The 57,381-nt window shown below is 57.1% G+C and carries 56 protein-coding genes and 5 pseudogenes (2 of these 61 only partly in view); 28 read left to right on the top strand and 33 right to left on the bottom strand.

The features are described from left to right. The 5 genes from ABNG04_RS15310 to ABNG04_RS15290 all read right to left on the bottom strand — a co-directional run. A protein-coding gene (locus ABNG04_RS15310; RefSeq protein ID WP_371163249.1) for a metallophosphoesterase family protein crosses the window boundary here: on the bottom strand, window positions 1-402 show its 5' portion. It extends 288 nt beyond the left edge of the window; 402 of the gene's 690 nt are visible here — the first part of the coding sequence; the start codon lies at window positions 400-402; its stop codon lies off the left edge, out of view. A gap of 92 nt (window positions 403-494) precedes the next feature. Beyond that, window positions 495-935, bottom strand: a complete 441-nt coding sequence (locus tag ABNG04_RS15305) for a hypothetical protein (protein ID WP_371163248.1) — start codon at window positions 933-935, stop codon at window positions 495-497. Between the two features lie 63 nt (window positions 936-998). Then, entirely contained in the window at window positions 999-1,481 is a 483-nt protein-coding gene (locus ABNG04_RS15300) for a hypothetical protein (protein ID WP_371163247.1), read from the bottom strand. 44 nt (window positions 1,482-1,525) lie between these two features. After that, entirely contained in the window at window positions 1,526-2,326 is an 801-nt protein-coding gene (locus tag ABNG04_RS15295; protein ID WP_371163246.1) for a hypothetical protein, read from the bottom strand. A 22-nt stretch (window positions 2,327-2,348) separates the two neighbouring features. Next, the gene (locus ABNG04_RS15290; RefSeq protein ID WP_371163245.1) at window positions 2,349-3,311 is read right to left on the bottom strand and encodes a halo transducer protein; all 963 of its coding nucleotides are present in this window, start codon (window positions 3,309-3,311) and stop codon (window positions 2,349-2,351) included. A 196-nt stretch (window positions 3,312-3,507) separates the two neighbouring features. On the opposite strand from ABNG04_RS15290, the gene ABNG04_RS15285 reads away from it, so the two are divergent. The 6 genes from ABNG04_RS15285 (at window position 3,508) to ABNG04_RS15260 (ending at window position 10,284) form a co-directional block, all read left to right on the top strand. Next, the gene (locus tag ABNG04_RS15285) at window positions 3,508-4,734 is read left to right on the top strand and encodes a PstS family phosphate ABC transporter substrate-binding protein (RefSeq protein WP_371163244.1); all 1,227 of its coding nucleotides are present in this window, start codon (window positions 3,508-3,510) and stop codon (window positions 4,732-4,734) included. 155 nt (window positions 4,735-4,889) lie between these two features. Continuing rightward, window positions 4,890-6,023: a phosphate ABC transporter permease subunit PstC gene (gene pstC, locus ABNG04_RS15280; RefSeq protein WP_371163243.1), complete on the top strand. Its 1,134-nt coding sequence runs from the start codon at window positions 4,890-4,892 to the stop codon at window positions 6,021-6,023. Then, window positions 6,023-7,651, top strand: a complete 1,629-nt coding sequence (pstA, locus tag ABNG04_RS15275; protein ID WP_371163242.1) for a phosphate ABC transporter permease PstA — start codon at window positions 6,023-6,025, stop codon at window positions 7,649-7,651. The genes pstC and pstA overlap by 1 nt, the downstream gene beginning before the upstream one ends. A 6-nt stretch (window positions 7,652-7,657) precedes the next feature. Beyond that, on the top strand, window positions 7,658-8,581 hold the full coding sequence (gene pstB / locus ABNG04_RS15270) for a phosphate ABC transporter ATP-binding protein PstB (RefSeq protein WP_371163241.1): 924 nt from the start codon (window positions 7,658-7,660) through the stop codon (window positions 8,579-8,581). A 4-nt stretch (window positions 8,582-8,585) separates the two neighbouring features. Next, window positions 8,586-9,257, top strand: coding sequence for a phosphate signaling complex protein PhoU (phoU, locus tag ABNG04_RS15265; RefSeq protein ID WP_371163240.1), 672 nt, complete (start codon window positions 8,586-8,588; stop codon window positions 9,255-9,257). 1 nt (window position 9,258) lies between these two features. Continuing rightward, window positions 9,259-10,284: an AbrB/MazE/SpoVT family DNA-binding domain-containing protein gene (locus tag ABNG04_RS15260; RefSeq protein WP_371163239.1), complete on the top strand. Its 1,026-nt coding sequence runs from the start codon at window positions 9,259-9,261 to the stop codon at window positions 10,282-10,284. Window positions 10,285-10,474: 190 nt separating this feature from the next. Here ABNG04_RS15260 and ABNG04_RS15255 read toward each other — a convergent pair whose 3' ends face one another. Continuing rightward, window positions 10,475-10,705, bottom strand: a complete 231-nt coding sequence (locus ABNG04_RS15255; RefSeq protein ID WP_371163238.1) for a hypothetical protein — start codon at window positions 10,703-10,705, stop codon at window positions 10,475-10,477. 358 nt (window positions 10,706-11,063) lie between these two features. Between ABNG04_RS15255 and ABNG04_RS15250 the strand changes: the two genes are divergently transcribed. Further along, the gene (locus ABNG04_RS15250) at window positions 11,064-11,357 is read left to right on the top strand and encodes a hypothetical protein (RefSeq protein ID WP_371163237.1); all 294 of its coding nucleotides are present in this window, start codon (window positions 11,064-11,066) and stop codon (window positions 11,355-11,357) included. 103 nt (window positions 11,358-11,460) lie between these two features. Beyond that, window positions 11,461-11,898, top strand: a complete 438-nt coding sequence (locus ABNG04_RS15245) for a TRAM domain-containing protein (RefSeq protein ID WP_371163236.1) — start codon at window positions 11,461-11,463, stop codon at window positions 11,896-11,898. A gap of 48 nt (window positions 11,899-11,946) precedes the next feature. On the opposite strand, the gene ABNG04_RS15240 is transcribed toward ABNG04_RS15245, so the two are convergent. The 6 genes and pseudogenes from ABNG04_RS15240 to ABNG04_RS15220 form a co-directional block, all read right to left on the bottom strand. After that, a complete protein-coding gene (locus ABNG04_RS15240) occupies window positions 11,947-12,294 on the bottom strand; it encodes a DUF6788 family protein (RefSeq protein ID WP_371163235.1) in 348 nt (115 codons plus the stop codon). Between the two features lie 232 nt (window positions 12,295-12,526). Then, window positions 12,527-12,694, bottom strand: a complete 168-nt coding sequence (locus ABNG04_RS18090) for a DUF7837 family putative zinc-binding protein (protein ID WP_445972125.1) — start codon at window positions 12,692-12,694, stop codon at window positions 12,527-12,529. Between the two features lie 243 nt (window positions 12,695-12,937). Continuing rightward, window positions 12,938-13,339 (bottom strand): annotated as a pseudogene (locus ABNG04_RS15235) (HVO_A0114 family putative DNA-binding protein); the annotation flags it as partial. A gap of 44 nt (window positions 13,340-13,383) precedes the next feature. Continuing rightward, window positions 13,384-13,887 (bottom strand): metal-dependent hydrolase, encoded by a 504-nt coding sequence (locus tag ABNG04_RS15230; RefSeq protein WP_371163234.1) that lies wholly within the window; start codon window positions 13,885-13,887, stop codon window positions 13,384-13,386. Between the two features lie 3 nt (window positions 13,888-13,890). Beyond that, entirely contained in the window at window positions 13,891-14,043 is a 153-nt protein-coding gene (locus ABNG04_RS15225) for a hypothetical protein (RefSeq protein ID WP_371163233.1), read from the bottom strand. Continuing rightward, a pseudogene (locus ABNG04_RS15220) lies at window positions 14,018-14,449 on the bottom strand (transposase domain-containing protein); the annotation flags it as partial. The pseudogene ABNG04_RS15220 and the gene ABNG04_RS15225, both read right to left, overlap by 26 nt. Before the next feature lie 39 nt (window positions 14,450-14,488). Here ABNG04_RS15220 and ABNG04_RS15215 point away from each other — a divergent pair. The 4 genes and pseudogenes from ABNG04_RS15215 to ABNG04_RS15200 form a co-directional block, all read left to right on the top strand. Continuing rightward, a pseudogene (locus ABNG04_RS15215) lies at window positions 14,489-14,599 on the top strand (transposase); the annotation flags it as partial. Window positions 14,600-14,661: 62 nt separating this feature from the next. Further along, window positions 14,662-15,099 (top strand): sensor histidine kinase, encoded by a 438-nt coding sequence (locus ABNG04_RS15210; RefSeq protein ID WP_371163232.1) that lies wholly within the window; start codon window positions 14,662-14,664, stop codon window positions 15,097-15,099. Window positions 15,100-15,203: 104 nt separating this feature from the next. Continuing rightward, a complete protein-coding gene (locus ABNG04_RS15205; RefSeq protein WP_371163231.1) occupies window positions 15,204-15,713 on the top strand; it encodes a winged helix-turn-helix domain-containing protein in 510 nt (169 codons plus the stop codon). After that, window positions 15,710-16,273 (top strand): transposase, encoded by a 564-nt coding sequence (locus ABNG04_RS15200; RefSeq protein ID WP_371163286.1) that lies wholly within the window; start codon window positions 15,710-15,712, stop codon window positions 16,271-16,273. The genes ABNG04_RS15205 and ABNG04_RS15200 overlap by 4 nt, the downstream gene beginning before the upstream one ends. 193 nt (window positions 16,274-16,466) lie before the next feature. Here ABNG04_RS15200 and ABNG04_RS15195 read toward each other — a convergent pair whose 3' ends face one another. Next, the gene (locus ABNG04_RS15195) at window positions 16,467-16,748 is read right to left on the bottom strand and encodes a helix-turn-helix transcriptional regulator (RefSeq protein WP_371163230.1); all 282 of its coding nucleotides are present in this window, start codon (window positions 16,746-16,748) and stop codon (window positions 16,467-16,469) included. Between the two features lie 936 nt (window positions 16,749-17,684). Here ABNG04_RS15195 and xseA point away from each other — a divergent pair. Both xseA and ABNG04_RS15185 read left to right on the top strand, forming a co-directional pair. Next, a complete protein-coding gene (xseA, locus tag ABNG04_RS15190) occupies window positions 17,685-19,055 on the top strand; it encodes an exodeoxyribonuclease VII large subunit (RefSeq protein WP_371163229.1) in 1,371 nt (456 codons plus the stop codon). Between the two features lie 42 nt (window positions 19,056-19,097). Next, the gene (locus ABNG04_RS15185; protein WP_371163228.1) at window positions 19,098-19,307 is read left to right on the top strand and encodes an exodeoxyribonuclease VII small subunit; all 210 of its coding nucleotides are present in this window, start codon (window positions 19,098-19,100) and stop codon (window positions 19,305-19,307) included. Window positions 19,308-19,371: 64 nt separating this feature from the next. On the opposite strand, the gene ABNG04_RS15180 is transcribed toward ABNG04_RS15185, so the two are convergent. Then, a complete protein-coding gene (locus ABNG04_RS15180; protein ID WP_371163227.1) occupies window positions 19,372-19,797 on the bottom strand; it encodes a TRAM domain-containing protein in 426 nt (141 codons plus the stop codon). Between the two features lie 167 nt (window positions 19,798-19,964). Between ABNG04_RS15180 and ABNG04_RS15175 the strand changes: the two genes are divergently transcribed. Next, complete coding sequence (locus ABNG04_RS15175) at window positions 19,965-20,447, top strand: peroxiredoxin family protein (RefSeq protein WP_371163226.1); 483 nt, start codon at window positions 19,965-19,967, stop codon at window positions 20,445-20,447. A 416-nt stretch (window positions 20,448-20,863) separates the two neighbouring features. Continuing rightward, window positions 20,864-21,187 carry a DUF6788 family protein gene (locus tag ABNG04_RS15170; protein WP_371163225.1) on the top strand — a complete coding sequence of 108 codons (324 nt, stop codon included), beginning with the start codon at window positions 20,864-20,866 and terminating at the stop codon, window positions 21,185-21,187. A gap of 543 nt (window positions 21,188-21,730) precedes the next feature. Here the strand turns inward: ABNG04_RS15170 and ABNG04_RS15165 are convergent. The 3 genes from ABNG04_RS15165 to ABNG04_RS15160 all read right to left on the bottom strand — a co-directional run bounded on the left by ABNG04_RS15165 (window position 21,731) and on the right by ABNG04_RS15160 (window position 27,032). Beyond that, complete coding sequence (locus ABNG04_RS15165; protein WP_371163224.1) at window positions 21,731-23,200, bottom strand: orc1/cdc6 family replication initiation protein; 1,470 nt, start codon at window positions 23,198-23,200, stop codon at window positions 21,731-21,733. Window positions 23,201-24,053: 853 nt separating this feature from the next. Further along, window positions 24,054-24,275: a DUF8154 family protein gene (locus ABNG04_RS18175; RefSeq protein ID WP_510963765.1), complete on the bottom strand. Its 222-nt coding sequence runs from the start codon at window positions 24,273-24,275 to the stop codon at window positions 24,054-24,056. A 96-nt stretch (window positions 24,276-24,371) separates the two neighbouring features. After that, on the bottom strand, window positions 24,372-27,032 hold the full coding sequence (locus tag ABNG04_RS15160) for a PAS domain S-box protein (protein WP_371163223.1): 2,661 nt from the start codon (window positions 27,030-27,032) through the stop codon (window positions 24,372-24,374). A gap of 123 nt (window positions 27,033-27,155) precedes the next feature. Here ABNG04_RS15160 and ABNG04_RS15155 point away from each other — a divergent pair. Next, window positions 27,156-27,245 (top strand): annotated as a pseudogene (locus ABNG04_RS15155) (RNA-guided endonuclease TnpB family protein); the annotation flags it as partial. A gap of 86 nt (window positions 27,246-27,331) precedes the next feature. Here ABNG04_RS15155 and ABNG04_RS15150 read toward each other — a convergent pair. The 7 genes from ABNG04_RS15150 to ABNG04_RS15125 form a co-directional block, all read right to left on the bottom strand. Continuing rightward, window positions 27,332-28,969 (bottom strand): NAD+ synthase, encoded by a 1,638-nt coding sequence (locus tag ABNG04_RS15150; protein WP_371163285.1) that lies wholly within the window; start codon window positions 28,967-28,969, stop codon window positions 27,332-27,334. Window positions 28,970-29,130: 161 nt separating this feature from the next. After that, window positions 29,131-29,694, bottom strand: a complete 564-nt coding sequence (locus tag ABNG04_RS18170; RefSeq protein WP_510952311.1) for a transcription initiation factor IIB — start codon at window positions 29,692-29,694, stop codon at window positions 29,131-29,133. A 914-nt stretch (window positions 29,695-30,608) separates the two neighbouring features. After that, on the bottom strand, window positions 30,609-30,752 hold the full coding sequence (locus ABNG04_RS18085; protein ID WP_445972124.1) for a DUF7563 family protein: 144 nt from the start codon (window positions 30,750-30,752) through the stop codon (window positions 30,609-30,611). Between the two features lie 4 nt (window positions 30,753-30,756). Next, window positions 30,757-32,187, bottom strand: coding sequence for a Fe-S cluster assembly protein SufB (gene sufB / locus ABNG04_RS15140; protein WP_371163221.1), 1,431 nt, complete (start codon window positions 32,185-32,187; stop codon window positions 30,757-30,759). Between the two features lie 174 nt (window positions 32,188-32,361). Beyond that, window positions 32,362-32,658 carry a DUF8152 family protein gene (locus ABNG04_RS15135; protein WP_371163220.1) on the bottom strand — a complete coding sequence of 99 codons (297 nt, stop codon included), beginning with the start codon at window positions 32,656-32,658 and terminating at the stop codon, window positions 32,362-32,364. 214 nt (window positions 32,659-32,872) lie between these two features. After that, window positions 32,873-33,247: a PIN domain-containing protein gene (locus ABNG04_RS15130; RefSeq protein ID WP_371163284.1), complete on the bottom strand. Its 375-nt coding sequence runs from the start codon at window positions 33,245-33,247 to the stop codon at window positions 32,873-32,875. Window positions 33,248-33,349: 102 nt separating this feature from the next. Then, the gene (locus tag ABNG04_RS15125; protein WP_371163219.1) at window positions 33,350-33,517 is read right to left on the bottom strand and encodes a hypothetical protein; all 168 of its coding nucleotides are present in this window, start codon (window positions 33,515-33,517) and stop codon (window positions 33,350-33,352) included. A gap of 90 nt (window positions 33,518-33,607) precedes the next feature. Between ABNG04_RS15125 and ABNG04_RS18080 the strand changes: the two are divergent. Continuing rightward, window positions 33,608-34,246, top strand: a pseudogene (locus tag ABNG04_RS18080) (transposase family protein). 1,000 nt (window positions 34,247-35,246) lie between these two features. Here the strand turns inward: ABNG04_RS18080 and ABNG04_RS15120 are convergent. The 6 genes from ABNG04_RS15120 to ABNG04_RS15095 form a co-directional block, all read right to left on the bottom strand. Further along, window positions 35,247-37,103, bottom strand: coding sequence for an archaea-specific SMC-related protein (locus ABNG04_RS15120; protein ID WP_371163218.1), 1,857 nt, complete (start codon window positions 37,101-37,103; stop codon window positions 35,247-35,249). Between the two features lie 168 nt (window positions 37,104-37,271). Then, window positions 37,272-37,919 carry a rod-determining factor RdfA gene (rdfA, locus tag ABNG04_RS15115; protein WP_371163217.1) on the bottom strand — a complete coding sequence of 216 codons (648 nt, stop codon included), beginning with the start codon at window positions 37,917-37,919 and terminating at the stop codon, window positions 37,272-37,274. Window positions 37,920-38,011: 92 nt separating this feature from the next. Further along, on the bottom strand, window positions 38,012-38,782 hold the full coding sequence (locus ABNG04_RS15110; RefSeq protein WP_371163216.1) for an IclR family transcriptional regulator: 771 nt from the start codon (window positions 38,780-38,782) through the stop codon (window positions 38,012-38,014). 580 nt (window positions 38,783-39,362) lie between these two features. Continuing rightward, the gene (locus tag ABNG04_RS15105) at window positions 39,363-39,713 is read right to left on the bottom strand and encodes a cupin domain-containing protein (RefSeq protein WP_371163215.1); all 351 of its coding nucleotides are present in this window, start codon (window positions 39,711-39,713) and stop codon (window positions 39,363-39,365) included. 25 nt (window positions 39,714-39,738) lie between these two features. Then, on the bottom strand, window positions 39,739-40,404 hold the full coding sequence (locus ABNG04_RS15100; RefSeq protein ID WP_371163214.1) for an amidohydrolase family protein: 666 nt from the start codon (window positions 40,402-40,404) through the stop codon (window positions 39,739-39,741). Next, on the bottom strand, window positions 40,365-40,985 hold the full coding sequence (locus tag ABNG04_RS15095; RefSeq protein ID WP_371163213.1) for an amidohydrolase family protein: 621 nt from the start codon (window positions 40,983-40,985) through the stop codon (window positions 40,365-40,367). Before ABNG04_RS15095 ends, ABNG04_RS15100 begins: the two co-directional genes overlap by 40 nt. A 182-nt stretch (window positions 40,986-41,167) precedes the next feature. Between ABNG04_RS15095 and ABNG04_RS15090 the strand changes: the two genes are divergently transcribed. Continuing rightward, window positions 41,168-42,220 carry a dipeptidase gene (locus ABNG04_RS15090; RefSeq protein WP_371163212.1) on the top strand — a complete coding sequence of 351 codons (1,053 nt, stop codon included), beginning with the start codon at window positions 41,168-41,170 and terminating at the stop codon, window positions 42,218-42,220. A 1,086-nt stretch (window positions 42,221-43,306) separates the two neighbouring features. Here the strand turns inward: ABNG04_RS15090 and ABNG04_RS15085 are convergent. Continuing rightward, window positions 43,307-44,083, bottom strand: a complete 777-nt coding sequence (locus ABNG04_RS15085) for an SDR family NAD(P)-dependent oxidoreductase (protein ID WP_371163211.1) — start codon at window positions 44,081-44,083, stop codon at window positions 43,307-43,309. Between the two features lie 190 nt (window positions 44,084-44,273). Here ABNG04_RS15085 and ABNG04_RS15080 point away from each other — a divergent pair, with 190 nt between their 5' ends. Next, entirely contained in the window at window positions 44,274-45,281 is a 1,008-nt protein-coding gene (locus ABNG04_RS15080; RefSeq protein WP_371163210.1) for a D-2-hydroxyacid dehydrogenase, read from the top strand. 42 nt (window positions 45,282-45,323) lie between these two features. Here the strand turns inward: ABNG04_RS15080 and ABNG04_RS15075 are convergent, their stop codons facing one another. Beyond that, window positions 45,324-46,115, bottom strand: a complete 792-nt coding sequence (locus ABNG04_RS15075) for an SDR family oxidoreductase (RefSeq protein WP_371163209.1) — start codon at window positions 46,113-46,115, stop codon at window positions 45,324-45,326. Window positions 46,116-46,296: 181 nt separating this feature from the next. On the opposite strand from ABNG04_RS15075, the gene ABNG04_RS15070 reads away from it, so the two are divergent. From ABNG04_RS15070 to ABNG04_RS15055, 4 genes are all read left to right on the top strand, one after another. Then, window positions 46,297-47,748, top strand: coding sequence for a chlorohydrolase family protein (locus tag ABNG04_RS15070; protein WP_371163208.1), 1,452 nt, complete (start codon window positions 46,297-46,299; stop codon window positions 47,746-47,748). Further along, entirely contained in the window at window positions 47,745-49,238 is a 1,494-nt protein-coding gene (locus ABNG04_RS15065) for a chlorohydrolase family protein (protein ID WP_371163207.1), read from the top strand. The genes ABNG04_RS15070 and ABNG04_RS15065 overlap by 4 nt, the downstream gene beginning before the upstream one ends. 53 nt (window positions 49,239-49,291) lie before the next feature. Further along, entirely contained in the window at window positions 49,292-50,365 is a 1,074-nt protein-coding gene (locus ABNG04_RS15060) for a dipeptidase (RefSeq protein WP_371163206.1), read from the top strand. Between the two features lie 62 nt (window positions 50,366-50,427). After that, window positions 50,428-51,387, top strand: a complete 960-nt coding sequence (locus ABNG04_RS15055) for an acetamidase/formamidase family protein (RefSeq protein ID WP_371163205.1) — start codon at window positions 50,428-50,430, stop codon at window positions 51,385-51,387. Window positions 51,388-51,413: 26 nt separating this feature from the next. On the opposite strand, the gene ABNG04_RS15050 is transcribed toward ABNG04_RS15055, so the two are convergent. Further along, a complete protein-coding gene (locus tag ABNG04_RS15050; protein ID WP_371163204.1) occupies window positions 51,414-52,346 on the bottom strand; it encodes an alpha/beta fold hydrolase in 933 nt (310 codons plus the stop codon). A gap of 107 nt (window positions 52,347-52,453) precedes the next feature. Here ABNG04_RS15050 and ABNG04_RS15045 point away from each other — a divergent pair, with 107 nt between their 5' ends. From ABNG04_RS15045 to ABNG04_RS15030, 4 genes are all read left to right on the top strand, one after another. Beyond that, entirely contained in the window at window positions 52,454-53,248 is a 795-nt protein-coding gene (locus ABNG04_RS15045) for a cyclase family protein (protein ID WP_371163203.1), read from the top strand. A 68-nt stretch (window positions 53,249-53,316) separates the two neighbouring features. Next, window positions 53,317-54,831 carry a carboxypeptidase M32 gene (locus tag ABNG04_RS15040; RefSeq protein WP_371163202.1) on the top strand — a complete coding sequence of 505 codons (1,515 nt, stop codon included), beginning with the start codon at window positions 53,317-53,319 and terminating at the stop codon, window positions 54,829-54,831. Between the two features lie 123 nt (window positions 54,832-54,954). After that, the gene (locus tag ABNG04_RS15035) at window positions 54,955-56,097 is read left to right on the top strand and encodes a pyridoxal phosphate-dependent aminotransferase (protein WP_371163201.1); all 1,143 of its coding nucleotides are present in this window, start codon (window positions 54,955-54,957) and stop codon (window positions 56,095-56,097) included. A 67-nt stretch (window positions 56,098-56,164) separates the two neighbouring features. Further along, window positions 56,165-57,381 carry the 5' portion of a M20/M25/M40 family metallo-hydrolase gene (locus ABNG04_RS15030; RefSeq protein WP_371163200.1) on the top strand. Its footprint extends 265 nt past the window's final position, so 1,217 of the gene's 1,482 nt are visible here — the first part of the coding sequence; the start codon lies at window positions 56,165-56,167; its stop codon lies off the right edge, out of view.

Here is a 57,381-nt window from a genome sequence, read left to right as displayed (position 1 = left end):
GTGTTCGTCGAGCGGCCTTCGCGGGTCGACCCCGCCGTGAACGATCAGGTTCTCGCCGACCGTGATCGCGACCGGCAGCGACTTGATCCACTTGAGCTGGTCGTCCGAAAGCGCGTCGAGCGACTTCTCGCCGCGGAGCAGCTTTTCCTCGTTGTTTCCCCGAACGGAGAACATGTTGTCCGCGTTCCGCACACGCTCGACGACCGACGCGCTGTCGGGTCCTTTGCGGACCAAGTCGCCGACGAAGGCCACGAGGTCGTCATCGGTGACGCCGAGCGTCGACAGAAGCCGGTCGAGTGGCTCCGGGCAGCCGTGTACGTCCCCGACGACGTACGCGTTCTCGTAGTCGGCAGGATCAATGTCGAGGTGGTGCGGTTCGACCTCCGGGTGGAAACGGCCCATTACGTGTTCTGAGGGGGGTTCGACTGATAAACGCCGCTAAGAGGTGTATATATGGATATATAATCGACGTTGCTCTCCCCCGACGAACGCTGTCAGTCGGTCGTGACGCGCTGACAGCCCGCCTCCATCCGCACCGTTGGATCACCGTCTTGGTCGTTCTCGATCCAGAGTTCGATGCCGCTCTCGTTCGAGCCGTCGCAGGGCAGTTCGGACTGTTCGAACCCTGGCCAGTCCCGCTCCAATCGGGTCCCGTCGACGGTCACGACGACGGTCTCCAGCTCAGTCGACCCCGGGAAGGCAACGTGCTCGTCGGACTCGTTGTCGTCGGAGAAGCGGTAGGTGCGCTCGAACAGCGTCGTCCCGCTCCCGTCGGCGACCGCGACGGTCACGTCGTGAGTCTCTTCGCGCTCTCCGAGGTAGACGGTCACCCAGTGGGCGGGGGCCGAGGCGGAATCGACCCCCGAACACCCGGCGACAGCGGCGAGGACGGCCGACGAACCGGTGACGAACGCGCGGCGGGTCGTGGAGGGCATCGATCCGAACTGTTTCGCGAATCCAATTTAACGGGTCGTTCGCGTCCCGTCACGGCGGCTCGCTCATGAGCAAGTTGATTGATACCCGTTCTCCGGGCCATCGGAGAACACGAAGGAGTGCGTCAGCGAGTCTCTCGGACAGTCGGCGAACTCGGTCCGCACCACCCGCCCGTCGGGCGTCTCGAACACGTACAAGACAGCCGTTCCGGGTTCCCACGCATCGAACGAGGCCGTGGTCGTCTCGCCGGGCGGGACGGACAGCCGACACACGGTGGCGTTCCGCGCCGCGCCGAGCGACAGGTTGTAGTACGGCCCCGCGGCGTCGAGCTGGACGAGTTCGATCATCTCCCGCGTCTCCGCGTCATTCGTCGCGCGGACAGTGAGGTTGCCGGCACCGACGGGGTCGTCGATCAGGTAGGCGGTCATCCGGTACGACGTCGATTCGGTATTCTCGACGGTCACGTCCGCCGAGGAACCGCCGGGCGCGGTACAGCCGGCGGTCGCGATCAACAGGACACAACAGAGGGCGAGGGTCCAGCGGGGCATCGGTTCGTACTCTCGGTCCGGACTTTTCAAGCCTTTCTCGTTCCTTAGGCGTCCGCTCGCGCCGCGGGGAGCCACGCCGGCGGGGCGACCTCGTTACCGGCGGCCCGGGGCGCGACCGCGTACTCGAATCGCTTGGACTCGCCCTGCCGGACATACGCGAGCCTGGCCTCCCGGACGACGCCGTTCCGGTCGACGGTCAGGGAGCCCCGGATGTCTGTCGCGTTGTGGACCGCGACGCCCGTCGCGGCGTACCGGATCAGCCGTTCGCCGTCCTCCTCGACGATCCCGACCGCGCGGAACTCGCCAACGGTGAGGATCCGGGAGGCGACCGCCCACATCGAGTCGGCCGCGCGGTACCTGGTCGTCGCAACCGACCCGTTGGACGCCTCGAAGGAGATGTCTCTGTTCCGAGCGCTCCGACTGTACCGGACGCCGTCGTCGACATATACGTCACTACGCGTGATGTCGACGTACCCGTTGTGAACGTCGAGCCGGAACCGAGCCTGGTCACGGGCCGCCTCGTACTCGTAGTCGGCGTACGCGCCGGCGCGGAAGCGCTCGACCGCGACCCCCGTCGCCGGCTCCGTTCGGAGAAACGCCACGGACCGCTCGCGCGCCGTCGCGACGTCAATCCCGCTCCGCGTGAATCCGTTCGGGAACGAGACATCACCGATCCGCTCGTCCACGTCCGGCGTCGCGTTCGTCGAGGGATCCGACGGCGAGGCGCCGGGTGAGGCAGTGTCGGGTGGCGTCGGCTCGCCCGGGACGAACCCGCCGCACCCCGCGAGCAGGAGCAGGACGGCGACCGCGGTCGCGACGCGGGCGCGCTGGGAGGCGTCTCTCACTCGTGGGCTCGCGGTGACGGGGTTACTTGCGACCCGAGCTCACGGGCTCGTCGGCGGGGGCGCCGTCGTCAGACAGTGCCGACCGCGCCGCCGAGACCGTCTCGTCCACGCGCGCCCACGCCACGGGCGGCTCGACCGCGTCGAGTTCCGCGTCGAGCGCGTCGAGCCGCTCGTCGAACCGGTCGTCCCATTCCGGGCCGTCGGCGAGCGCGTCGGCGTGGTCGGCCACTGCGGCCTCAAGATCGTCGAGCCGCTCGTCGACGTCGCCCGGGAAGGAGACCCCGTCGCGGTCGGCCCACGCGCGGAGATCGTTGGCCTCGGCACAGAGGTCGGCGACGACGAGTTCGAGAACGCGCGTCTGGAGGGTCGCCTCGAACCTTCGTTCCAGGTCGGGGTCGTCGCTCTCCCGCAGCGACGCGACGGTCTCGGCGACGGCCGCAACGGACTCCTCCGCGGCGTCGATCTCGTCGACGAGTCCGTCGTGACGACGGTTCGCGGAGTTGACCCACGCCTCGAACGCCTCGAGTTCGGTCTCGAGGTCGTGGGCGACGCGGACGACGTCCTGCGCGTCGGTCGTGATCTCGTGGAGGTCGACCGCGGCGCGGTACATCGACACCGGCGAGTCGAGTCCCGACCTGGCCTCGCCGAGCCGATCGCCGAGCGCCTCCACGTCCGCCTGGAGGTCCTCCAGCCGGTCCCCGAATGCCCGACGTCGGACGTCGACGATGTCGAGGTCCGGCGCGTCGTCGGCAGCGGCGGTCGTCTCTTCGTGAGTCCGCGTCGCGAGGTCGACCCGCGTCTCAGCGGTCGCGAGGACCTGTGCCACGTCGGTGACGCTCGATTCGATCGCTGCGGGCGTCACGGTCCTGTCCTCGGTGAACGGGTCGAGCCACGTGCGGATCGACTCCGGCTCCTCGTCCGTCCGCTCGGAGACGGCATCGATGAGTTCGTCGAGGGGCGTCGCCGCGGTCGCGGGTTCGCTCATACCGTCAGATTCGGCGTAGCACGGTGTATACCTTCCTAAGAGCGGTCTATTCGTGGACAGAGCGGTACGTGGTAATATATAGCCGTCAGAGTTCCCTTGTGCGGTCCGCCCCAATATTGTGTGCTCCTCGCGTGTCAAGAGGTACCTATATTAAAAATATAAACCAGTTTAATAGGCTCCTCCGTTGCTACGGGTGATGTCAGACCGGAACTGGGTCGACGGTGGCGTGTCGCGGCGGAAAATTCTCATCACGTCCGGAGCGCTCGGCACCGCCGGCTTGGCGGGCTGTGGCGGCAGCAGCGACGGCAGCTCCGGCGGCGACGGCGGCGACGGCAGCGACGGGAGTGACGGCGGCGACGGCACGGACGGCGGCGATAGCTCCGGGCAGAGCACGGCGCTGCTCAACGCCGAGGGGTCCTCGACCGTGTACCCCATTTCGAACACCGGGAGCTCCTACTGGAACTCCAACGCCCCGCCAAGCGACGGCGAGTACTGGGGCGCGAACGACGAGACCTCCGTCCCCGGCTGGGACCAGCTCTCGTCCGACGGCGCGGACGACATGCTCATCGCCGACTACTTTTCCGCGAAGTTCGGCTTCGAGCCGACCGAGCAGCGCTCCTCGCCGCCGTTCCCGACGACGGTCGGCCTGAGCCACTCGGGGACCGGCTGCGAGGCCGTCACCGAGGGGCTCGTCGACATCGGCAACTCCTCCGGACCGATCACGGCGGAGCTCGGCTGGAGCGAGGAGGAGGCGCAAAACACGGTCGTCGACAACGTCGTTGGCCGCGACGGCCAGCCGGTCGTCGTCAGCTCGGACGTCTCCGACGCCGGCGTCACCCAGCTGACCGGCGAGCAGATCCGCGGCATCTACCAGGGCGAGATCACCAACTGGAGCGAGATCGACGGGATCGACTACGACCAGGAGATCTACGCTGTCGGCCGCGCCGAGGGCTCGGGCACCGACACCGCGTTCCGCCTGAACATGCTCGGTGCCGCCGACGCTTCCATGTCCGGCGTCGACACGCGCTTCGGGCAGAACCAGCAGGTCGCGCAGGCCGTCGGCCAGAACGAGGGCTCCATCGCGTACATGGCGCTCGCGTTCACCAGCGAAACGGTCATCCCGATCTCCATCGAGTTCGACGGTACACTGTACGAGACCAGCCGCGACGCGGAGAACACGATCTTCGACAGCGAGTACCCGCTCAACCGCGACCTCCACATGTACACCCTCATCGAGGAGGACAACCCCGACGGGGGCGGCTACGACGCTCGCGAGGCGGCGTTCGTCAACATGTTCCTCAACGAGTTCGGGCAGACCACCTTCGTCGAGGGGAACAACTACATCCCGCTCCCGACGAGCGACCTCGAGTCGATGAAAGAGCAGGTCTCGTCCGTCGCGACGGAGGACCTCCTCTCGCCGTAGGCTAATCGACGGTTTCGGTCGATCGCCGCGAGGCGGCACGCGCGCCCCGTCGCCCCGATGACCCTCCGTTTCAGTGACACCCCGGCACCCACGCTCAAGACGAACACCGATTCTATGACACACGCACTCCCTCGAACAACTACGATACCAGACAGATGTCCTCGGTAACAGACGCCCCGGCCGGCCGAGTGACGAACGCGCTTGGCGCGCGGCTCCGACGGGTCAGAGAGTTCGTCGACGAGACGGAACCGCCAGCGCTAGCGATCATCGCGGTGATGACGCTCTCGCTCCTCGCCTCGCTCGTCGGATTTCTGGTCGTCTCCGACCTCACCATCGTCCCCTTCGTCGCCTTCCTCGCCGCCGCGGGGATCGGCTGGTTCCGCTACCAAGAGGAGACGGCGTACGTCATCGCGCTGATGATGACGGTGTCGACGATCCTGATCCTCGGCCTGATCATCGTGTTCATATTCCGCGAGTCGATCCCGGTGATCCGGTACGAGAGCGCGACGGTGTTCGGGGTGACGGTCCCCGGCCTGCGCATGTTCATCCAGCCGAACTGGGACGCCGTCTCGCCGCCCATCCAATACTCGATGGTGCCGATGATCCACGGGACGGTGATGGTGACGCTCATCGGCTCCGCCGTCGCCGCTCCGCTGGGCGTCTCCGCCGCGCTCTTCATCTCGGAGATCGCCCCTGCGACCGTCCGCGAGGTCGTCAAGCCCGGCGTCGAGATCCTCGCGGGCATCCCGTCGATCGTCTACGGGTTCATCGGCTTCACCGTCCTCGGGCCGTGGGCCTCCGAGCAGTTCCAGACGACCGGACAGGGGTCGTACCTCTTCGTCGGCATCGTCGTCGGTCTGATGGCACTGCCGACGGTCGTCTCCGTTGCGGAGGACGCGCTGAGCAGCGTCCCCGAGTCGATGAAGAGCGGGTCGCTGGCGATGGGAACGACCGACTGGCAGACGATGACCTCGATCACGCTCCCGGCGGCGTTCTCCGGCGTCTCCGCGGCGGTGCTGCTCGGCGTCGGGCGGGCCATCGGCGAGACGATGGCCGCGACGGTGATGCTCCGCGGCGTCCCGCGGCTCACTGAGCCGCTCGTCAACGTCTTCTACGGCCAGGAGACGCTAACCTCGATCATCGCGCGCAACTACGGCGAGGCGGACGGCCTCCAGATGGACGCGTTGTTCGTCGCGGGCGTGATCCTGTTCATCACCGTCCTCGTCATCTCCATCGGCGCGCAGTACATCGAGTGGCGGATGCACGAGAAGCTCGGGGGTGAGGTCTGATGGCGGGCGCGAGCGAGGCGGACGCGAAGCTCGTCGAGTCGAACACCACCCAGACGGACGCCGTCGCCGCCGTCGCTGTCGGGCTCTCCACGGTCCTGTTCGCGCTCGCCGTCGCGGCGATGTTCGAGCGCGTCAGCCTCACCGGCTCGCTGTTCGGGGTCCAGACTGTGACGCTGCTCGGCGGACTGCTGACCGCGCTCGGCGTCGCGGTGATCGCCTTCGGCGCCGGGTCCCGGCTCGGGTACGTCGAAACCGACCCTGACCCGAGCGCCGGACTGATCGCCGGGTTCGGCGCCGCAGTCCCGTGGGTCGTCATCGGCGGGGGCGTCGCGAGCCAGACGCTCGGTCTTGGTACGGCTGGCGGTGCGGTCGGCGCCCTCGTCGCCGGCGGCGTTGCCTTCGCAGTCACCGTCCTCCCGCGCGAGGACCTCGGGTCGACGCTGCCGCTCGGGAGCCTGCTCACGCTGACGGGACTCGTGTTCCTGACCGGCGTCATCGGTCCGGACTGGGTGTGGGACCTAGGGTGGGCGCAAACGGCCTCGATCACGGCCGAGTTCTTCATCCCCGTGGCGACGCTGTTCAGCGCGCTGTACGGCGGCTGGGCCTCGGCGAAGTCGTACGGCGGCTTCGGCGCTCGCGGGCGGCACATGGGCGCGTACGTGCTCGTCTACCTCAACGCGCTCTCGATCGTCGCCTTCCTGTTCATCCTCGTCGCGTACGTGGTCGTCCAGGGAGTTCCGGGGCTGTTGACCGGCTTCGAGCTCGGTCTCGGTACCGGGCCACAAACGACGTTCCTCGGCGTCTCGGTCACGCTCCCGGTCTCCGTGCCGTTCGTGATGAACGGCGTGGCCCTCCTGAACGACTTCCAAGGCGTATTGCCCGCGATCGTGGGGACAGTCTGGCTCGTGATCGGCGCCGTCGTCCTCGCGGTTCCGTTGGGGGTCGGCGCGGCCGTCTTCCTCACCGAGTACGCGGACCGCGGCCGGTTCACGCAGGTCGTTGAGGTCGCGACTAACGGGCTCTGGAGCACCCCGAGCATCGTGTTCGGGCTGTTCGGGTTCGCCTTCCTCATCCCGCGGTTCGGCAACGGGAAGTCGCTGCTCTCCGGGATGATCACGCTCGGGTTCATGCTCCTCCCGCTCGTGGTGATCACCTCCCGCGAGGCGATGCTCTCGGTCCCCGACGAGTACCGCGACGCGAGCGCCGCGCTCGGCGTCTCCAAGTGGCAGACGATCCGGAGCGTCGTCCTCCCGGCGGCGTTGCCCGGCGTCGTCACCGGCGTCATCCTCGGCGTCGGTCGGATCGCGGGCGAGACGGCCCCGATCCTGCTGACGATGGCCGGCGGGACGTTCGTCCCCGGCTCGCAGACGGTCGACGTCATCGGGAGCTTCCAGTTCACGTCGTCGCCGCCGTTCGTCGGCAACCCGGCCCTGCTGGAGGCGACCTCGGCGCTGCCGTACCAACTGTTTGCGCTGATCACGGCCGGCGTCGGGCTCGGCAGCAGCGTCTCCGACCCCGACGCCTTCCGCTGGGCGACGGCGCTGGTGCTCCTCGTCGTCGTCCTCTCCTTCTACGCGATCGGGATCGCGACGCGCTACTACTTCCGCCAGCGGCTCACGCACACCTGACCCACCATGAGCGAGAACACCACCAAGCAGACCCAGACCGAATCCGCGGCGACGGACAGCGACCAGCCACTCACGACGACCGCCGGCGAGACCGTCGAGCGGACGCAGTCAGAATGGACTGAGTACGACTTCCAAGGCGAAGCGAAGATGAGCGTCAACGACCTCGACGTCCACTACGGCGACGACCACGCTCTGAAGGGCGTCTCGATGGAGATCCCCGAGCGGAGCGTCACCGCGCTCATCGGCCCCTCCGGCTGCGGGAAGTCGACGTACCTCCGATGTCTCAACCGAATGAACGACCGGGTGAGCTCCGCCCGGATCGACGGCTCGGTACAACTCGACGGCCAGGAGATCTACCAGGACGGCGTCAACCTCGTCGAGCTCAGGAAGCGGGTCGGGATGGTGTTCCAGTCTCCCAACCCGTTTCCCAAGTCGATCCGCGAGAACATCGCCTACGGTCCGAAGAAGCACGGCGACCTCGACACCGGACTGCTCGCCCGCCTGCTGAACCGGAGCGACGCGGACGAGCGGGACGAGCTCGTGGAGCGGTGCCTCCGTGACGCGGCGCTGTGGGACGAGGTGAGCGACCGGCTCGACGACAACGCCCTCGGCCTCTCTGGCGGGCAACAGCAGCGCCTTTGTATCGCTCGCGCCCTCTCGGTCGACCCCGAGGTGATCCTGATGGACGAGCCCGCCTCCGCGCTCGACCCCATCGCCACGGCGAAGATCGAGGACCTGATCGACGACCTCGCCGAGGAGTACACGGTCGTCATCGTCACGCACAACATGCAGCAGGCGGCGCGGATCTCCGACCAGACAGCCGTGTTCCTCACGGGCGGGGAGCTGGTCGAGTACGGGGACACCGATCAGGTGTTCGAGGACCCCCACAGCGAGCGCGTCGAAGACTACATCACCGGCAAGTTCGGGTGATCGCATGCCCCGAGAACGGTACCAAGACTCGCTCGACGAACTCCGATCCGACGTGCTCGCGATGGGCGATCAGGTGGTCGAGCAGTTCGAGAGAAGCCTCAAGGCCGTCGAGCACCGCGACGAGTCGCTCGCGCGCTCGGTCGCCGAGGGCGACGAGGCGGTGAACGAGACGTACCTGCGGCTGGAGGATCGGTGCGTCGACCTGTTCGCGCTCCAGCAGCCGGTCGCGGGCGACCTTCGATTTGTCACCGCCTCGTTCAAGATCATCACGGACCTCGAGCGCATCGGCGACCTCGCGGTCAACCTCGCCGACTACCTGCGGACGGCAACCCGGACGCTCTCGCCCGAGGTACAGCTCGACGCGATCGGCGAGGCGGTGCGCTCGCTGGTCGAACGGAGCCTCGCCGCCTACGAGACCGAAGACGCGGCCGCGTGCCGCGCGGTCGCGGCCGACGACGACGAGGTCGACGCGCTGTGTCAGCGGGCGAGCGAGAGCGTCACCCGCGACCTGATCGCGGGGACCGACGGGGACGGCTGGGAGGTCGAACGACTGTTGGACGACGTGTCGCGGGTCCTGCTGACGATCCGCGACCTCGAGCGCGTCGCGGACCACGCCGTAAACATCGCAGCGCGGACTCTCTACATGATCGAAAACGATCCGGAGCTGCTCTACTAAGATGGAGTCACGAAAGATCCAAAGGGTGGGAAACGGGACGTACACGGTCTCACTCCCGAAAGACTGGGCGGAGTCGCAGGGTATCGCGTCCGGTGACGTCGTGACGCTCCACGACCACATCGACGGGGTGTTGGCGGTCCAGACCGGGAACGGCGACGACGAGGACCCACCCTTCGCCCGGATCGAGTCGGCCGACCCGGAGGTGATCGAGCGGGCGCTGCGGGCGGCCTACGCTGCCGGCGCGCGCGAGGTCACGCTCGAACGGGACGAGCCGCTTACCCCGGACCAGCGGCGCGCCGTCGAACGGGTCGCTCGCAACCGGATCGGGATGTCTGTGGCCGCGGAGTCGGAGACTGTGACGACGGTCCAGATCATGCTGGACTCGACGGAGGTGTCGGTGAGCCAGTCGCTCCGACAGCTGGCGTTCACAGTGCGCTCGATACATCGCGACGCGGTGGAGGCGCTGGCGACGCCACCCGACTCGTCGCCGACCGGCTCCCGCGACACACAGGTCGACCGCCTCGCGTCGATGATCGACCGGTCCGTCTCCCGCGGCATGGCGGACCTCGGAGAGGTCGACGCACTCGGGACCACCCGCCCGGAGCTGTTCGAGTCGTGGACGGCGATGCGGGAGCTGTGCCGCTTCCGCGACGCGGCGGCGGAGATCGGGGATGCCGCGGCGGCCCTTGACGCCCCACCATCGGACGGGCGGTTGGAAACGTATCGGGACATCGGCGCCGGGGTCCGGGCGGTCGTCTCGGACGGGGTGAGCGTCACCCTCGGCGACGAGGGCGCCGACGTCGCTCGGGCCGCGATTGGGGACCTCAGCCGGGCTCACCACGAGATCGACGCGCTCGACCGGGCGTTGGACGTCGGGGGCGAGAGGGGGGCAGCTCTCCGCCGCGTCTTGCGCGCGCTGCGGCGGACAGCGGACTGCGGCGGGGGAGTGGCGCAGATCGGGCTGCGGCGAGCGATCCGATGTCAAGAAACGATACGCGACCGCAGACCGGAGCGGATGAACGAGTAGATCTTTGGCCGGGCTTGGACCTGCCAAGCGCAACGGCCTTGACACCCTGCTCATGACAGCGCTGGTAAGATTCAAACCGAGCCCGCTGTTTGGCCTGCCACATTTCGCTCTCCGAGTCGCTCCGGTCGACAGGAGAGGCCTCAATCGCACCGAGCTCGTCGAACGCCTCGGAGACACGTCGGTCGACAAACTACGTGATCAGGTCGCGGTGGATAGGCTCCCACGACTGCTGGTCGTCTAGACATCGGCCGTCGTTCTCGGAGAGCGGGTCTTCGGCGTCCGACTCTCGGGCGTGGTGACGTGGGATGTACCTTTGTACGTGTGACCACCCGCACCATGACGCGATGTGTGCGTAGTAGGTGAGAACGGTCCCAGCAGCGTACCCGGACGTGGATAGGTAGCGGGCGTAGTCCGAGAACACTGTCGTGTCGAGATCTGCGAACCGAACGGTGTCGCCGTCAACGACGCCCGCCTAAGGTTCCGGCGGCGAGGCGTTTGCTGGATCAGCTGTCTGGCCGAAACACCACTGACAAAATTGACGGAGCTCGCGCTCGGCGTCAGTTCGGTACCTCCCTGCTCGCCGGTGTCGCATAGTTGGTGTTCCAAAGCGCCATACAAATCACCCGTGTTTCTCGATTGAGCACGCTGGCTGTTGCGTCTACAGCCTGTACTGAGCGATCTACGGGTCAGTCAACGAGGTGTAGGCAGACTTCTGTAACACCCTCTCCGGACCATTCTCAAGTTTGGGTTTTATCAGTAGAATACACCTAGGACCTGGTATGACCGACTCTGCGTCTCCAGGCGTCTCTGTCTCGCTATCTGCGCCGACTAACGTTTCAACAGTCTTGGACCGGGCTGGAATCGATTACGTCCACGTTCATGAGCAGCGACTGCTGGCGATCTATCGTACTGGCATTTTCAATGTGACAACCGAACCGGAGTCAGTGTCGAATGAGTATACGCTCGAGATCGAATGCTGGGAAGCACCCTTGCCGTCTCGCGGTGATGAGCGATCACCCCAGGATCTTCTCGAGGACTTTGCGGGCGTGTTTGATGTCGACGTTGAGTCCTGAGGTGGTCTCTCGGGTACTTTGGTCAGACCGGCGCCAATCAGTTGAGAGCGCTAGAAACGCTAGAAACAAGTCCGCTGGCACGAACTAACACAATACACGATTTATGGACATTTCTGAGACGCTCCAGACACTGTATACTGCGACTGTTGAGCAAGACGATGGCACCTACCAGATAACCGTACCAGACCGTGAGATAGCCACCGGGACACTCTCTGAGGGTGAAACATACCGTGTTGCGCTCATATCGACATCGACGTCGGATACCGAAGCCACCGACACGACTGAGGTCACTCAGTCAGATAACCACGCTGGTCAGCAACACGAATACGATGGCCCGCCTGTCGAGGAAGGTGAACAGCGAGACGTTGAAATCGAGAACCTCGGTGACCAAGGTGACGGGATCGCGAAAGTTGAGCACGGTTACGTTGTAATCGTTCCCGAAACGAGTGTCGGAGACCGAGTCACCGTCGAGATGCAACAGGTACGTGAGAACGTTGCGTTCGCTGATGTCGTTGATGACACCCTTCGCGGGGAAGTCTAGGACCGTAGGTTGGCACGAACGGGTGGTCTTGGCAAACTTCCCACAGCACTACTCACTTTTTGACTTACCGACGTACTCCGATTTCATCGTCCCGTTCTCACGATAGTAGCGGTAGAGATACGGACCGTGTATATCCGCAGGATTCCCGCTGGCGCACTTACAGCTGTCGTCGCCACAGGTGACTTTCTCTTTGACGACGGTCCCGCTTCCTGCGCTATCGGACTCCTCGACGGGTTCGGCAGTCTCGGGAAGCTCGTCGGTGTCAACCGACTGGTTGCGATACTCAATAATCGTCTCAACGTAGTTCTGTATCTCATGGAGTGTCTCCGTATCCTGTTTCGGGAGCCCCTCTGCGAGATACTTTGGGAGCGAACTGGACGGTGACGGCTGCTTCACACCTTATGTAACAATCGGAGCCACGTTAGCGTTTGTGTGCTACATAAGGTTTTAAATCTTCTCTACATACCGTGACCAGTTCAGCAATTACTCAAGATCGTAGGCCGCAATCTCGTGAGAGCCACACTGTGGACATTCATCGACGTCCTTCTCTACGCTGTACCCACAGTGGCGGCACTCATGATGCGTTGTCGATGACGGCTCGAGCCTGACGATCTGCTGGATGAACTGTTTACTGAGCATCGGTGGGGTCAACGATCTCGCCACAATGAGGGCATTCGGCCCACAGGCCTGTGTCGCCGCCAGCGGTCTCATAGTGGATGATTGCGTGCCGACCCGTGACTGTCTCGCCGCAGAACGAGCAGTCGCCACGGACTGTCTCTGAGTCATTAGCAGTCATTCTCGCGAGTTCACGGGCTCCTTCGAGGGGAGCGAGAGCGTGTGACACCCTTTTGGATCTGATCTGGTTGGTGAAACCGCTCCAGCGATGCTCCCTCGCTTCAACATTTGGGACCCTGTGAATTATATTTCGGGCGAGCGGAGTGAAAGTACCGTTCTCGGACAGCAGCGTGACTGTCGGTCGTGAGTAGCCATCGTATGGGAATCGCATAGTGTACACGCGGCGAGCGGTGAGTGGTAACTTCGCACTCGGGCGAGTCCCACCCGCGTCGCCGCTATCGATGGGCGGGGAGTCGATACAGCCGAACGGAACGATAGATTGAATCGCACTGCCAGGCCCGCCCGCTTCGAGCGTGAGGATGCCCAGTACTTCCAGCTGCTTCAGGTCTGAGTGGACGTCGGACACGTTACGCTCGATGAGACGGGCTGTCTTGCGCCTGCTCTTGGGCACTTCTTCTGTGATTGCCCAGTTGAGCTCAAGACGTAGCGGCGTGAGGCTGTCAACGAAGCTATGGTCGGTGCCGAACTGAAGTGTTGCTGTTTCATCCTGTTCGTCGAGAGTGCCGGCCTCACCGTCTTGGACGACCTGGAGCGCGTCCCCACGGAGCTGTTCTCGGTCGCTGGTGCTGATTTTTTCTGTCTTCAGGCGCCGGAGCGACCGCGTCGAACTCTCCCCACTCGGCGGCCGTGTCACACCCCCGCGCCGACGGCGCCAGCGAGCGACACCCCGGCAACGACGGCGGCGATCCCGAGCGCAAGGAGGGCGTAGTTCGCGAGCGTGTTATCTGCTCGGACGAAGTCGAACGAATAGTGTGGTCCGTCGTCGCCAAGCGGTTCGACTCCCATCGGCGTGAGCGCGTCGGCCGCGATATGCGAGCCGATCGCTCCCGCCCCAGTGAGGAATCCGAACGCGCCGGCGGCGACGATCCACCCGGTCGGCGCCTCGCTGCTCGCGGCCCCTGCGGTTGCGACCGCGCCACAGAGAATCCCGACGACAGCCGCAAAATGAACCGTGTGTGTCACTCCTCGGTGTTTCACCCTCGGAATTTTCATGTCGAGGTCGGGCGCCGTCGCGAGCCCAACCGTCGCAATCCCGCCGGCGACGGCCGGCTCGCCGAACCCAAGGATGAGCGTCAGCGTCCCGATGGGTGCGTATATCAGAAGGGCGGCGCCGTAGTGGCCGTTCCGATACACGACTCACCCCCCCTTGTCCCCATCCCCGCCCCCGTCGCCGTCGAGGTCCGCCAGCGTCGTCTCCGCGTCTCCCTGTAGGTTGTCCGTTGAGAGCGCCGTGTCGCGTGTCTCACCAGGTTTCCAGTAGATCACCCGTTGCGAGAACTGTTGCGTCATCTATGTCATGTTTGTCACGGAGATCAGCGAAAAACCGATCTGCCAGAGCGTTATTTGTCGTTGGTTCAAGCTGTGTATGGAGCAGATCGTTTGATTCGGGATCGACAGCAGCGTACAGCCAATATTGTTCATCGTCAAGTCGAATCACAGTCTCATCGACCGCGACGTGATTCGGGCTCCGACTAGATTCCGGCTGTAGATCGGCCTTGTGAACCCAGTTATGAACGGTGGAACGAACTCGATCAACACCAAATATCTCAAGAAATGAAACAGTATTCGAAAGCGATAATCCAGACAAATGAAGCTGAATACTGAGCTTCATCAACAGCCGCGGTGTTGCTTCTCGCTCCACAAACTCTAAGTCGATCTCGTCTAAACAGCCGTTGAGGCGGTCGTTTTCGGGCATGAATCACTTTGAAAACGCACCGCCTCACGTTTCAATCCTTATCTGAACACTGCTGGTGGATTCTGGGAACAGTCGTACTACATCGGAACGGCAGGAACAGTCTCAACAGAAACGATTGAGCGGTACATCGAGCGGACAGAACACGTCTAAGTGTCGGCTTCACCCTCGGGGTCAAGCCCCGAGGCACTCGCCTTGTTTTCTCTGTAGACACAGTGCTCACACTGAGAGAGAGTACGAACAATGAGCTAAATGAAGCAGTCTCCCTGGAACGGCTCGCCAAACGTAGTTGGGAAACTGTCGAAACCCCCGAGGCCAAGTTAGTCACCGATGGTGATGATGTCCTCACGGGAGACCCAAGCCGCCTCCAGCAGCTATTCGAAAACCTCTACCGGAACACCATTGATCATAGCAGCGGGCAAGTCACCGTGACTGTTGGTGAGTTGGCTGATGGATTCTATGTCGAAGATACCGGTCCAGGGATTCCTGAAAATGAGCGTGAGAAAATCTTCAAGCCGGGATACTCAACCGATGCGGACAACACAGGGCTTGGTCTTGCGATTGTCCAAAATGTCGCCCAGACACACGGGTTTGAGGTGGTCGTGACACAGGCTAACTCCGGCGGGGTGCGATTTGAGTTCAAGAACACATAACCAACCAGAATTACCAGAACAGGTCCCAGAGCATTCGAATCAAAAATATAGGTACTGATAGTGATTAAGGAAAGTATTTGCCGCAGCACGTAGTAGAGCTGGTAATGAGTCGGCTTGACGGGGTCACTCTTGAGGAACTCTACGAACTCAAAGGCCAGATGGACGAAGGGAAGCCGCGAGAACGTGTTCTCGCGGCGATCGGGCGCAAACAGGGCGATCACTTGGATACGTTGGCTGAACGCCACGGTGTCGTCGAGAAAACGATCCGCAACTGGCTCGATCGGTTCCAAGAAGAACCGATCGAGCAAGCACCCTACGACGCTCCTCGACCAGGAAGCCCAGCAAAGATCGAGGGACAAGACCGCGAGCAGCTGTTCGAACAGTTGCAACAGCCACCAACAGAACTTGGCTACGAGCAGCAGGCGTGGTCAGCGAAGCTCCTGCTTTACCACGTCAAAGAGGAGTACGGCGTCGAATACCACGAAAACTACGCCTACGAATTGCTGAGAGAGGCCGGGCTGTCCTTGCGGACAGCACGGCCTCAACACCACGAAGCTGATCCTGAGGAGAAGGTTGAGTTCCAGCAGACGGTCGAAAAAAACAGCCCGAACTGAGCGAAAAAACGGTTGTTGTCGTCGATCAATTCACCAAGCACGTCGGAACCGTTCAGCGGCGTGGTTGGTACCCGATCGGCTCAAATCCGACGATAGAGACAGCAACGTCTTGGAAGTCGGTGACAGTGCTGGGCGCTGTCACCGACGACGGTGACAGCTTCTACTGCTGGACAGACGAGAACTTGACCAGATTTCACGGAATTCGACTGCTAGAGGCGCTAACCGACAAATTTGGCGAGGAGTTAGTAGTGTTTCTGGATCGTGCGGGCTACTTCTACGCGAGGGATCTCTGGGAGCACGTCAGTGGAGAGCGCGAGACCGAAACTGTCGGAGACAGTTCGGTCTCGTGCGTGCGCGGGGACGACCTCGAAGTGTGGTACTTCCCATCGAAACTTCCCGAATTGAACGCTGTCGAAGGATGCTGGGATCAGTTGCAAGAGTGGTTTAAATACCGTCTTATTCCAGATCTCTCGACGCTGAAAGACTACATTCCACGAGGACTGAGCGCGATCACCGAACCAAACATCTGGCCATATCTCACCGGCAAGGATTTGTCTTAATCACTATGAGATGTTGTTCGCATGAATTACATACAACCGATTTGGTACTCAAGTCGAGCACAGTTAGTGAATCTCTTTCGCTGTTGAATTACACAATTGCTACGCTCAGGGCCACCGAGTACAGGCTTGAAAAATCATCAATTAGGTTAGATTATTTGTCAAAACTGGAAAGTCCGCTTCAGACGGTACAGGTTTAGGTGTCGTGGCTGATGTATTCTGCTTCCCAGTCTGCGCGGGCCTGGATTTCTCGTTCGCCGCGTCGAGTTCCCGCGTACTCGTTAGTCCGCCTGTCCCGCTGGCTCTTCTCGATAAGCCCCTTCTCAACAAGCGTGTCGAGGTTCGGATAGAGACGACCGTGGTGGATCTCTTTTTCATAGTACTCTTCGAGCTCTTCTTTTATTGCGAGCCCATGTGGGTCGTCAAGCCCAGCAATGACGTACAGAAGGTCCCGCTGAAACCCGGTAAGATCGTACATATCCTGCTATCTATATTCAAGATATGAAATACTATTGTTTTATTATATAATATATCACTGATATTATCTCCAACAGCCGCATCGTGGTTGGAGATAATTTGGACAATAGTATATTTATGATTACAGCGTCGGGTCAGGGTGGTGACCGACGCCTAGAGTCCCAACTTTCAAATCCGATCCACAGGTCAGCGAGACCCTGCCTTACAATGGATCGAGATGTATACAGCGATTAATCTATTTCAAGCGATTGAATACATATGCGACTAGTCATGGTACGCATACGCACTCTCGAAAAGTAATTCAATTGAGGCTGTTCACATCTATTTCCAGAATTGGATCATCAAAACCACTCTCGTGGTTCCGGGATGACCGCCGTAGTGATACCTACCAACAGCGAAAAGTATCCGGCGAGGCCACCGAGCGTCGCCGCGTAAGCCACGCTACTGCGGCGACCAGCAGAGAGGGCCGCAGCAATCAGCACGATGGGCGAGCCAAACCGAACGATCGGTCGCCGCCAGAGGTGAGCGGCACCCTCCGGCCACCGCGCGAATATAGCTTCGACAGCCACTGCCACCGCCGCACCGCCGAAGAATGGGCCAGGTCGGAGTAACTGTTCTGAGGTCATCCCATCCCGTCGGGCTACGACACAAACGCTGATCGCAACGAGCGCAGCCGAGATAGCGTCTGTACGTCGGGTGGACATAAGATGGCGTATGGTGTCCGATTAGATACTGGTATCGGTGGATTCAGCACCACCCGCTTGTGTGGCTCCACGCGCTGTTATCGTTACGCCAATAGCGTCTGACCCATTGTCTCTGTCACCGAGGCTGTTTGACGGCCATCCATAGATTACGTATTAAACTAGCTACAGAGATATTCACTGGACCGGGAGTAGAGCCAATAAACTAAGCCACCCGACAGTATATCATTGAACGAATGGCCATCGACGACGAGACTCGCAGTGGGCAAGCGGAACGGGATGAATCAGCGTGGTCTGTGGCCAGGCTCAACAATGAAATCGAGGCGGCCTTAGAGTCGGCTTCTAATCGTTTTCCGACATATGTCGTCGGCGAGGTCTCAGATGCGACGGCGAAAGGCTATGGAACGTTCTTCACGCTCCGAGATGTCGATGGCGAGGAGACGATTCAGTGTATCATATGGTCGTCCTATCGGAATCGCATTGACGAAAGCATCACCGAAGGCGAGGAGGTGATCGTCCGATCGGACGTCGATTTCTACACCGATGGCGGTCGCACGCAGCTGAATGTCAAAAACTACTGGCCGGTGGGCGACTCCGAGCGGACACAGGAGTTGGAGACATTGCGTGCCGAACTCGATCAGGAGGGCCTCTTCGATACGGATCGCAAGCAGCCACTCCCACCGTTTCCATCGAACATCGGCATTGTCACCTCACTGATGGGTTCCGCACGGGAGGACGTCCGTGAAGCTGCCTGGGGCCGTGCGCCTGGGGTGACGCTCACGTTCTTTGGCGCAACAGTACAGGGCAAAAACGCCCCGCCGTCACTCGTCGGCGCCATCCGGCAAGCAGACCAGGAGCCGGATGTCGACATCATTGTTGTGACGCGTGGTGGCGGCGCAGACGACACGCTGTGGTGTTTCAACGAGGAGCCTGTCGTGCGGGCTATCGCAGACTGTCAGACGCCGACTGTCGTCGGCGTTGGCCACGAAGATGATGAGACGCTCGCTGAAGGGGTGGCTGATACGTCAGCAATGACACCGACGGAGGCTGGCACCGTCGCGACGCCGGCCATGAGTACTGTCCGTGACCGAGTTGCCGAAATCGAGCGTCGGCTCCGTACCGGATACGATGCGATTGTCAGGGACCGACTGGACGCATATGACCGGCGCGTCGACAACGCTGTCGTCAGTATCGAACGAGCGGCAGAGAACCGCCGGGCACAGATTCAGCGCGCAGCGGACCTCGAACAGCGGCTTGACACCGCCTACTCTACACTCACCTCGACTCGTCTCGACAACCTCGATTCTCGGATAGACACCGCAGTTCAGCAGAGAGAACATGCTGCCGAAACCGAGGCTGTCACGGCCACAGCAACTCGCAGACGTGTCGCTGGACTCGAAGCACGCATCGATCAGGCGTATCAGACGCGCGTCCAGCGCGAGACTGAACGACTCGATCGTCGGATCGAGCGTGGGTATCAGGACATCGAGTCAAGTACTGATATCAAGGCGGCACAGCAACAGGTTCGACAGCTCCAGATTGTCGTACTCGTTCTTCTTGGATTATTGGTGCTTGGCGTTGTCCTGTGGGCAAGTGGACTGCTGTGACAGAAACCAGATATTCAAGACTGCCCCGGTACACCAATGTCCATGAGCGAGCCCGAAATCGACATTGCCGAGCGGATCGAGCGACTTGAAGAGATCGCAGAGGCGCTTGAGAATGGAGAGGTTGATCTGCCGAAAGCCAAAGAACTCCGCGAGGAGGCAGACGACCATCTCGAAGCGCTTCGTGATGCGTTAGACGTCGGCGACGGTGACATCATTGAGATTGATGGCGCAAAAGCCGAGCTCGATTCCTAAGCGCTCCCGTAGAGCGTCAGCACAGGGAAACCCTCAGAGGACACACCGATCCCAGTCGGGAAGATTAGGCCTGGTGTAGCTTCCGGTCAACAACCGTCGCAAACGACACATTGTCTCGTACGTTTTCGATTTCGACGGTGAGTGTCTCACCAAGATCCGTTCCCGGAACGATTACAACGTAGCCGCGCTCAACTTTTGCGATCCCATCACCCTGGTCGCCGATGCTCTCGATTTTTACCTCTCGTGTCTCACCTTCAGCAACTGGAGGTCCCGCTGAGTCTGCTGGTTCTGACGTTGGGTTTGTTGATTCGACGGTGTTGTCAGGTGATCCTGTTGATGTCGGTGTTGAGAGTAGCGCAACGCGGACGCTCTCGTTAGACTTTAGCGCTCCTAGCTCGATTTCCTGGGCTGGAATTGAGAGGATATAGTCGCCGTCTTTCTGTTCAATCGTCGCAGAGTACACAGTCCGGAGCTGATCAGGTATCTCCATCGTGATGTGCTATATATTGTCTTCCACAACTTGATAATAGGGGATTTGTGAATCAGGAAAATTCACCCTTATTTTGATTTGAGCGGTGGATAAGTGACTGGGGGTTTGGTCTGAGTCGGACACTCTCGCGGTAGCTTTTCAACAATTCCTACTGAACAAGTAATTGAATGACCCTACTTGATGAGGACGCTCCCAACTTTAGCGCACAAAGTACCGCTGGTGGCGAGGTATCACTCGCTGAAACATTGGACGACGGCCCGACAATCGTTTTGATCAACCGGGGACACTGGTGTAGCTTCTGCGCTGAGCAACTTCAAACGTTCAGCGAGGTATCGTATGACCTGTGGTTCAACGATGGTGTTGATGTGCTTCCGGTCGTCACCGACACGCTTGAGAAAGCCACCGAGATGCGTGACCGCTACGATCTTGACATCCAGTTGCTTACAGACCCTGATGGAGAAATCGCAGACCAATTTAGTGGCACTGAAGAGACAAGCCACGGCGTGACTGGCATCGCAGCGACATACGTGATCGATGAGGACGGGACTGTACGCTACGAACAGGTCGCGGAGCATCCGGGCGACCGCACGTACGGCAATTACATCCGCTACTTCATCCGCAACGACTTCGCTGATCCGTTTGAGGCGTAGCCACCATGACAGGGTACGAGTCGTACTCGGTCTCGTTGGCCCCGAACCGTGCTCCACTGTTGGTTGAGTAGCCAGCCGTCATTGATGTTCGCTGTATGCGGAGAGGAAGGCCCTTTTAATACAACTACACGCGCTTGAAAGAACGTCCTTGTGTGCGACTGGACAGCAACCTTCGACGTTCCACGCGAAAGCGCAGTTGAGAACCGAGGGAGCACATAACCAGAGTACCTATTTCGGAATGCCCGCACTTCGGCGTGGGTAAGATATCAACGGGCGGTCCCAGCAGGGACACGATTGTATCTGCGGAGAACCGAGGTACCACCTACGTCGCAGGCGGTTGGTAGAGATTGTCTAATGTCTTAACCAACAAAATTATCCCGATAGATGTGCTGTTGGTTAAGACGAGACGATCACTGATGTCCCCAAAGCCGCCGACGCCACCGAAAGATCTCCCGGCAGATGTTGTCAACACGCTCAACGGCTATTCACCAACTCGACTCCGATACATCGCACACTACGCGGAGGCATTGGCATCGCACAAAGCCCGTGGCGCCGAGATCGATGAAGAGTCGGATGGCGACGAGAGCGACGAGGAAGCCGAGGACCTCCCAGACGACGTCCCATCGAAGGCTACGATAACGATCAAAAAAATAAACGATAACCGCTACTACTACTGGCAGTGGCGAGACGGAGAGAAGATCCGCTCACAATACAAAGGACCGGTTGACGCAGACGATTAACTTCCCTGAGTTAGTCGATGCTTTCATCAATAGAGCCAGCCACGCTCTGCGTAACTTCCTCGATTATTTGCCGTTTCAGGCCCTCTAAAAAGATATCACACATCGATAGAGGGGTGTATGTGAGAACTACTGAAAACTCGTCGACTGGGACAACGTAGTTGAGGTGAGTACCAATTGTGGCTTGGTAACAAACGCTCTGAACACATCGATAGAGGGGCGTGTGCTCAGACGGCGATGATGACAAAAATTAAGAATCAAAAAATAGAATAAAAATGATATTGTGAACTGGTAACAAACAGTCCAAACACATCGATAGAGGGGTGTCTGCGTGAGATAGGACAAAAATCATCAGCGAGTGAGAGGGAATCAGTAGATTGAGCAGAAACTGCGCCCTGATACCAGCCATATCGAACACATCGATAGAGGGGTGTGTAGCTGTACAACCGGTAGCGGGAGTAATGGGTCCACTGAGAGATTAGCGAAATTGTACTAGTGGGAACGATCAGAGAGAACAGTGAATGCTACGCCAAGCAGAAGGCGTTGCTATGTTTGATTACGTATTTGCGCTTTGACCACGGAGTTGACCTCGTCTTCGGAGACTGCCTCGATGCGCGAATCTTCTCGGAGGGTTTCCAGAATTGTTTCTGGCCGCTCGCCAAACTGGAACTCAAGGAACATCCCAGAGCTAGGGCCGTGACTCCGACGTTCGAAATCAACTAGCGAATAGGTCGTGAGTTCTTTCATCTTATTCACATACGTTTCCTGGTGGTACTGATCAGCGTCGATGGCGTCAGTTAGATACTGGTACACGCGGTAGCCGGTCGTACTTCGGGCAGACCCGCTATCGGTTTGGGAAGCGACCGCTGCGGTCGCGTACAAGCAGAGCTTCTTTTGTGTACTAATTCCACGGACAACCTCAAGCACCCGATTCTTTTCCACTTTCGCTTGTGCGGTGCGGACATGTTCTTCGCGAACGCGGGTGTCACCTTCCCGCTCAGCTAATTCACCAGCAACACGCATCAGATCGATCGCCTTCCTTGCGTCGCCATGAGTCTGAGCCGCAAATGCCGCCGCAAGTGGAATAACAGCATCGTCGACGACATCTTCGTGGAAGGCATCTTGACGACGTCGGAGAATCGATTGGAGTTGGTCTGCGTCGTAATCGTCGAAGTGGACGTCTTCGGGAGTGAACGAGCTAACAGCACGACTGCCGACAGATTCCATCATCTTTGTGTCGTTTGAGATTGCGACGACTGAGATGTACGCGTTGAGATCGTCGTTCGTGCCGGCTCGAGAGAGCTGATACAGTAGTCGCGAGAACGCGGGCACCTGTTTATCTCGCCGTCCGACAAGCATATCCAGCTCATCAAGGACGAACACGACGGAGTCGAAGTGTTCGTTGACGATCCGATAGAGCTCGTCCCATTTCTCTTTGGTCGCAACGCCGTGTTTGGGAACCTCGACAGCAACACCTGCTTCATCGGCCGCCTGCTGGACGAGCTCATACACGGCGATACCCAGCGTATCCAGATCTTGGCAGTTCACTTCGATTGTGCCGAACTGGATATCTCGGCTTTTACAGATCCGGCTGATGTTGTGACAAACCGCCTTTGTGATCAGCGACTTGCCCGTTCCAGACGGGCCGTAGAGGAACAGGTTTGGAGGCCGGTTGTCTCCAAGCGCAACACGGAGCATCTTAGTGACTTCCTGGAGTTGCCTGTCGCGACCAACGATGCGGTCCTCTTCAACGACGTAGTTGGGATCAAGCAGCGCTCGCTCTCGGATTAGCCCCTTCTGATCGTCAAACTCGAGGAGCATGTCCTCGATCGACTGAGATGGATCCGCAGAGTCGGACGCATCGTCAGGTTGTGAATCACCGTTTGTGAGGTGAGATGCTGGCGGCTGCGCTGATGATTCTGATTGTGACGCACTCGACAGCTCTGCTTGAGCCGTCGTTTCCTCCTCCGGCGATCCCGGTTCATTTGAAGGATCATCGGAGTCGTCAAGACCCATACGTGTCTTGATACGGGCCTGTATGAAAAAGGTTCCCACCTCTATCGAAGTGTAATTAGCCGTTTGAAACCACATGCTACGCTATTAATCGCGTGAGAATGCTCATATTGGGTTTACTAGCAGCAGCCAGTGACGATGTGTTTTACATCACACACTCGAGGACACACACCCCTCTATCGATGTGTTCGATGTGTTCACGGGGTGGGTGTTTCGTCAACATCCTCGATGAGTGTATTCGGGAAAACCGCGTTTTGTTGGTCCAAGTTAGACGAACTGTGCTCTCGTCTCTTCTAGTTCGATTGTTTCGCTCTCTACATTCTCTTCTCTTCTATTCTTTAGCTAACACAAACACACACACCCCTCTATCGATGTGTTCGATGTGTTGTGGCAGCGGAGGTTCTGTGTCTTTTGACACGACAGTTTCGTGTTGGTGTTGCTCTTACGCGATCGACCGAACGGCCGCCCCTAACGGCTATTATCTGTTTGTATCGATAGTCACAGCACAAACGTCTCTATTTGTTGGTGGGCAACGAGTGAACGGAACACATCGATAGAGGGGTGTGTGTCTTCTCCCTCGAGGTAATAGCTGTGATGTAGAACTATTTGTTTAATTGGTTATTTTATTTATAGGAAATTTAACAATACCGGACATGAGAAAACACATCGATAGAGGGGTGTGTCGTCCGCATCGCGCTAGCTGCTTCACTCACATTCGGCCGTTATTTTATATCTCGGACGGGGTGTCGGGGTTGGCTATCGTCGAAACTCTGATTAACCAACAATACACTCTCACTCCACCGTGTGTTGGTTAAGTATTCAGACGACCCTCCCCTAACCGCTTGCGATGGAGCCGCTACTCCGGTTCTCCGCAAATACACTCGTGTCCTTGCCGAGACCGTCCGGTAACGTATCTATGGATCTCGGAGGCGAGCTCATACATCGCTTGAGCACGCGCCGCTGAGGCGAGCCCATCCTGATGTCTTCGAGAGGTCCGACGAGTGGTGTTTCTACTCCTATTGTCTTCGAGGCAATACTTCGCCGCCTGTTCTCGGAGCCGCTTCTTGTCGACCTCAATAGCCTCTTTGATGTCGTTATTTTTCGAAGCGTCCCCTTACGGAATCTCTCTAGCAGTCACGAGAGTACTATTGAACTGAACCCGATTTAATACGATTCACTCTGTGCTGTACTCAACATTCGTAATTTCAAACCGTGCTCCACCCTGGGGGCCAGTAGTTACCTGAATATCCCACCCGTGTGCTTTCACTACTTGATCTACAATGTGGAGCCCGAAGCCTGTCCCATCTTGTGTGGTAGAGTAGCCGGGTTCAAACACACTCTCGCGGCCCGTCTCAGGGATCCCAACTCCATTGTCTTCAACGTAGAATCCATCGTCGAGTTCTCCAACAGTGACTGTCACATCATTACCGCTATGCTCAATCGCGTTGCTGATGAGATTTTCAAGCAGTTGTTGGAGTCGGCTTTCATCAGCCATTATACTCCGGTTACAATTGGTTTGGAGTGTTGCGTTTGTCGTTGAGATTGTCTCCCAACAACTGCTGGTTACCCCCGCTAGATCCACTAATTCTAACTCACCCTTCTGTTCTCCAACTTGAGCGAGCGCAAGCAAATCATCAATCAAGTCCTGCATCCGCTGGTGAGACCGGATAACCGCATCAACGTGTTCACTATCACAGTCTTCTTGAATCAGCTTCAGGCGACCCATCGCGACGTTGAGTGGGTTTCGCAAATCGTGCGAAACAATTGATGCGAACTGGCCCAACTGCTCGTTCTGATTCTGAAGTCGCTCGGTCGTCTGCTTCCGCCGTAATTCGACACTCACCCAGTTACTCATCAAATCAACCAGGGTCTTCTCCCAGGCTGTGAACCGGTCAACCTGTGCCTCTGTATCATAAAAACAGAACGTGCCATAGACATCATTGGTGTCAAACACTGGAGCACCAATGTACGATGAAACTCCCCATTCAGTGAATCCGATCCGGCTCGTCTCCTCGGGCGCATCTCGTTCAACATCCCCAATAACGACTGTCTGCCGAGAGCTGGCTACGAGTTCACAATTAGTTGCCGCAACCGGAACCACATCGCCGGGCTGGATCGAGTCATCGTCTGTATCGACAAACTCGAACACATACTCGTTACCATGGATGCTTGAGAGCGTTCCGTATTCTGTTTCGAGCTCCTTTCGACCGAGGCGGAGCAGATTTTGTACTTTTTGATCGAACGAGAGTTCTGGATCAGATGTAATATCATACAACGCATGGAGCGCCTGTTCGCGCTCTTTTCTCTCCGTAATATCGTGGACTGCTCCTTGGAGCCTCACCACATCGCCATCCTCTGTCTGCGGCGCACCTCGAACCTCCATCCACCGATTACGTTTCTCAGAGCGCTGGAAGCGAGCTTCTATCGCAAAGGATTCGCTCTCCGTGAGCGCCTTCTTGACCGCGTCTTTGACGCCAGGTCGATCCTCTTCGACGAAGATGTTGACAATGTCATCCAGCGATGGCTCTCGATTGCTTTCCCAGCCAATAAGCTCGAACAGATGGTCGGACCAAAAGATGTCTCCTGTCTCTGGATTGAGCTCCCACCCCCCAACATCGGCAATTCGCTCGGTCTGATCACGGAGTTCAACGGCTCGATTGAACTTTCGCTCACGGTCTTTCCGCTCGGTTATATCTGAGGCGATCCCGACTGTTCGATACACCTCCCCTGCGTTATTTTTTACTGGGACGGCTCGGTCGTATACCCACCGTACTTCGCCGTCTGGACGAGTGATGCGGTACTCCTCCTCATACGATCCGGTTGACTGGGGATCAAGTATTTTTTTGACTCGCTCTTGATCCTCTGGATGGATAGCGTTGGCAAACGATTGCGGATTATCGTACAGATCCTGGGGTGAACGACCCCAAATATCCTCATACGCGGGATTCACATAGAGTACCTCCCCCTCTACTGGGTCCGTCATCCATACCATTTCCTGAATATTCTCAGCCATCTGCCGGAAGCGTTCTTCGCGTTCGCGAAGCTCTTCTTCCATCCGAACGCGCTCCGAGATGTCTCGAAGAACACCGACGAACTTGCGCTCCCCGTCCTCTTTGAAAGTGCTAAACGATATTGAGACAGGAACCTCATGCCCAGCTTGGTGTTGCGCTGAGAACTCAATCGACGTCCAATCTAACGACCGCTCATTCGTAGCTAAAAACCGCTCCATCCCGCTTCGATGCCCCTCTTGATACCGTTCAGGCATCAACATTGACAGTGAGTTACCCCTAAGGGTGTCTACGTCATATCCGAACAAATCTTCAGTAGCTTGGTTGACAAACTCGATCGTGTTCGTGGAGTCAATGGTCAGGATGGCGTCGCTCGAGTTTTTAGTGATCGCCTCAAGTCGCCGCTTCGTTTGTTCGGCTTCCCGCTCAGCGCGCCATTTATTTACAACGTTTCGAATTCGATTAGCGAGAAGGGTATACTGATCGGTTCCAACCCCTTTCTGTAAGTAGTCCGTCACACCGGCCGAAATCGCATCACTTGCGACGTCCTCGCTGCCTTTTGCTGTGAATAATATGAATGGGAGATCAGTGTGCTTGTCGCGAACATTTTCAAGAAACTCGATTCCATTCTGCCTTGGCATATCATAGTCAGAAACGATACAATCTACATCCGTTGTAGCAAGTTTTTCGAGCCCGTCGCTCGCGCTCCTCACAGATATAACCTCAAACTGGCTGCTTTCCTTCTCAAGATAGCTACTGACTAATTCCGCAAGGCCGGGATCATCATCCACATGTAGAATGCGGATCGGATTTACTCCCTCTTTCATTATTCGCGCTACTATTAGCTATGTAATCACATGTTTATAAAATCACTAGAGAAATGTAAACTGAAGTGAATTATGATCTAACGCCCGCTAGATGTCTGATTATATATTCATACTGTACGTTTCGGTGAGGATAGGAGTAACGGCTGTGTGGCACAGCCATCGACACACTTGTTCGACCGCGAGAGCGGGACGTTTTATACGAGAGAACAGGTGTGTCGTAGACCACCAAATATCCCACCTGCGGTACGGGAAGCCTCGCCGTTTACGCCGAGGAGGATGTCACAGTTGAAACGGCTAGCTCATGAACTCTCAGTGGCTCTCGAGTAGACAATCGTACGCTGCGGCAATTGGATAGTTCCACCCACGTTCGAGCGCCTTTTGCGTGATACGGAGTGGTGGTGGTGTTTGTCGTCGTTTAAATCGGCGCGTGTAGTCCGTTGAAGTGCTTCGTCAACAATGTGGTCAGGATATTCCTCTTGGATTGAACTGATGGTATTACCTTCCTCGATATACTGTTTAAGAATTGGATCCAGTACCTCATACGCTGGAATTTCCTCTTCGTCGGCCTGCCCGGTGCGAAGCTCTGCGGTCGGCTCTTTTTCAATTACAGATGGTGGAATGATGGGCGATGATTTTGCTGACGAAAGTGTCTGGTTGAACACACCGGCTAACTCGTAGACCAGCCGCTTGTAACAATCCCCGAGTGGAGCAAGTGCGCCTACGGCGTCGCCGTACAGCGTACAGTAGCCGACTGCGGCTTCGCTCTTATTGTCTGGGGTGAGCACGAGCGCATTCTGCTGGTTCGCTATTCCCATGAGGATAGACCCACGGATTCGCGCTTGGATGTTCTCAGCAGCAATACCAGTGAACGATGCGTTGTTCGCATCAAGCGTCTGGGAGATGTCCTCCACGACCGATCCGATAGGGATCACATCGAACTCGGTCCCCAAGTTCGCTGCCACCGTCCGAGCATCGGTGATACTCTGTTGGCTTGTGACCTCACTTTGAAGCGACACGGCATAGACGCTGTCTGCGTCGAGCGCCGCAACTGCGAGCGCGGCCGCGACTGCGGAATCAATTCCGCCAGATAACCCAATCACGGCTTCTTCAAACCCAGTCTTTTCGAAGTAATCCCGTACGCCGAGCGTGAGCGCTTTGCGAGCCTGCGTAGCGCGGGTTTCAGTCGTATCCGTTGGAACTGTTGCGTCTCCGTTGACGGGAACGTCCACGACAGTAGTGCTCGATTCGAATCCCGTCACCTGCTCGTGGACCGCTCCATCAACAGCGACCAATGAGTGTCCGTCGAAGATCAACTCGTCATTCCCACCGACTTGATTAACAAAAACAACCGGACAGCCTGTCTCAGCAGCGTGCGCTGCGAACTGATCCTCACGTCGGGACGGCTTCTCGAGACTGAATGGGCTTGTAGAAAGCGTGATAATAAGATCCGCTCCGCTCGCAGCTGTGTCCTGTAGTGGACTCTCGTCGCGGCGGCGTGTCCCGGTTACGACGGTATCCTGCCACGCGTCTTCACAGATTGTGAGTCCAATCGAGGTGCCCGCAATATCTACGACCACTGGGTCGGTCCCGGGCCGAAAGTACCGATGTTCATCGAAGACGTCGTACGTCGGGAGTAACCGCTTGTGGTACGTTTCACTCGTCTCTCCATCGCGGAGCACAATTGCGGCATTATGGACCGGCGCACCGTTGTCACGCTCGGTTCTGACCGCAGCACCGACGATTAACGGTGGCCCGTCAGCGGTTTCTAACGCTAGATCGTTGAGCGCTGCCTCCTGAGCATCAAGCATCTCTGTTCGGTGGAGTAAATCACGGGGTGAATACCCAACCACCGAGAGCTCAGGTGTGACGACGAGATTCGGCTCAGTATCCAGCAACTGCCCGTGCTCCGTGGTGATCTTATCGACATTTCCGTCTATATCCCCAATTACAGGTTTGTGTTGTCTGACTCCAAATTTGAGCTGCTCTTCTATTTTTCTACCAATATAGTGGGCGGGAAAGTAGTAAAAAAGAATCTAACATGTGTAAACGATCATTTTATTTCGACCACTATGTACACCGGTTCGAACATTCACTGTCTTTACACATCTTCGGTATCTGCTGCGGCCAATATCTCGGGATACCTGTTTCGTATCGTCATCTTGCTCACCTCAGCAGCATGAGCGATATCTGCTTGTCGGAGAGACTCATCACATCGTTTCGTCGCCGCGTACAGTGCTCCTGCCGCGATGCCTACCGGATGTTTCCCGCTGTGAACGCCGTTTTCGATTGCCACCCCAGCGAGACGGCGTGCTTCTCGCTCTGTTGCGTCCGTACACTCTACGTCCGACGCGATCCGTCCAATGAACGATCGTGGGTCTGTCGGAGCAATTTCCAATTCGAGTTCACGTGAGAGCTGTCGATATGCCCGCTCAACGCGAATTCGTTCGACCCGGCTCACTGTTGAGACCTCATCGAGAGAACGCGGGGTCCCATCTATGCGACTTGCCGCGTACAGCGCCGCAGTTGCGACGCTTTCAACCGCTCGACCTGGCAGGAGTCCGCCCTGAAGCGCGCGTCGGTAGACGACGCCTGCTGTCTCTCGGGCGCTGTCAGGCACACCGAGCGCGGAAGCCATGCGATTGATCTCACCGAGCGCATGCATGAGGTTCCTATCCGCGGATGAGTGCCGCTGAAAGCGCCCGTTCCACTGTCGAAGCCGACGCATTTGTTGTCGCCGCTCTCCGGACAGCGAGTTCCCCTTCGCGTCGGTGTCTTGCCACCCTATCTTCGTTGACAACCCCTTATCATGTAAGAGGTTCGTGCTCGATGGCCCAAGGCGAGAGTCCTGATCGCTGGTTCCGCTCGGCGTGTATCGTTCGATACTCGTATCAAGCGTCGCATCTGGGACAACGAGTCCACAGGCGTCACAGACTGCGTCCGCGCTATCGTCGGGTCGGCGAAGTCGCCCTTGACACTCCGGACATGTCGTTTGAGTGTGCTGTCTGTCTCTATTCTTCTCCGAAACAGCATCGGTAACAGATTGTCCCTCGTTAGCTTCGCTTGATAAGGACCTCTTAGTCCCACTTTTTTGAGAGTCTGTATCCGGTCGCTCCTCGTTAGTACGTTCTTCCACCAAGTGACATCACCTCCCGTAGCCAAGACGGAACAGACACGACCGACTGTGGGTCCGTCGTATACTGTTCATCATGTGCTTTGAGCCGGCGTTGAATCACTGAGCCGGATCCCGTGCGCGGTAACTCTCGTTGCGACGGCAGCCGGGACTGACCATACCGTATCAGTGGGTACCGCCACTCCATCGATGGCGAGACAGACAAGCTCTCCCCGCCCGCGACGCGCCGAAACGACAAACTCGAAGCGACGAGAGTGGGCATCGACCGCTGTCACGTGGATTGTCGAGAGACTACTGGCACTCTCCCACGTTGTCGTGTCGATGACGCTGAGTTCGCCTGCTGGCGTAACGACTGACGACCCACAGGCTGGACAGGATCCCTCGTGCGGTGTTGTTCCAAGATATCCGTAGTCACTGTCACATGCGAAGCAGTGTTCCATCCTTCGCTATGAGCGACGGGATAACACTGTCTCTGCGATGTTTGCCTTATTAGCACACGCCGGACAGGCAACTACGTCACCACCGTCTAACCCGAACACAGTCACAAACTGTTGTGAGACGTGTGCTCCGCAGTTTTCGCACTCCGGCATTAGATCACCCCAGCGAGCCCTCCATCTCGAGTTCGACGAGCCGGTTGAGCTCGACGGCGTACTCGATCGGCAGCTCCTCCGTGATCGGCTCGATGAACCCAGAGACGATCATTTGTTTCGCGTCGTCATCGTCGAGACCGCGCGACTGGAGGTAGAAGATATCCTCGTCGCCGATCTTGCCGACGGTCGCCTCGTGGGCGACATCCACTTTCGACTCATTGATCTCCATGTACGGCATCGTGTCCGATGTCGACTCGTTGTCGAACATCAGTGCGTCGCACTCGACGGCCGTTGAGGAGTTTTCCGCGCCGTCCGCGATGTGGACGAGGCCGCGGTAGTTGGTGCGGCCGCCGTCCTTCGCGATCGATTTCGACTCGACGGTGGACTTTGTGTCCGGCGCGTTGTGGTACACCTTCGCGCCGGTGTCGATGTCTTGGCCCTCGCCAGCGAAGGCGATGGTGATGTGATTATCCGAGGCGCCGCGGCCTTTCAGGATCGTCGAGGGGTACAGCATCGTCGCCTTCGACCCCATCGACCCGGAAATCCACTCCATGCGCCCGCCCTTCTCAGCGATGGCGCGCTTGGTGTTCAGATTGTACGTGTTCTTCGACCAGTTCTGGACGGTCGAGTACTGGACGTGAGCGTCCTCATCGACGAACACTTCGACGCCGCCACAGTGAAGATTGAACTTCGAGTACTTCGGCGCGGAACAGCCCTCGATATAGTGGACCTCGGAGCCCTCCTCGGCGATGATGAGCGTGTGCTCGAATTGGCCCATCCCCTCGGAGTTCATCCGGAAGTACGCCTGAACCGGCATGTCGACGGTGGTGTTCTCCGGGACGTAGACGAACGAGCCGCCGGACCAGATAGCGCCGTGAAGCGCGGCGAACTTGTTGTCGCTCGGGGGGACGCACTTCGTCATGAAGTGCTCGCGGACGAGCTCTTCATGTTCCTGGACGGCTTCGTCCATGTTACAGAAGATGACGCCCTTCTCCTCCCACCGCTCCTGCATGTTTTGGTAGACGACCTCCGACTCGTACTGCGCGCCGACGCCCGAGAGCGCGTTCTTCTCTGCCTCCGGGATACCCAGCTTGTCGAACGTATCTTTGATGTCATCAGGGAGCTCGGTCCAGTCGTCAACGCCTGCCCGCACGTCGACGTCCGGCCGAATATATGGGACAATCTCGTCGACATCGACCTCACTCAGGTCCGGCTGGCCGGGCCAGTCAGTTGGCATCGGCATTTCTTGGAACTGCTCGAGCGCGCGCAGGCGGCGCTCAAGCATCCACTCCGGCTCGTCTTTGTCTTCTGAGATGACGCGGACCGTCTCCTCGGTGAGGCCCTTCTCGGTCTGGAAGGCAGACTTCTCCTCCTTCTTGAACTCGAAGCGGGCCTCAGTGTTCGTCTCCTCAAGGTCGTCTTGTTTTGAACTCATCAAGATATTCTTTAGAGACTACAAACATAAGCGTGGTGTGCCAGAATACTCACTTGAAACCTATTGTGGTTTCTTTACCGAAAGAAAGCAATTTTTTGGGATTTAATTCGGTTTCTCAACTTGACAGAATTTAGTATATATGGAGAGGCCTCTCCTGTACGATCGAAACCAGAGTCACTCGTCAGCGAGGACAACTCGACAGCACTGAATGGCCGCCTCAATGTGGCGATCAGCAACCACATCATCTGTTTCGTCAGCTGACTCAAGCAGTGTGGCAACCTGACGAACACGCTTTTGTCTGGTTTCAGCGTCAAGGTCGATACTGGTAGCATCGCGGGCGACGGCTTCAGCCTCCCCGAGCCATCGGTTCGTCGCTGGCGGTACTGGGCGATCTGCGGTCGCAGTTAGATGCGTCGCCAGTGCGTCGACCGCAGCCCCCGGCTCGGTTGGAATTTCTATTTCATCAGTCATCGTCGGCGTATTGGCACCCAGTGTGAAGAAGTGTTGCCACAACCTGCCCTCCAAATGTTTGCGCATGCTCCAACTTCGCACAGCCCCTTGCTAGCCCATAGTAGGATTCCCGCGTATTCAGACCGATAAAATGCGTATACAGAACTCGCTGAAGGCTACTTATCTCAGCGGTGCGGTTCCGTGGGGTTCCCGCGTCTTCAGGCGTGGGAAGATGTCAAGCTGACTCGGTCCCGAACTGAGTGATTGGGACATCGATGATGTCGTCGTAATCATCACCAGCTCCGACGAGAGGCATCCCGTCGACGTGTGCTGCGGTCCCGAGCGCGAAGGCATCGCCAAGTGCCGGAGAGTAGTGGAATTTGAAGTCGACTGCTGACGCCCACATCTGTTCGGTGTCAATGCGATGAATCCCACTTTTTTTGAGGACATCGACGACAGCATCAGCCCGCTCCTCGTCGTCGATCGCACGGACGGTATAGTGGATCTCGGCGAGGGTAATAGCCGAGATGTGGCCGTCTGCTGCGCCTTCGATGGCCTTGACGTACGCTTCGACGGTATCGCTGCTCGGTTCGTTACAGAAATAGGCGATGAGTGGTTCGGCGTCGAAGCCGATCGTTTCGGGAATTCCAGCCCCGTTGGTTATATATCAGCTTCGTCGTCACCGGCGTAACGCTGCCGCAACTCTTCCTCATTAGGTTTGTCCGCTACACGTTCCTCCCGGAAGCGATCGGTTGCCGACCCCTGCTCGTCGGTTTTGCCTTCCAGAACCCCACTCTGTAACTGAGTGAATGGGGCGAACAACGATTTCACCCGCTTCGGTCCGAATGAACTTCACACGGCTGGGCGTGTCGATACCCAACTCTTCGCGGAATTCCTTTGGGGTAGTAACTTGCCCGCGCGACGAGGTTATCTAAAGTTAGAGGCTGAGGCGGACGAGTTCTGAGTATTTATAACAGAACTTGACCGCCTTAGCGAACGTACTGCGTGGATCGACCTGTCGTTTGTGAAGTGAGATCAAACGCCGCGCTGGGCGATTGAGGTTGAGATCCGATGTTACTTAGAATATATGTCGATTCGTGAGATAAGAAAATTTCTAGAAAGGTTTGGGATCATTCGGAACCACGCCGCTGTTCACAACTGGGTTGATAAAGCCAATCTACAGCCAATATCGACCATCTCTGAGGATCAACTTGCGGTTGACGAAAAGATGATCCGCCTCCATGGCTAGAAGCTCTGGCTGTACGGTGCGGTTGATCCGCAGACGAACATGATCCTTCACGAGAGTCTCTATCCAATCGTAAATTAACAGACGACACGATGGTTTCTGACCAAACTCCACCGGCGCTACCAGCTCGATAACGCTGAACTTCTCGTTGATGACGCAGATTATCTCGGAACAGCTCTCGCTGAAGACGGCTATCGAGTTTAAATAATTTAACATTAAAGTCGGAACATCATCGAATATACCTATTGATAAATAGAACGACAAATATTATTATTTGCGAATAGTTTCACCAATGTCGCGCTAGAGACAGCTCAAAATTGGCTTGAACCTGTTGCTGTCCGCCACAATTCACGTCAAACTTAATTCCACCCGAGTGTATGAGGACACTTATCTTGAAGATAACTGCGTTGCGCTTCAGGACTTGCTAAGTTGCTTGCTCAGACCTACTAGATTTTCTGATGGGAAAGTGACAGTTGAGTTAGCGATGAAGCTTGATATCCTACTCTATCCATCTTAGTTATCATTCTTTTACACAACTATAGATATTTACAACTTGGGTGCCGACTCCTACTGACCATCGTGTGTAAACGGGTATAAAAAACCGACCTACAACTGACTTTTGATGCCGATCTGAATCATGTTGCGGTCGATGAGATGGTGGTTCCGTTCAATTCAGAGCAGTATTGCTGTACGCTGGTGTCGTCCAGACATGAACCGACTCCATGTATGGCTTTATTAGACGTGAAGTAGCCCTGTTTCGTTGATCTTCTTCCTAGAACTGCGTGAGAGATATCGGGTCGACAGCGCGCTCTTTCCCATCGACGTTGCGCCGTGGTTCCACGCGACTTATCATTGTGGCGGGCTCCGATTCCAACGCGTCACACATGAGAACCGGAATACCGCAAATATGTTATTTGCGAAATAAAAAGACAAACATACCATTTCTCAAATATATTTATTCACGTCGAACTAAGCACTGCTGAGGGTTGGCTACAAGACTTGCTTTTCGCATGGGATCAGATCAGTTTAAATATACCGGACTACTTATTATAAGTCTACTGAATATAAATATTATATTGTAAATCAGTAAATATCTCAGATTATTGTTATCTGAATTAAAATTAAAATCGTTGATTTAGGATTGTTTTGTTGAACTAATGGCTGATTATTTTGAAACAGCGTACCGTGTTTCAGTGATGAGCTATCAGTGCTGAAGAATTGTATCGCATTTATAAATTATTCCATTTACTGACGTTTAGAATATGTGGCAACTGGTGGTAATAACTATTAAAAACCACCGATAATAACTCGATTAGACCTTTGAGCAGACTAAGTCCACGAGTCGCGCATGGGGATGTTACGTCTATGACGTGGTAACCGGCTGATCAGAAACGACGTCCCACTCGTCTGGGTCGATTACGTGTCCATCGAAATTACCGGCCTCTGGATACGCTGTTGTGACAAGTACCTCACTCATCCCATCAAGGTATGTGGCGACGCTTCGTAGGTGTTCAGCGGCTAGCTGGCTGATTCCGTCAATAAGAATGTAGGGAACTTTAGACTCTACGTTGAAAGCGTGATATCCGGCGAGTGCGACTACCAACCCGATTAGTTCGACTTCGCCTTCGCTGAGCGTATTGACCGAGGTCCGCTGTCCAACGTTGTCGATATCCCTCGCAATTTTAAGATCGATGGCTTCGACTTCCCCTCGCTGATCCGTTTTTAAGACAAGCCGAGCGCTCGAAAAGCCTGGTTGAAACTCTTCGATGATATCCGAGATAATAGTGTTGAACCTGTCTTTGAGATTCTGCTGAGTGTTTTTCTTTTGATTTCGTAATTCGGTTATCTCTGACCGTATTTCCTCTTGTTGACTTTGTAGGTCCTCCAAATCCTTGTATTGTGTTTCTAGTGACTTGAGGTTCTCACGCTTATTTTGGAGTTTTGTCTCGGTTGTGCGAATCTCAGTCTTCACATCAGTGAGCTCTTCATTGTACTCATCTTCGGCCGCTTGGAGCTCCTCTCTCAGGGCTGTTATCTCCTCTTCCAACTCCTCTTTTCGCTCCTGCTTATCTTGGAGTATCCCCTTCTTTTCATCAATATCTGCTTTGAGTTGCTGAACGTCGTTTTGTAAACGCTCTTTCCTTTGACGTCCTCGCCGAACTTCCTGCTTTCGAGCTTCGATCTTCTCGAGTTTGTTTTGTAGCTCTTCTTTTTCTTCACGGAGGTCTGCTATTTTCGACTGTAACTGTGAAATCGACTCCTCCATTTTGCCCCTTGTTGTCTGCTGATCACAGACCCAGCACTTGACTTCGTCGGCCGCGATAGAACGGTCAACGTCGGTTATTATGTCGACTTCGTCGGCGTCAATAACGTTTTGATTTGCTCTGTAAAGATCCTCGATGAGGTCGATCTGTCTGTTCAGCGTGTCCACTTGCTCCTGCATGGCGTCGATATCCCTTGACGTATCAATCTCATCCGGGATATCGAAGTCGGCGATCTCACCCTCTTTCTGTGAAATCTGATCCGTCTTCAATTCTATCTCACTCTCTATTCGTGAAATGTCTTGTGTGATGTTCGTAAGCTGGCTGGACTTCGTGCTGATCTCGTTGCTCAGTTCTTCGATCCGGTCCTTGTTCGATTCTTCTTTGGTCAGGTCTGCTCGACGTTCTTGGAGTTGTTTTAGTTCTGCTTCGAGGCTCGTTACTGTCTCTTGGACTGAAGGTAACTGTTCGCCTGCCTGCTGCGCTTGCGAAATTTGCTGCTCGATGTTATTCTTTTTCCCCTTGAGTTCGGCTATCTGGGCGTCTATATCTTCTATGTTCAGCGGCGCTTGGAGGAGTTCGGTCAGGTCCCCACCGCTGCGGACCGCTTTCCGAATGGGATTATTTTTATCGAGGCAAGCGAACAATCTAGCACATATCTGATCCGTCTCGTCCGAAAGGTACGGTGTCCCTTTCCTGTTTATAATGCTCTGTGATGTACGCTCGAGCATTACATTAAATTCCTCACTGTCTGTGCTGAGCGTGACCTCTCCCTGATCGGTACCTTCAGTTAGGGGATGGTCGTCATACTGTCCAGTGGCACCGATGATCGTTCTAAGCGACGCGACGAGACTCGATTTCCCTCGAAAATTAGAGGCCTGAACCACGTTCAAACCGTCATCGATAGTCGTTGAACCTGAGCGAATACCGCTGATATTTCTTATTGTAAGATTTCGCATATCTATGTGTATGGGCGACGGAAATAAAAAGCGTTCCGGACGTGGGTCAATGTGTCTATAGTGTACTTTTATCACTTTTATACCTCATTCGATCATAAGTGGGCTATATATTATTAAACAATACAGCTATTCTGCCGCAATAACCGTAATCAATCGCCTCGAGAGTTGTTAAGTAGAATGTTCTGACTGGGCTAACATATGATCCTCACAAACGTATCCTTGTTGCTGTACCGTTCGGATGTTAGTCTGTTTGGCACACTCGGGACACTCGAGGTAAATGCGAACCGTGGTGTCTGCATCAGACGCGTGTGGAACCTTCCCCTTATTCTCCCATGAAGAGAGCAGGTCAGAGATATACATCTCAGCAGTAGACTCAACATATTCTAGCTTGTTTCTGTCTGATGTCGCGTCACTCTGTTGTTTCCTTCTTTTCTCTACATCGAGACACTCCGTCAGATGCCGATACATGGTTGCCGGAGAGACGAAATCATCGAGTAGTTTCTCGCCGTCGATCCCATCTGTCTCCAGATCAGAGAGAACAGCGTGGTGATTGTCGCTCTCGGCATCTTTAATAGCTTCATAATCGGATTCGAGGTGCGGTTCAAGCGTACTTCGACCGTGTTCCGTGTAACGGGTCCGGAGTAGGTGTTTGTGTAGCCAGTCCACCAGCGTGCGGTGCGACATCTCGGGGTACTCTTCGCTCCCAAGCCATCGGTATTTCAACTGTTCGTCCAGTGTCTCATCGCTTAAGCCCGGTGAGAGATCGTACTCTTCAGCAACTCTCCCGACTTTACAGCAGGAATCGGCCTTTGACACGGCTCTTCTGAAACGTCGTACGGTGTTTCATGAATTAAATCATGCGGTCTCGATTGGGCGACTAGTTCGAGAGATCGAAGAAAATCTTATTTTCAAGAGTAGAAGGCGTTGATACCGATGACGGTAGCAACGTGCTGTACTTTCTCTGGTATCTTCTGCCGGAGGTGATCACCCTTAAGTCGTGTCGACGGTCCAGACACACTCACGGCTCCCAAGAGGTTCTCTTCCGTGTCCGTAATAGGCGCGGCAACACAGCGAATACCCTCCGCTCGCTCTTCACCGTCGAAAGCGACACCACGCTCACGGATCTCATCAAGTTCTCCGTACAATTGTTCTTCGCTTGTCACTGTGTTCGGTGTTTCCGCCGGGAGGCCGTGTCGTTCGATGATTTGCTCAAGCTGTTCATCGTCCATCTTTGAGAGGATTGACTTTCCGACGGCTGAGGTGTGAAGGTACTGACGTGTCCCGACGTGCGTATCCAAGTTGACGGCCTTCTCCCCTTTCGATATGTAAACGTAAATCCCTCGACCGTGTTCTTCAATCATCAGGTTCGCGATTTCCCCTGTCTCTTCCGCAAGTTCGTCAATTTCGGATTTTGCCACCTCTAGGAGCTTTGTCTGTTGTCTCGTGTACTCTCCCATCTCAAGGAAGCGGAGACCGAGCCGATACCTCGAATCTTCGTTTACGACGTATTCATGTTCTTGTAGGGTGCTTAGATGATTGTGAACCGTACCCTTCGACATATCGAGCGCATCGGTCAATTCAGTGATTCTAGCTCCGTCGCGGCGCATCAACTCTTCAAGAATGATTAGCGTCTTCTTGGTCGCCCCGACTGGATTTTTGGCCTTTGTTGGCTGTGCCATACCTTACCTTTGTTAACCCCACACATAAATTTGTTTATCCATAGTAAACATCTCTCATCCAATTTGTCCTGATCTACTTATGTTCTTGAAGGGATGAGTGACATATAGACCTGTATTCCGGCAGTAAATAGTATACTATCAGTCTCTATGGTCGTTTCTTATTATAAAACGAGACCCTCTTTTGTTTGTATATACTAAACAATTTTTTCCCATCACTAGCGGCATAAACCTATCAGCTACCTATATATTACCCGATGAAATTTGGCGTAGAATAGACTGGAGTGATGGCCAAAGACTGTCTATTTCGGTGGTGACTCTACAGACTAGTACATGGATCTGAGACCGTAGTTTCAGCCTCGATAAATGTATGTGGCAGCTCGAATGCTCGTTGGAATCACTTAGATCAGTATGATCTCCTCTTCGAAATCGGTTAGAAAAGTCGATTGTGTGAAATATATTCCGAAGATGTGATCCCAAAAAACTTGGTACACGTTAGCACAGTTGTGTTTAGTACTGGTGAACGCAAACTATCTACGACGTAGGTCGATGGAGAAAAACGGGACAGAAACAGGATAGCGGGCTATTCCTCGCGGTCAGTCCAGAAATCGAACGAACGCCCCGGTGCGAACACGTCGAGACCGACGGCTAGCTCGTCGCTTTCATTAGCGACTCGATGAGGTTCCCAGGCGTCCAGCCAGACCGAATCAAACCGTTCTAGTGTCGTAGACTCGCCCTCCTCATCATAGATAGTCAATTCGCCTTCGAGGCAGAGGCAGACCTGTTCGTTCTCGTGATCGTGTATGGGCGAGGAGTGTCCCGGTGGCTTCTCAAACCACTCGAAGGTGAACTTCTCGCTGCCGGCGAGTGAGACACGTCGCCAGCCCTCTTCAGGCTCGTACGTATCGGCGTCCGCGAAATCTACTGACTTCACGTTTGAGTAACTTGACAGCGCTATATTATGTTTTGTGGTCCCTACTTTTCTGAGCCTGCTGTCTCGACGACCGATCCTTCCTTGTAGACTGTCGAGATAGCCTGCTGAACGGCGGTGATGTCGTTGGATGGATTCTCTGACAGGACGACGAGATCGGCGAAGTTCTCTTCCTCGATTGTTCCGATACGACTCTACCGGACAGTCTTAGCTGCGTTGGCTGTCCCGGTCTTGATGTTGTCCATCGGGTCCATCCCGACTTCTCCACGCAGAGCACCATCTCTTCGGCGTTCTCCCCGTGTTGAATAAGCTCTGTTCCTACAAAGTTGGTGCCGAGTGCGACAGTCACACCTGCCTCGTAGGCACGACGAACTGATTCAATGTGTGCCTTGTGGGCCTCCCATGCCTTCTTCAGATCGAACTCCGGGATACCGTGTTCGCAGATGCGATTGACGATCGCCAGCATCGGTACGAGGACGCTACCCGTTTCGTTGAGCAACTCGATACACTCATCGTCGAGATAGATTCCATGTTCTATCGTGTCGACGCCGTTTCGGAGCGCGTTCTTCACACCTTCTGGGCCTTGCGCGTGGGCGGCGACCGGAATCCTGACCCGGTGGGCCTCTTGCGTTATCGCGGCAATTTCCTCGTCGGTCATCTGGCTGTGGTGAGGCTGGTCTTTCTCCGAGAACACGCCTCTTGTTGTTCCGATCTTGATGAGGTCGACACCATCTCGAATCCGTTTGCGGGTTCCTTACGGCACTCGTCTGCCCCGTCACAGAGGGGCGGGTCATATGGGTTCCACTCTTTCACCCACTCGTAGGGTAGGTAATGTACGTCGCCGTGCCCGCCGGTTTGATAGATTGCCCTGTCGCTCGTGAATACTTGTGGTCCCGCCACAGAGCCCTCCTCGACGACCTTTTTCAACCCTAATCCGGTCCGCGAGTCGACATCTCGGACTGAAGTAAAGCCCGCCGAGAGCAGGTCTTGGAGGTGACCCGTCGCGCGGGCGGCGCCAGCTGCCACGTCGTACGTGAGAAAGTCGGACTGATCCATCGACGGCCAGCCCTTGAGGTGGAGCTGAGCATCTATCATCCCTGGCATCGCCGTTCTGTCTGTATGATTGATGACCTCGGCCCCTTCGGTATCGATGCCCTCGCTTGGTCCGATATTGACGATGATTCCATCCTCAATAAGAATTACTGCGTCGTTGAGCGGCTCATCAGCGATCCCGTTGATTAGTATGCCACAGCGGATAGCAGTTCGTTCCGACATCAGATCGGCGGTGGTGAGGCCAGTTTCATAAGAGTTGACCCACGCTCCTGTTGTCCGGCTGCCCATCGTGCTGTCACTTCTCGCTGATACAATTTAGTAACATGTACTTTTACGTATCCTCTCGCTCTGGATGGTGATAGATGTCAACAAAACATAGCGGCACAACTTTCGACCCGTTTGAAATGGATGACGACCAGCGTGAGCGCGCAGCCACACTCCACAACACATCGGAGATAATCGATGGACTGGTGGCCGGAACGTACTATCTTGACGACCCAGAGTACAGGGACCATCTCCTCGAAGCAGGCATCGCTGCCGGCAACCTGACTGTCGGTGGTCCGTCGTTCGATTACACGGCCACTATCGACGATGTCGTCAGCATTCGAACTCGGGTTCAGGAAAATGAAGACAACTACCTACTTGTGAAGTCAGTTAACGACCTCGACACCGCGATTGAGTCGGATAAGACGGGGATTATCATGGGATTCCAGGGCGCTAACTGGGTCGGGAACGACCTCTCGCGCATCATCACGATGGCGGAACTCGGCGTCCGCGTCATCGACCCCGCATACAACCGCGGAAATACGCTGGGAGACGGGTGCTGTGAGCATCGGAACGCTGGGCTCACAATGCTTGGCCGGGAGGCGATACGAACGTGTAACGAGCACGGTATTGTTCTTGATGTCTCACACTGTAACGACGCGACGACGATGGATGTCGTTGAGCACTCTGGCGATCCTGTCATCGCGTCCCACATCGGCTGTCGAGCGCTCGCCAATTCCCAAGGGAGGGCAAAGACCGACGAGCAACTGCGAGCTATCGCGGACAACGGCGGTGTGAACTGTATTACCCCGTTCCCGCCCGTTATCAAGCGAGACGCGGAGACGCATGAGGTACAACAGGCCACCATCAACGACGTGTTAGACCACATCGACCACGTTGTTGATGTTGGCGGCGTCGAGAGCGTGGCGTTCGGCGGCGATATGAGCGATCGGACACTCGATCAGGGCTCGATCTCCGAGGGGTCGAACCTCAACGTCTGGCGGAAAACTCATCCCGAGGTCTATGGCAACGGGCCGACCGACAGGATGGATCCGTACCCTGAACACCTCTCCCGCTACACGGAACTCCACAATCTCACTTACGGGCTTGTCGACCGTGGGTACTCCGACGAGGACATCCGGAACATCCTCGGCGGGAACCTCCGTCGCGTGTTTGAGACTGTCTGGAATTAGTCATACTGTAGGCCGAATTCCTGGCTTATATTATCATATACCAGAATGTTACTCAGAGTTCATTCCTTCTATGAAGATGAGTGGGTTTGCCAGCAGAGCCTACCTCTACGTACAATCCTCAGCAACTGGCCGAGCCGGGCCTACATGGCTCCATCAGTCGGTTCTCCCAATCCTCTCGACTCTGGCCGTGGGTTACTGTTCTGAATGACTTCTCGTTGTGTAGGCGCTCTTTGCCAGACGTGTTCTTTCTGCGATGGCAGCGTCGTTCTCTACTGAAAAGGCCGTGATGACCGGTGTCGCTTCCGGCGGACACGTTTCCGTGGCGGTCAATACAGTGCGAACTGAAAACCCACATTGAAACGGAGTAAGAAACCGTTGAGGAGGTCGCTGAAGAGGTCCAGCCGCTATCGCCCACAGGCAATTCCATCATAGGAACGAACGTGTAGACAGTCAGAACAGGCATTGGACATCGTACGATGGTCCACGTTCGGAAAATGTATACTAAGACGGTACTGTCGGTGTAGAATTTTGATCTCGAGTGCGGTGACACGTTTCACGTTCAGGTCGCTTTCGAGTTCGAGGATAATGCCGTCGCTCCCCTCACTGACGGTCACCAACTAAACAAACCGATTAAATATTTTATGCTTCAACAGGCTCAACAGTCCGCATGAGAGCGTGAATTGCTGTTAATAGGGCTCCCGGTCGAGAAATGGTCATTTGAGTAAGCAGCTTCTGCGCACTCACCAATTCGGACCGCTCTGAACCAAATAGAGCGAACCGTCCTCACCGATACGTCCCCGTCCGCGTTAGCGGGTCTGGACACGTAGCTGAACTGCCGTCGAGAGAATTGCCTCTTCCCTTCGAACACACCAGAAGGAGATCCACAGCATTGAGGCCGAGTCAACGGCCAGCCGGTGACGCTCATGTAGGAGTTCCTGTAGGGGAAACTCCCGGTGAGATTTCCAGTCCTGTTGACGCCACTCGGGTATCTGGGTGCTATCGCGAACGCTTGGTCGGCAATCGTCGACGCGGCCAGTCGAATCCCCTGAACTAACTATTTCTGATCGATGTGACTGTCAACGTATCTCAATTAAAAAAATCACCGGCCAACCAGCCGCCGTCGACGACCAGATTGTGTCCGTTCACGTAGCGGCCTGCGTCGCTCGCGAGGTAGACCGCAGCCTTTCCGATGTCCTCCGGTTCGCCGACGAAAGAGGTGAGCGTCTTTTCGTCGTACCGATTCTTGATTTCGAAGTCTGCGAGCGAATCTTTCATTTTTTTCGTTTTAATCGGACCCGGACAGATTGCGTTCACCGTGATGTCGTCTGGTGAGAGGTCCACCGCCATCTGCCGAGTCAGGTGTGACACAGCGGCCTTGGAAGCGTCATAGGCAGCATTCCGCGGCCAGGCTACGAATGCGACCTGCGAAGAGATGTTGATGATCCGGGGCTGTTCGCTCTCCCGGAGGTGCGGGATTGCGTACTTCGAACAGAGAAAGACGCCGTCGAGATTGACCGAGAATACTTCGCGCCAGTCTTCGAAAGACTGGTGTTCAACTGACCCCTCGCGGTTCGTCCCTGCGTTGTTGACGAGGATGTCGATACCGTCAAGTTCCTTGACAGCAGTTTCTACCATCGCTTTCGACTCGGCTTCGTCAGAGATGTCCGCCTCGATGAAACAGCTCTCCCGACCCATCTCTTCGACGCGCTCGTGTGTCGGGATCTCTTTGAAGTCCATCAGAGGTTCCTCACGGACGTCAGCGACCGCAATGTCTGCTCCCTCCTCTGCGAGTTGAAGTGCGATACCGCGGCCAATACCTGCTGATCCACCAGTCACTACGGCTGACATTTCTTCCAATCGCATACCTTGAGTTCATAGCGTAATCAAATAAATATACTCCTCTGACAGCATGACTGTCCTTGGCGTGCCGTCTGGACCTTATTAGCTAAAAACGGTATAAACCAATCAAAGGTATTAAGAATCAGGACATCGCAACTGTATCAAACGAACTGATCATGAGTAACGCTTACCGATTCAACCCTGTGGGGATTCAATGAGCAAAGCAAATCCGGATATTGTTGTATTACGCAAGAATACAGAGGGGCTATCGACACGGTCGTACGCGGACGTTCTTCAAGAGAAACTCTCGGGATATACCGTTTCCCACGCGGATACGCCCAGCAAAGAGCGAGAGTTGCTTGAACAAGCCCCCGTCGCTACGGGTGTTACGATGAACAGCGACCTCCTCTCCCACGCAGAGGAACTCGAGCTGTTCGTGGCGGCGTCATCCGGCTATAATCATCTCCCTATGGAGGAGTTGACTGAGCGGGGCGTCGTCGTTTCGAACGCTGCTGGGATTCACGCCCCTGGAATCGCTGAACAGGCGCTTGGGTACTGCCTCATGTTCGCTCGACAGCTCCACACCGGATGGCAGCGGAACAAGAACTACGAGTGGCGCCACTACCAGCCTGATGAGATGAAAGGTAGCACCGTCACGGTTGTCGGCCTCGGCGCGATTGGGACCGAGTTCGTCGACCGCTTGGACGGAATGGATGTCGATACGATCGGCATCCGGTACTCTCCTGAGAAGGGTGGGCCGACTGACGAGGTGTATGGGTTCGACGAGAACAGCATTCACGACGCACTCGCACAGACGGATTACCTCGTCCTCTCGACGCCGCTGTCCGACACGACGCGGAACCTCATTGGTGAGGCGGAACTTAACACCCTCTCGCCGAACGCGTACGTGATCAATGTCTGCCGCGGAGGCGTTCTCGACACAGATGCCCTCATTGCCGCCTTACAGAAGAACGATATAAGCGGCGCCGCACTCGACGTGACCGATCCCGAGCCCCTCCCGGTAGATAGCCCGCTCTGGCGAATGGGCAACGTGCTCATTACACCGCACGTCGGCGGACACACGCCGAAACACTGGGACCGGCTTGCCGATATTGTTGCTCACAACGTCAGACAACTCGACGCGGGGGCCGAGGCGAAGTTCAGAAATCAAGTCAACGATCCCGCGAAGCCGGCCTCATCCGTGAAAATCAAAGAAGACTGACGGCTTCTAGACGCTCTTATACTGACAGAAGCAACCGACTATCTACAGGTTCGCGTTCCCCGAACCGCCGTCGATGACGATTGCTTGCCCGTTGATGTAACCCGCTTTGTCTGAACAAAGGTACGTAACAGTATCACCCAGTTCCATCGGGTCGCCGATACGGCCGACAGGTACTGATTCGCCACGCGCTTCCATTCCTTCTTCGTAGGAGCCGAATTCGCCGCGTTCGACGGCCGCCTCGACGAGGTTCTTGATTCGAGACGTTTCGTGAGAGCCTGGCAGGACTGCATTCACCCGAATCTCGGGTGCGAGTTCGCGGGAGAGAGTCTTTTCAAGCCCGACGACGGACATCCGAACAGCGTTCGAGAGGACGAGCGAGTCGAGTGCCTCCTTGACGCTCCGGGAGGTGATGTTTACGATCGAACCCCCGCCACCGGCTTGAAGTTCCGGCTCGGCCTCGCGGACCAGTCGAACGACGCTCATAACGAGTAGGTCGAAGGCCTGATACCAATCCTCATCAGTCGTCTCTAGGAACGCACCGCTCGGCGGGCCTCCCGCGGACGTGACGAGGTGGTCCAGTCCGCCAAACTCATCGACTGCCGTCTCGACCAGTGTCTCGATGTCGTCTTTCTCCGTCAGGTCGCCTTGCTGTGTGACGACTTCTCCGGTCGCTACCTCGCTGATTTCGTCTCTGGCCTCGGCCAGTCGCTCCTCGTCGCGACCGTTGATAACGACGTTCGCCCCCTCACGAGCGAGTGCCGTCGCCGATGCCTTTCCGAGACCGCTGCTCGATGCCGTCACAAGCGCTGAGTCGCCTTCTAGTTCGAGGTCCATATATACATGACTTCAGCAGTGGTGTATATAAATTGTGTAATCGGCACCTTCTCTTGTCGGCACTGAGATGTCACCCACTTCTTCAATCGCTGGCCACACCTCCGACCCCGTGACTGCTGTCCTTCCGGATACAAAAATTAACAAGCTCTTCAGCCGAACCACCCAATAGTCTCCAGAAAGCATGCGAACACGAATCAATGGCCGATGGATCATCGGCTTCAGAGACGGTAGTCATCACATCGTCCCGGATGGAGAAGTCGTGTACGAGGACGACACTATCGAGTACGTGGGGACCGAGTACGGCGGTGCGGTGGACCGTACCATTGACGCGTCCGACCACTTGGTCGCGCCGGGGTTCGTCAACCTCCACTGTGTGGCCAACACCGATCTACAGGTGTTACAAATTGATGTCGATTTGCCCGGATTTCCGAAGTCGGATGACTTCTGGACGAGTTCGGAAGAGGTTCTTGACCAGCAACAGACACGTCACAGCGCTCGACACGCGCTGGCGACGGCGCTCCGCTGTGGATCGACGACTGTCGGCGCCATCACGACTATGGCGACTAAACGGTGGGGGCCGCCCGACTACGAACCGACCGCAGTCGCGGCTGCGTTCGAAGAACTCGGCCTCCGGGGGTACGTCGCACACGAGTTCCACTCGGGCTCTCACCGCGACGACAGCAGCGCGGTCACTGAGGACAAAAATCGCGGGAAAGCGGAACTCGACCGAGCAATCGAGTTCGCCGAGATGGTCCAGCAGTCGGGGTCTGACCGCGTGCGACCGTACCTTTTCCCGTATACGCTCGACAGCTGTTCGCCCGAACTATTCACTGAGGCGAAGGAGGCGGCCGATAGGCTAGGCACCCACATGCGAACGCACTTCGCCCAGTCGCGCGCCGAAGTTGAGGCCATCCGCGACGAATACGGAAGTAGCCCGGTGTACTACTTAGAAGATATAGGTGTCCTCGATCGGAACCTCATCCTCACGCACGGTATCTACCTCGCGGGGAAGGACGGCCTGCCACACGACGACGGAAGCGAACTCGACCTCCTCGCCGAGCGCGGGGTGAGCCTCTCTCACGAACCGCTCGTCTTCGCCCGGCGAGGCGTCACACTGGAGTCGTTCTCCAGGTATCGCAACCACGGAATCAACATGGGTGTCGGAACAGACACATTCCCACAAGACATCGTCTCGCTGCTTCGGTGGGGGGCCTCCGCCGGCAAGACTGTCGACCGGCGCGCCGACACGGCGACCGCCCGCGAGTTCTTCAACGCCGCGACTCTGGGAGGGGCCCGTGCCCTGAACCGTTCAGACATCGGCCGGCTCGCCCCGGGAGCGAAAGCTGACATGGTCTGTATCGATTTCTCATCGCCACACGTCGGCTACGTCCAAGACCCCATCAAGTCGCTAGTGTACCACTGCTACGGGACCGATGTCGATCACGTCGTCGTCGACGGGAACCACCTCGTCGACGGTGGTGCGGTTCGCAGTATCGACGAGCGACAGGTCGCCAACGACGCCCAGACGGTCATGAACGCGATGGAGTCAACATTCGCCGAGTGGGACGACGAGGGTCGCAGCGCCGATGACCTATTCCCACCGACCTACCCGGTGGCAGGAGGGGACCCGTGAGAACGAGTATCGATGGCGCGTGGGTCATTGGCTTCGACGAGGATATGGAAAATCACGTGGTTTACGAGGACGGCGTGGTCGTGTTTGAGGACGACGAGATCGTCTATGTGGGCGATGACTACGATGGGAAGACCGACCGAGCGTTCTCCGGGGAGTACTTGATTATCCCGGGCTTAGTTAACATGCATGCGCACCTCGACGCGGCGAACGGCCCTTTCCAGTACGACCGCGAGTTGGACTGGGACATGTACGGAGTTCGCCCGGCGGAGTGGGTCACTGATCCGGATGAGCACCCGGCGTTCACAGCCGGTGATATCGAGGCGTGGGCTCGCCACTCCATGGCAGTGCTGCTTCTCACCGGTACCACGACGTTCGCCGACCTAACGTCGTGCGTGTTCAAACGCTGGGACAGTCCGGTGTACGAACCACAAATCTACGCTGAGACGGCCGGCGAACTCGGTCTCAGAGCATACCTCTCTCACCGGTTCCGCTCGGCGTTCCCGTACGCTGAGGGGGACGGCGAGGTCGAACTCTTGTGGGATGAGGAGCGCGCCGAGCGCGGGTTCGAACGCGCGCTCAGGTTCGCCGACCAGTATCATGAAACGTATGACGACCGCATCCGGACGATGCTCTTCCCCTACACGCTTGATACGGTGTCCGAGGACCTACTCCGGCGGACGAAAGAGGCGGCCGACGACCGCGGGATTCAGGTGCGGATACACACGGCCCAGTCGCGGTCAGAGGTGGAAAGACTACAGGACAGCCACGGGATGACGCCGATAGAGTACCTCGACTCGCTCGGCTACCTCGACGACAACGTGTGTCTAACTCACTGTATGTACCCGGACGGACAATGGCAGGACGACGGGGTCCCAGATCCTAACGACGAGACCCTCGCTCGTATCGGGGAGGCAGGTAACACGGTGATTTACTGCCCCCTCGTCTATCGCTTCCACGGTGGCGTGATGAACTCATTCTCGCGCTACCGGGAGCACGGCATCAATATGGCATTAGGTACTGACACATTCCCGCAGAACATCGTCGAAGAGATGCGTTGGGCCGCCCTCGGTACCAAACTCGTCACCAAGGACCCGACGGCTGGCAGCACTCGCGAGGTATTCGACGCAGTGACACTCGGCGGCGCTCAGGCCGTCGGTCGTAGCGATATTGGACGCCTCGCCCCCGGAGCGAAAGCGGACGTGGTTGTCGCAGATGTCTCTGGAATACACGTGCGGCCGAGCCACGACCCGCTGGTGTCGTTAGTCCACTACCTGACGCCCGCGGACATCGAACACGTCTTCGTCGACGGCGATCACCTCGTCCAAGGTGGTAGCATTCCCGGAGTTGACGAACAGGCGGTACTGGCCGACGCACAGCGAGTCCACGAAAAGATGGGTCGCATCTTCACCGAGTGGGTCGGCGAGGACGACCCTGGTGACGTGTTCCCATCAGCGTATCCCGTCGACCCGGACTTTGACCGTTCACGGTAGCTGAGGATAGTATTTCCCAGCATAGTAAAGTGCCGCCGTGAGAATCCAGAGGTATGCCCGAGAGCAAGTATTTCAAACTCTCGACGGAGGAACGGCGCCGGGCGGACCGACTTCACGATGAATCGACTGTTGTCGACGGACTCATCGCCACCGATGCGTACCTGACAGACCCAGAGTATCGCCCTCACCCTTCCGAGGGCGGCATTGACGGCGCGAACTTCACGGTGGGGAGCTACCGCGACAGCTTCGAATCCACTCTGGCGCAAATCACCGAGATTCGCCAACTGACTGACCGCGTCGACGCAGAGGTCGTCGAAACTGTAGCCGACATCGACACGGCAGTCGGCCACAAGGAACTCGCTGTCGTCCTCGGCTTTCAGGATACGAAACCCATCGGAGACGACCCTTGGAAGCTCGACCTGTTTGCGGAACTCGGTGTCCGCGTGGTTCAGCTTACCTACAACGAGCAGAACTATGTGGGAGCTGGCTGCTGTGAGCCGGAGGATACGGGTCTCTCGTCCTTCGGCCGTGATATCGTCGATCAGTGTAACGACCGCGGTGTCGTCGTCGACCTCTCGCACTGTGGTGACCGAACGACAATAGAGGCCATCGAGCACTCTGCCGACCCGGTTGCCTGTACCCACGTCGGTGCCCGGGAGCTCTGCGGTGCGCCCGGGCGGAACATGACCAGAGAGCAACTCGAAGCGCTAGCGGACGCTGGGGGTGTCGCCGGTATCACGTTCTTCCCGCCGCTGGTCAAGCGCGAGGAGGGGAGCCACCGACCCGCCGAGAGTACCGTCGACGACGTGCTCGACCACGTTGATTACGCGGTCGACGTGATGGGTGTCGAGCACGTCGGTATCGGGACTGACCTCGACGACCGATCGCTCGACCGCGGCGAGACGCCGCCCACGTCCGCACTCAGACACTACCGGCCGACGCACCCTGAGATATACGGCGCAGGGCCGACCGATGTCTATGACCCGTATCCAAAAGGCATTCACCGCCACACGGAACTCAGGACGCTCACGCGAGGACTCGTCGACCGGGGATACTCCGACGAAGGGATCGCGAAAATACTGGGCGGGAACTTCCTCCGACTGTTCGAGGAGGTCTGGGTAGCCTGAGCGGTTGAGTGACCAGTTCATGACAACATATAACACCTACTTGACTCACGATACAGACGTTCATGACTGAGTACACCGTCGACCATTCGATTCCCGCGACAGATGAGAACGTCCACTCGGAGTGGGACCGTACCCTCGAACCGGTCGTAGAGGCCGAACCGGGTGATGTCGTCTCGTTCGACTGCCGCGACGCATGGGACGGACTCATCGACGAAGAGATGACTCCCGAAGGCGTCCCTGACGCGCTCGAACAGCGCGACGGTGGCATGCCGATAACCGGCCCCGTTGTAGTCGATGAGGGGCGTCCCGGAGACGTCCTGGCGATCGAAATCCTCGACGTGGAACACGACGACTGGGGATGGACTTCTTTCCGGCCCCGAGAAGATGAGTTCGGGCTGTTATACGAGGATTTCGAGGATTGGGGATTACACTACTGGCACCTCGAAGACGGCGTTGGACGCTTCGTCGACGGTATCGAGGTCCCGCTCGACCCGTTCCCGGGGACTATCGGCTTGGCACCCGCCGACGCGTCACAGCGTTCCATGGGGCCGCCACACGACGCCGGCGGGAACATGGACACGAAACACCTCACCGCGGGGACGACGCTGTACCTCCCAGTGGAGGCTGAGGGTGCGATGTTAAGCATCGGCGACGGTCACGCGGCGCAGGGTGACGGCGAGATTTGCGGCGGTGCCATCGAGACACCCATTACTATCGACGTGCGACTCAATGTCCTTTCGGACCGTGAAATCTCACAACCGCAGTACCGGATGCCGGACGGTCACGCTTCGCCGGCTGATGTTCCAACGTACGCGACGATGGGTATCAGCGACGACCTCATGGAGGCGACGCGCAAGGCGACGCTTTCGATGGTCGAACACTTACAGGACGAACGCGAACTTTCGGCCCACGACGCCTACATCCTCACGTCAGTCGCCGCCGATCTGAAAATAAACGAGGTCGTTGACAAGCCGAATTGGACCGTATCGTCACACATTCCCGTGGATATTTTCCCGGAATAGCGAGGCCTGCGGCCGCGGACGGAAATTCACGACTGGACGAAGTCCGAGACGACGTTGACGAACTCGGGTGCCTTGTCCGTCTGGATGTGGTGTTTCGAGTCGTGCCAGACGTGTATCTGTCCTTCGTTGAGCCCCTTGTAGAACTCGTAGGCGTCGTCCAGCGGTTTGTGCGGGTCCTTCCCGCCTCTGTCGTGCTCGGGGTCGTCGTACTGGCCGAGCGAAAAGAACGGATTGGTGCTCCACGGGAGCAACACGGGCACCTCGAAGTCCTCGGGTTGCCTGGCGACGGGTGTCCCCTCGTATGACAGCGTCTTGTTGTACAGATGAGCTGTCCCACGAATTGCCTCGTCGCGCTCGTTGTTATACTCCCAGTTGCGGTGCTCTATCTCGTAGAGGCGTTCAATTTTCTCGTCGGTAATCTCCCGCCAGAAGGGGTGGTATTTCGTCTCGGTGAAGTAGTGCTCTTGGTACTTTTCGACCTCCGCGCGCACGGCTTCGATTGTCGGTTCGTCGGTTTTAGTGCTGGGAGCCGGCGTCCCGAACTCCCGGACTGTCATGCCACCGTTGACGGGGACAGCGTGGTCGACGAGGTCAGGTCGCCGGAGCGCCATGTGACACGAGATGGTCGCGCCCTCGCTGTTACCTACGACCGAAACGGAGTCGAGGCTCAACTCCTCGACGAACTCGATAATGAACTTCGCGCGCTCGGCGGGGTAGTAGTCTACCTCGCCACGTGGGTCAGTGAACCCGAACCCGGGCTGATCGAGCGCGATGACACGGAACTGTTCGGCGAACCGCTTGATGACCGCGCCCCAGTTCATCTCGGCCGACGAACTGAGGCCGCCGCCGTGTACTAACAGCAAGGGGTGTCCGTTACCGATGTCGAAGTGGTGGACGTCAACGCCGTCCACTTCGACGAACGAGCCCTTCTCTATCAGGTCGTGCCAGTCGGAATACATGTATCTAGACTGTGTGAGCGGTCACTTAACCCTATCTCCGCTCTACACCCGTGTCAGTACAACAGGGAAAAAGGTAAATGGGCTTCTGTCAAGTACCTATTCGTATCATGGCAGAGCTTATCGACCTCTCTGGTCACATTGAGGAGGATCAACCGATGGCCGGGTCAGCCGACGAGACCCGACTGTTCGCGAACTTGACCCACGAAGAACGCGGCTTCCAAGTCAAGAAAGAACTCGAAGAGAAGGGCATGGACAGCGAGACGGAGTACGTCACCCGCCACCTTCGCGCCGAACGCGAGGGCTACGAGGAGGAACAGCCGATGAATCGCACGATGATTGTCAGCGAACATGGGCCGACTCACGTCGACTCTATTGACCACCTCGATCCGACATCGGACCTCTCCATCGACGAGATGCCCTTGGAGTGGTTTCATGGCGACGCTGTCGGTGTTGACGTTTCCCACGTTGAGCACCCCGATCCGATTACTGTCGAGGACATCCAGGGAGAACTTGACAAGCACGATCTCAAAATCCAGGAGGGCGACATCGTCACTCTCGAAACCGGGAACCGGAGAGAAAACTACTCCACGACGGACAAGGAGATGAAGCACCGGTACAATTCGAAGTTCGTCGGCCTCAACGAGGAGGCCGCAACGTGGCTCGTCGAGAGCGGAGCCAAAGGTATCGGCATCGACTCGATTAGCGTTGACCATCCGCCGAACATCTACCCGAATTATAATTTCCCCGTTCACGCCCTCGCATCGCGCGAAGAGGTCGTTATTTGGGAAAACCTCGCGAACCTCGCCGAGGTCGCGGGTATGCGGTACACGTTCTCTGGATTGCCGCTAAAGATCCGAGATGGGACCGGTTCGCCGGTCCGGGCCATCGGTATCGTCGAGTAACGCCGCCGTTCAGCCGTTGGGTTCGACCGCCCTATGGTTTTATACGCCGGTCGTGTTGGTAAGAAACTGTGAGTCAGAGCAGTTCATACCAGACGATAGAAGAGCACGCTAAACGGTTACACAACTTAGAACAGACAGACCACCTGCTCCGATGGGATTCCGACGTGATGATGCCACCGGAAGGAACGACTGCTCGGTCTAGTCAGCGAGAGACCCTCTCGAAGATGATGCACGATCTCCGAGGTGCGGACGCGCTCGGAAACGCGCTCGACCGAGTCAACGAACAGCAGTTGAGCGAGGACAAACAGGCCGTTGTCCGAGAGATCCGTCGAGAGCACGAGGTGACGACCGCGGTTCCGGACGAACTTCACAGAGAAATTGCCGATGTCACGGCGCGCGCTCATGAGGCTTGGAAGGAGGCCAAAGAAAACGACGACTGGGCTGCCTTCGCCCCGGTGTTCAAGGAACACGTCGAACTCCGCCGAGAGTGGGCCCACAATGTCAACCCTGACGGCGACCCATACGAAGTGCTCTGGAAGAACAAGCTCGGCTACACCTCCCAGCCACATATCAGCCTCTCGATTGTGAACCGGGTGTTTGACCGCCTCAAATCGACCCTGCCACCCATCATCGAGGATGTCCGTGAGAGCGATGCCGACCTCGCGACTGACACTTTCACTTCTCGGGGGCCGTACGATGCGGAGATACAGAAGGAGGCCTTCGAAACCGTGTTAGACGAGCTCGGTCTAGACTGGGGGCGGGCTCGGTTCGACACAGCCCCGCACCCTTTCTCGTACGGGAATCCACATGATGTCCGGCTCACGACACGGTTCGACGAGGCAGACCCGTCGAGTGGCTTCACTGCGACGATGCACGAGTTCGGACACACGACATACCACCACGGGCTTCCCGCCGAGCATTATGGGACACCTCTCGGCCGCGCACGCGGACTGACGATTCACGGCTCCCAGTCTGGCGTCTGGGAGAACCACGTCGGCCGCTCTGAATCGTTCTGGGAGTTCATATTACCCATCTTTCAGGAACACTTCCCGCAACTGGAGGACGCCACGCCGACAGACGCGTACGAGGCGGTCAACCAAGTCAACGAGTCCAACGTCATTCGGACTGCGGCCGACGAGTTGACATACCATATGCACATCATCGTCAGGACGGAGATCGAGCAGGCGCTGATCGCCGGAGAGATTACTGTCGACGAGGTCCCACACCTGTGGGACAAGAAATACGAGCAGTATCTCGGCGTCGCGCCGGACTCGGATCGAGATGGACCGCTTCAGGACCCGCACTGGTCCGGTGACCTCCCAGGATTCATCAATTACACACTCGGTCACGGCGTGCTGGCCGCACAGGTATGGGCAGCCGCCGAACGGGAACTACCGCTTGACGACCAGATTCGCAACGGCCAGTTCGAACCCCTCCACCAGTGGATGGGCGAGAACATCCACCAACACGGCCAGCGATACGAGTCACAGGAACTCGTTCAGCGGGCGACTGGTGAGAAAATAACCGCTGACTACTTTCTTGAATACATCGAGGACAAGTTCAGAAATCTGTACAACTGCTGAAAGAGTGACTCTGTCTCTCAAACTGGTCCGTTCTCTACGCTACTTTTTTAACTAAGGTCGGAGACAGCAGTCGTATACACTAGTACAGCGCCAGAGTGTCGGACTATTCAATCACAACCAACAATGAACTACTCACAACGCGCACGAGATATCGAACCATCCGCAACCGTCGCAGTCGGGAATCTGGCTGCCGAACTCCGGGCAGATGGGGCCGACATAGCCGACCTGAGCGTCGGTGAACCCGACATGGGAACGCCAGACCTTATCGTCGAAGCAGGGCGGAAAGCACTGGCTGACGGACACACCGGTTACACAGCATCCAACGGGATCTCGGCGCTCCGCGAAGCCATTGCGGAAACGCTCCGCGAACGACAGATTAGCCACGAGGCCGACGATGTTATCGTCACGCCGGGAGCGAAGCAAGCGATTTTCGAGGCTGTTCAGGCTCTCGTCGATCCCGGCGACGAGGTCATACTCATCGACCCAGCTTGGGTTTCCTACGAGCACATCGTGAGCCTCGCAGGTGGCTCAGTCTCTCGTGTGACTACGGAACCGCACGACTTCCAACTCGAACCCGCCTTGGACGAACTCGGTGAGGCTATCGACAACAGCACGGAGCTTGTCATCGTTAATTCGCCATCGAATCCGACGGGAGCCGTTTACTCTGATTCCGCGCTTCGCGGGCTACGCGACCTCGCAGTCGACCACGACGTGACCGTCATCAGCGACGAGATTTACGGTGAAATCACGTATGACGGCGACTACACTAGCTGCGGTGCGCTTGACGGGATGACTGAGAGAACCGTCACTATCAACGGGTTCTCGAAGGCCTACGCGATGACGGGCTGGCGGCTCGGGTACATGGCGGCGCCGTCGGGCCTCGTCGAGCAAGCGGGGAAGATTCATACCCACTCGGTGACCTGTGCCCCGAACTTCGCCCAGCATGCTGCCGTTGAGGCGCTCGAAAACGGCGATGCTGCGGTTGAGGAGATGGTCGATACGTTCCACGAACGCCGGGACTTCTTGATCGAGAGACTTGCTGGGGAGGGTGTCTCGGTCAGCCCGCCGGACGGGTCGTTCTATCTCATGGTTCCCGTCGACGAAGACGACCAGCAGTGGTGCGAGGACGCCCTCTCCGAGGCGCACGTCGCCACTGTCCCCGGAAGCGCGTTCGGCACGCCTGGGTACGCCCGCTTTGCCTACACTTGCGACACGGAACGGCTGGACGAGGCGGTTTCGCGGCTCTCCGAGGGAGGATTCCTCTGACCGTTTCGGACGAACGGTAACCTCGTGGTAGAAACCATTTTATCATCGGCTATTCAACAGATAGCCAATGTCTGAGAGTAGTAGTCACGCGGTTCGTCAGGCTATTGAGTCGAACCTTGATTCACATATCGGCCGTATTCAGCGCGCAGTACAGCAGCCCAGCGTCAGCGTTGAACAACGAGGCCTCCGAGAGATCTCAGAGCTGATGGTGGAATATCTCGACGAACTGGGCTGTGACGAGGCAACGCTCGTTGAGACCGACGGCGCGCCGGGCGTTTGGGGCTATTACGACGCCGGCGCGGAGAAGACACTCATCAACTACGGGATGCTCGATACCCGACCGGTCAACCCTGACGACTGGGATCATGACCCATTTGGTGGGGAGATCAAAGAGACCGACGAGTTCGGCCGTGTCATCTATGGCCGCGGGTCAGTCAAAGTGAAGGGCGCATTCGTCGCTTGGCTGAATGCGCTAGAATCAATGAAAGAGGCACTTGGCGAGCTTCCAGTCAACGTCATGTTCCTGCTCGAAGCTGAGGAAATCAATGGGAGCCCGTACTACTATGACATGGTCGACGAGTACGAGGGACGCTTAGAGGAGGCGGACGCCTGTTTCTGCCCGCTCGCGGGTCAAGGTGCTGACGGGAACGTTACTGCCTCACTGGGCTACAAGTCGGCGCTGTACTTCACGCTCGATGTCTCCGGCAGCGACTGGGGCCGCGGTCCACAAGGCGGCGCCGTTCACGCAATGAGCAATGTCACCGTTGACAGCCCCGCCTGGCGGATGGTCGACCTGCTCTCCTCACTGACCTCTGACAACGGGACGCACATCGATATCGAGGACTACTACGACCAGTACGAGCCCCCGACCGAGGAAGAGCGCGAGGAGATACGGCAGTTCGTCGAGACACTCGACGAGCGGACTGAGACGCCTCGCGACGAACTGTGGAAACACCTCCCGGGCCTCGGACGCGGCGCCGGCGAGGTTGAGAACCTCACGGATGATCTCCATGAGGACGTTGTTGAGGCGTTTATCAAGCACTTCTACGGACCTGAGTCGTTCAATATTCAGGGCATCAGTACCGGATACCTCGGTCCGGATACGAGCACGAAACCCTTCACGCTCCCCGGAGATGCCTCCGCTAAATTCGACTTGCGGATGCCCCGGGGGTACGACCCGGCGATCGTCCGCCAGCAACTCCGTGACCACCTCGACGACCACGGCTTCGAGGATGTCAAAATGGAAGTCTCCGGGCAGCACACATGGTGTAAGACCGACCCCGA

Source organism: Halorubrum miltondacostae, from assembly GCF_041379815.1.
In the GTDB taxonomy this organism is placed as follows: Archaea; Halobacteriota; Halobacteria; order Halobacteriales; family Haloferacaceae; genus Halorubrum; species Halorubrum miltondacostae.
This window is presented reverse-complemented; position numbering and strand designations above follow the sequence as displayed.

Excerpts from the sequence above, each read along its gene's own strand:
- ABNG04_RS15305 (WP_371163248.1), bottom strand. The coding sequence starts at position 935 with ATGCCCTCCACGACCCGCCGCGCGTTCGTCACCGGTTCGTCGGCCGTC.
- ABNG04_RS15300 (WP_371163247.1), bottom strand. The coding sequence starts at position 1,481 with ATGCCCCGCTGGACCCTCGCCCTCTGTTGTGTCCTGTTGATCGCGACC.
- ABNG04_RS15290 (WP_371163245.1), bottom strand. The coding sequence starts at position 3,311 with ATGAGCGAACCCGCGACCGCGGCGACGCCCCTCGACGAACTCATCGAT.
- ABNG04_RS15285 (WP_371163244.1), top strand. The coding sequence starts at position 3,508 with ATGTCAGACCGGAACTGGGTCGACGGTGGCGTGTCGCGGCGGAAAATT.
- pstC (WP_371163243.1), top strand. The coding sequence starts at position 4,890 with ATGTCCTCGGTAACAGACGCCCCGGCCGGCCGAGTGACGAACGCGCTT.
- pstA (WP_371163242.1), top strand. The coding sequence starts at position 6,023 with ATGGCGGGCGCGAGCGAGGCGGACGCGAAGCTCGTCGAGTCGAACACC.
- pstB (WP_371163241.1), top strand. The coding sequence starts at position 7,658 with ATGAGCGAGAACACCACCAAGCAGACCCAGACCGAATCCGCGGCGACG.
- phoU (WP_371163240.1), top strand. The coding sequence starts at position 8,586 with ATGCCCCGAGAACGGTACCAAGACTCGCTCGACGAACTCCGATCCGAC.
- ABNG04_RS15260 (WP_371163239.1), top strand. The coding sequence starts at position 9,259 with ATGGAGTCACGAAAGATCCAAAGGGTGGGAAACGGGACGTACACGGTC.
- ABNG04_RS15250 (WP_371163237.1), top strand. The coding sequence starts at position 11,064 with ATGACCGACTCTGCGTCTCCAGGCGTCTCTGTCTCGCTATCTGCGCCG.
- ABNG04_RS15245 (WP_371163236.1), top strand. The coding sequence starts at position 11,461 with ATGGACATTTCTGAGACGCTCCAGACACTGTATACTGCGACTGTTGAG.
- ABNG04_RS18090 (WP_445972125.1), bottom strand. The coding sequence starts at position 12,694 with ATGACTGCTAATGACTCAGAGACAGTCCGTGGCGACTGCTCGTTCTGC.
- ABNG04_RS15225 (WP_371163233.1), bottom strand. The coding sequence starts at position 14,043 with ATGACGCAACAGTTCTCGCAACGGGTGATCTACTGGAAACCTGGTGAG.
- ABNG04_RS15205 (WP_371163231.1), top strand. The coding sequence starts at position 15,204 with ATGAGTCGGCTTGACGGGGTCACTCTTGAGGAACTCTACGAACTCAAA.
- ABNG04_RS15195 (WP_371163230.1), bottom strand. The coding sequence starts at position 16,748 with ATGTACGATCTTACCGGGTTTCAGCGGGACCTTCTGTACGTCATTGCT.
- xseA (WP_371163229.1), top strand. The coding sequence starts at position 17,685 with ATGGCCATCGACGACGAGACTCGCAGTGGGCAAGCGGAACGGGATGAA.
- ABNG04_RS15185 (WP_371163228.1), top strand. The coding sequence starts at position 19,098 with ATGAGCGAGCCCGAAATCGACATTGCCGAGCGGATCGAGCGACTTGAA.
- ABNG04_RS15180 (WP_371163227.1), bottom strand. The coding sequence starts at position 19,797 with ATGGAGATACCTGATCAGCTCCGGACTGTGTACTCTGCGACGATTGAA.
- ABNG04_RS15175 (WP_371163226.1), top strand. The coding sequence starts at position 19,965 with ATGACCCTACTTGATGAGGACGCTCCCAACTTTAGCGCACAAAGTACC.
- ABNG04_RS15170 (WP_371163225.1), top strand. The coding sequence starts at position 20,864 with ATGTCCCCAAAGCCGCCGACGCCACCGAAAGATCTCCCGGCAGATGTT.
- ABNG04_RS15165 (WP_371163224.1), bottom strand. The coding sequence starts at position 23,200 with ATGGGTCTTGACGACTCCGATGATCCTTCAAATGAACCGGGATCGCCG.
- ABNG04_RS15160 (WP_371163223.1), bottom strand. The coding sequence starts at position 27,032 with ATGAAAGAGGGAGTAAATCCGATCCGCATTCTACATGTGGATGATGAT.
- ABNG04_RS18170 (WP_510952311.1), bottom strand. The coding sequence starts at position 29,694 with ATGCATGCGCTCGGTGAGATCAATCGCATGGCTTCCGCGCTCGGTGTG.
- ABNG04_RS18085 (WP_445972124.1), bottom strand. The coding sequence starts at position 30,752 with ATGCCGGAGTGCGAAAACTGCGGAGCACACGTCTCACAACAGTTTGTG.
- sufB (WP_371163221.1), bottom strand. The coding sequence starts at position 32,187 with ATGAGTTCAAAACAAGACGACCTTGAGGAGACGAACACTGAGGCCCGC.
- ABNG04_RS15135 (WP_371163220.1), bottom strand. The coding sequence starts at position 32,658 with ATGACTGATGAAATAGAAATTCCAACCGAGCCGGGGGCTGCGGTCGAC.
- ABNG04_RS15120 (WP_371163218.1), bottom strand. The coding sequence starts at position 37,103 with ATGCGAAATCTTACAATAAGAAATATCAGCGGTATTCGCTCAGGTTCA.
- ABNG04_RS15110 (WP_371163216.1), bottom strand. The coding sequence starts at position 38,782 with ATGGCACAGCCAACAAAGGCCAAAAATCCAGTCGGGGCGACCAAGAAG.
- ABNG04_RS15095 (WP_371163213.1), bottom strand. The coding sequence starts at position 40,985 with ATGTCGGAACGAACTGCTATCCGCTGTGGCATACTAATCAACGGGATC.
- ABNG04_RS15090 (WP_371163212.1), top strand. The coding sequence starts at position 41,168 with ATGGATGACGACCAGCGTGAGCGCGCAGCCACACTCCACAACACATCG.
- ABNG04_RS15085 (WP_371163211.1), bottom strand. The coding sequence starts at position 44,083 with ATGCGATTGGAAGAAATGTCAGCCGTAGTGACTGGTGGATCAGCAGGT.
- ABNG04_RS15080 (WP_371163210.1), top strand. The coding sequence starts at position 44,274 with ATGAGCAAAGCAAATCCGGATATTGTTGTATTACGCAAGAATACAGAG.
- ABNG04_RS15075 (WP_371163209.1), bottom strand. The coding sequence starts at position 46,115 with ATGGACCTCGAACTAGAAGGCGACTCAGCGCTTGTGACGGCATCGAGC.
- ABNG04_RS15070 (WP_371163208.1), top strand. The coding sequence starts at position 46,297 with ATGCGAACACGAATCAATGGCCGATGGATCATCGGCTTCAGAGACGGT.
- ABNG04_RS15060 (WP_371163206.1), top strand. The coding sequence starts at position 49,292 with ATGCCCGAGAGCAAGTATTTCAAACTCTCGACGGAGGAACGGCGCCGG.
- ABNG04_RS15055 (WP_371163205.1), top strand. The coding sequence starts at position 50,428 with ATGACTGAGTACACCGTCGACCATTCGATTCCCGCGACAGATGAGAAC.
- ABNG04_RS15050 (WP_371163204.1), bottom strand. The coding sequence starts at position 52,346 with ATGTATTCCGACTGGCACGACCTGATAGAGAAGGGCTCGTTCGTCGAA.
- ABNG04_RS15045 (WP_371163203.1), top strand. The coding sequence starts at position 52,454 with ATGGCAGAGCTTATCGACCTCTCTGGTCACATTGAGGAGGATCAACCG.
- ABNG04_RS15035 (WP_371163201.1), top strand. The coding sequence starts at position 54,955 with ATGAACTACTCACAACGCGCACGAGATATCGAACCATCCGCAACCGTC.